Below are 57,671 nucleotides of genomic sequence, written 5' to 3'. Positions count from 1 at the left end.
CTCGAACTTCCGCGACAGCTTTTCGTACTGCTCCCGCTCCCGTTTGCGCTCCCGACGCAGTTTCATCTCTCGCTTCGTGCCATAGCGCACCAGCCCGAGACCCCACCAGATCGCCGCTCCGGCGACGAGTCCGACGAGGAAGATCGTCAGCGCATCCAGGTCGAAGCCGAGCAGTGAGGCCGAGCCACCGCTGGCGAACAGAGCCGCCAGAACGGCGAGCGCGCCCAAGGCAAGCAGCAACAGACCCAGGATGACCATGGAGGCACGCTACCGCTTGAGTTGCTCAACGGCCGAGGAGCGCGTCGAGCAGGAGCCGGGCGCCCTGCTTGTCCAACGGGTTGTTCTGGTTGCCGCACTTCGGCGACTGGACGCACGAGGGGCAGCCCTCTGCGCAGCTGCAGGAGGCCACCGTCGCCCGCGTCGCCGTCAGCCATTCGCGCGCTCGCAAGAAGCCGCGCTCGGCGAAGCCGGCACCACCGGGATGGCCGTCGTAGACGAACACGGTGAGCTGTCCGGTGTCCGGGTGGAGGGCCGTCGACACACCGCCGATGTCCCAGCGGTCGCAGGTCGCGAAGAGCGGCAGCAGTCCGATGCTGCAGTGCTCGGCCGCGTGGGCCGATCCCGGCAGATCCGCGCCCGACAGACCGGCGTCGTCGAGCACACCGCTCGGCACCGTCCACCACACCGCCGTCGTCGACAGCGAGCGGGGCGGGAGGTCGAGCGGGATCTCGGCCAGCACCTCTCCCGACGGTTGACGGCGCTTGAGGTAGGACACCGTCTGATGGGTCACCTCGACCGTGCCGAGGCTGAGCCCGCACTCGCCCCAGCGCTGGTGGTGTTGGATGGATCGGATGGCGATGTCGGTGATCTCGCGCGCGGTGGTGGAGTAGTCGACGTCGGCGGGGTGGATGAAAGCGACGTGCTCGGCCAGGTCGAGTTCGGCGACCTCCCAGCTCTCGCCCCGGTGGAGGTAGATCGCGCCGGTGTGCGCGGTGCTGTGGGCGCTGCCGGCGTCGACGCTGCCGACGACACGCCCGGTGCTCTCTTCGACGAGCTGCACCGGCGCGCCTCCGGTGGAGCGGATGTCGGCGAGATCGCTGGCTCGGCGGCGGTCGGTCCAGAACCATCCCCGCGGTCGGCGTCTGAGCAGTCCGGCATCGGTCAGCCCGGCCACCGCCTCGGCAGCCGTCGGGCCGAAGAGATCCAGATCGGCTTCGGTGAGGGGGATCTCTTGCGCCGCGGCGCACAGGTGCGGCCGCAGCACGTGCGGGTTGGTCGGGTCGAGCACGGTGGCCTCGACGGGCTGCCCGAAGAGGGCCTCGGGGTGAGTGACCAGGTAGGTGTCGAGCGGGTCGTCACGAGCCACCAGCACGCCGAGCGCGTCCTGACCCTCACGGCCGGCTCGGCCGAGCTGCTGCCACAAGGCGGCCCGCGTGCCGGGAAAGCCGGCGATCAGCACCGCGTCCAAACCGCTGATGTCGATGCCCAGCTCCAGCGCGTTGGTCGCGGCCAGCCCAGTGAGCGTGCCATCACGCAGCGCCGCCTCGAGCGCCCGCCTCTCCTCCGGCAGATAGCCACCGCGATAGGCCGCGACGCGTTCGGGCAGCGACGGATCGACCTCGTCCAGCAGACGGGCCGCGGTCAGTGCCATCTGCTCGGCGCCCCGGCGAGACCGCACGAAGGCCAGCGTTCGGACGCCCTCGGCCACCAGGTCGGCCAGCAGGTCGGCGGCCTCCGACGATGCTGCCCGCCTCACCGGCGCGCCGTTCTCCCCGAGATGCGGGGTGAACGGCGGCTCCCAGAGCGCGACCGTGGTGGCGCCACGCGGCGAGTGGTCCTCGGTGATCGCCAGCATGTCCAGACCGGTCAGCCGACCGGCCGCCTCCGCCGGATCGGCGACGGTGGCGGAGGTGAGCACGAACGTCGGCGAGGCGCCGTACGCCGCGCTGACCCGCCGCAGCCGCCGCAGGACCTGGGCGACGTGCGAGCCGAACACACCGCGGTAGTGATGGCACTCGTCCACGACGACGTAGCGCAGGCCGGCCAGGAAGCCGGCCCACCGTTCGTGGGTGGGGAGCAGGGACCGGTGCAGCATGTCCGGATTGGTGAGGAGGTACTCCGCGTGGTGTCGGCTCCAGTCCCGCTCCTCGCGTGAGGAGTCACCGTCGTGGGTCGATGCGCGCAACCCGGCGTCGAGAGCGCGCAACGCGAGGAACTGGTCGTGGGCGAGCGCCTTGGTCGGCGACAGATAGAGGGTGGTCGCGCCACGCTGCCCCTTGCTGCCCCGGCTTGTCTGGGCGGCGACCAGTGCGGGCAGCTGGTAGGCCAACGACTTGCCCGAGGCCGTGCCGGTGGAGAGCACGACGTGCTGTCCGGCGTACGCCGCCTCGGCCGCGAGGACCTGATGCAGCCAGGGCCGCTCGATGCCGTTCGCGCGATAGCGGGAGCGGACCGGCTCGGTCACCCATCCGGGCCACGCCGCGTGGGTCGCCGATCTGGCCGGCACGGTGTGCACGTGAGTCAGCCGCTCGCTGCGACCCGGACCGGCGGACAGCCGGTGGACCAGGTCCTCGACCGCCCGGACCGAGGCGCTCGATCGGTGCTGCACTGTCACATCCTCGAGTCTCGCAAAGACCCCCGACTTGGGAACCTCAGATGATCATGCACAGTCAGTGCGCGCGAACCGTCCGCGCTGCGTATGCTGTGAGCCGGATATCGACCCCGGAGAGCGACCGGGTGCGGAGGAGCGAACCGTGGACCTGACCCTTTCGACACGCGAGGTCGGCGACAAGACCATCGTGTCGGTCGGCGGTGAGATCGACGTCTACACCGCGCCCAAGCTGCGCGACACGATCACCGAGCTCGTGGGCGACGGGCGCTACCAGATCATCATCGACATGGAGGCGGTCGAGTTCCTCGACTCCACCGGCCTCGGTGTGCTGGTCGGGGGGCTGAAGAAGGTCAGGGCCCACGACGGCTCCCTTGAGCTCGTCTGCACCCAGGACCGACTGCTCAAGATCTTCCGCATCACCGGGCTGGCGAAGGTCTTCCCGATCCACGGCTCGGCCGACTCCGCACTCGCCTCCGCCTAAGAGGTCCCGCCAGTAGGGCGAATGCCGGCTGGCCGCCGCCCCAGCACGCACCTGAGCACCTTCTCCTCGGTCGCCGGGCCTCCGGCCCGTCTCCCTCGTCGGCGGCACTCATCCACGCACTGGGACGACGCCCAACTCGACAGCCCCTACTGGCGGAACCTCTAGTCCCCTCTACCTAGCCCGCCTGCCGCTGAGCGCACGTTCGTGCGTAGACTCCGGGATGCTTCGTGCCCCTCCCGCATCGGGGCACCACCCCAATCTCCAGGAGGAAACGCATGACCCGGGTCCTTCCCGCCGTCGTGGACCTCACCGGGACGAACCTGTGGCTGGTTGTCATCGTCGCTCTGATCGCCCTCGGCGCGATCGGGATGGCGGTGCTCTTCCGATCCCAGGTGCTCGCCGCCGGTGAAGGCACCGACAACATGAAGAACATCGCCCTCGCGGTTCAGGAGGGCGCCAGCGCCTACCTCACGAGGCAGTTCCGGACGCTGGGCGTCTTCGCCGCCGTCGCCTTCGTGATCTTGCTGGCGCTTCCGGCCGACGACTGGGGCGTGCGGATCGGACGCTCGGTCTTCTTCCTCCTCGGCGCCGGCTTCTCCGCCGCCATCGGCTACCTCGGCATGTCGCTGGCCGTTCGGGCCAACCTGCGGGTGGCCGCTGCCGCCAACTCCGAGGGCCGCGACCCGGCGATGAACGTCGGCTTCCGCACCGGCGCCTTCGTCGGCATGGCGACGGTGGGTCTCGGCCTGCTCGGTGCCAGCGTCGTGGTGCTGATCTTCAAGGACGAGGCGCCGCACGTGTTGGAGGGCTTCGGCTTCGGTGCCGCACTTCTCGCGATGTTCATGCGTGTCGGCGGCGGCATCTTCACCAAGGCCGCCGACGTCGGTGCGGACCTGGTCGGCAAGGTCGAGCAGAACATCCCCGAGGACGACCCGCGCAACGCGGCCACCATCGCCGACAACGTGGGCGACAACGTGGGCGACTGCGCCGGCATGGCCGCGGACCTCTTCGAGTCGTACGCCGTCACGCTGGTCGCCGCTCTGATCCTGGGCTCACAGGCCTTCGGTGACAAGGGCCTGGTCTTCCCGCTGCTGGTGCCCGCCATCGGCGCGTTGACCGCCGTGCTCGGCGTCTTCATCACCAAGCCCCGGCCCGGAGAGAACGGCCTGCGCACGATCAACCGTTCCTTCTACATCTCGGCCGCCGTCGGTGCGATCGCGTCGGTGATCCTCTCCTACGCCTACCTGCCCAGCTCCTTCGGCGAGCTCCTCAACAACACCGCTGGCAACGCCGACGGCGACCCGCGGCTGATCGCGTCGATCGCGGTCGTGATCGGCATCGTGATGGCAGCCGCCATCTTGGCGCTCACCGGCTACTACACCGGCACCGAGCACCGGCCGGTCAAGGATGTCGGTCGGACCTCGCTCACCGGTGCCGCCACCGTCATCCTGTCCGGCATCTCGGTCGGTCTGGAGTCGGCGGTCTACACCGCGATCGTGATCGCGGCCGCCGTGTTCGGGGCCTTCCTGCTCGGTGGCGCGACATTGACGGTGTCCCTCTTCGCGGTCGCGCTGGCCGGTTGCGGCCTGCTCACCACGGTCGGTGTGATCGTGGCGATGGACACCTTCGGCCCCGTCTCCGACAACGCCCAGGGCATCGCGGAGATGTCTGGTGACGTCAGCGAGGAGGGCGCGCAGATCCTCACCGAGCTCGACGCGGTCGGCAACACCACCAAGGCGATCACCAAGGGCATCGCCATCGCGACGGCAGTGTTGGCGGCGACCGCGCTGTTCGGCTCCTACTCGACCTCGCTGGCCGAGGCCGTCGTGGAGTCGGGCGCCGACTTCGACTCGACGCTGCTGTTCGTCTTCAACCCGGCGGTGCTGGTGGGCATCATCCTCGGTGCGTCGGTGGTGTTCCTCTTCTCCGGCCTGGCCATCAACGCCGTCGGCCGGGCCGCCGGTGCGGTGGTCTTCGAGGTGCGCCGCCAGTTCCGCGAGATCCCCGGGATCATGGAGGGCACCGGGCGTCCCGAGTACGGCCGCGTGGTCGACATCGTCACTCGCGACTCGCTCCGTGAGCTGGTCACCCCGGGCATCTTGGCCGTGCTGGCACCGGTCGCAGTTGGCTTCGGGCTCGGCGTGACGGCCCTGGCCGGCTTCCTGGCCGGCGCGATCGGCTCCGGTGTGCTGATGGCGATCTTCCTGGCCAACGCTGGTGGCGCCTGGGACAACGCCAAGAAGCTGGTCGAGGACGGCCACCACGGCGGCAAGGGCTCCGACGCGCACGCCGCGACGGTCATCGGCGACACCGTCGGCGACCCGTTCAAGGACACCGCCGGCCCGTCGATCAACCCGTTGATCAAGGTGATGAACCTGGTCTCGCTGCTGATCGTCAGCGCCGTGGTCTCGATGTCGATGGGCAAGGACGAGAACGACGTCGTCCGGATCCTGATCTCGCTGGTCGCCCTGGCGATCATCGTGGTGGCGGTCTACGTCTCCAAGCAGCGCTCGTCGGACATCGCCGGCGATGTCCCTGCGGAGGCACCCGCCGCCTGATCGGGGCGATGCCTGGTGGCGGATCTGGCGGCACGGCTGGCCGAAGCGTTGGCCGCAGCCGGCTTCACCTACGACGGTGTCGCGGAGCGGCTCGGTCCGGTGGCGCATGCGGCCCTTGGCCGCAACGAGACGACACCCGGGCTGCGCCGCACTGCGCACGCCGACCCGCTGAGCACGCTGACCCGGATCTTCCTGCTCCAGGCACCGGTCCGACGAAGCGATGCCGAGGCGGCGCTGCCCGGCCTGGTCGATCCGCTCACTGCCGAAGGGTTTCTGGCCGCGAGTGTCGGGGAGGTGGCTGCCCGGCTGGACGTCCGGCCGTACGCCGCAGAGGACGCCACCGGCTCCCGCGACCTCTGGGTGGTCTCCGACCTGACCCCGGGACTGGACGGCAGCGAGGCACGGGTCGGCGGGGATCACGTCCTCGGCATCAGCCCCGCCTCGCTGTCCCTGTCCCGACTCACCCTGCGGTCGCCGGTGGAGCACGCGCTGGACCTGGGCACCGGCTGCGGCGTACAAGCTCTGCATCTGGCCACCCACACCGACCGGGTCGTCGCGACCGACGTCAACCCACGAGCGCTGCGGATCGTGGCCTTCAACGCCGAGCTCAACGGCATCGACAACGTCGAGATCCGCGACGGGTCGTTCTTCGCGCCCGTCGCCGACGAGCGCTTCGACCTGATCGCAACCAATCCGCCGTTCGTGACCTCGCCGGCGACGGGCGAGCGCCTGGTCTACCGCGACTCCGGGCTGCCGGGCGATCGGGCGGTGGAGGACATCGTCCGGCGTGCGCCGGACCACCTCACCGAGGGCGGCGTGTGCCAGGTGCTGGCGAACTGGGTGATCGCCGAGGGCAGCTCATGGGACGAGCGTCTGGCCGGCTGGCTGGATCCCGGCTGCGACGCGCTGGTCGTGCAGCGCGAGGTGGTCGACCCGGCGGAGTACGTCGAGATGTGGCTCAAGGACTCTGGCCATCACGGGGCCGCGGACTACGTCGAGAGATACGACACCTGGCTCTCCTGGCTGGCCGACCAGGGCGTGGAGGGCGTCGGCTTCGGGTGGATCACGCTGCGCCGACGGCGCGACGGTGAAGGACAGCACCGACTCGACGACTGGCCCCATCTGGTCGAGCAGCCCATCGCCCCGGCGATCGGTGAGTGGCTGGCCGTCCGCGACAGTCTCCCCGATTGCGACCTGCTCGGCGAGCGGCTCACGCTGCGCCCCGACGTCGTCCAGGAGACCAGCGGGCCGCCCGGTGCCGAGGATCCGGCCACGATCGTGCTGCGCCAGCAGCGCGGATTCCGCCGGGCGAGGTCCGTCGACACCGTCGAGGCCGCAGCCGCCGGTGCCTGCGACGGCGACCTCACCCTGGGTGACATCCTCGACGCCGTCGCCGATCTGCTCGACCGCGACGCGGCCGACCTGCGTGCTACCTACCTCCCTCGACTGACCGAGCTGGTCGAGGACGGCTATCTCGAGCTCACCCGGTCCGTCCTTATCCTGGATCGGTGAGCATCCGGCTGCGCCTGCTCGGCGAGGTGTCCTATGACAGGCAGCCGATCAGTGGCACCCGGCCGGCCGACCTGCTCGCCAGCCTTGCCCTGCATCCCGCGGGCCTCTCCGATGCGGTGCTGATCGACGAGATCTGGGCCGACGACCCGCCGGCGGCCGCGGCGAAGGCGCTGCAGGTCCTGGTCTCCCGGCTGCGCTCCCACGCGGGGCCGGACCTGGTCCGCCGGGCCGACAGCCGCTACCAACTGGCCCTGGCCGCCGACGAGGTCGATGCCTGGCAGGTCGATCGGCTGGCGGCCGCCAGCCGCGCGGCGCTGAGTGCCGATGATCCCCAGCGGGCACTCACCCTGGCTGCCGAGGCGCGAACCTCGCTCGGTCCCGCCGCCGCACCCGCCGGAGCCGGACCGCTTGCCGACCTCCGCGCGCGGGCGCGCGGACACACGGCCGCGCTCTGCCGAATCGAGGCGCTGGCCCTGAGCCGCAGTGGTCGCGATGCGGAGGCCCTGCCCCTGCTCGCCGAGGCCCACGCATCGGCTCCCGACGACGTCGAGCTGTTGGTCGCCCTGCTGCACAGTGAGGCGCACGCGGTCGGCGCGGCGGCGGCGCTGGCGCGCTATGAACGCTATCGGCGTGGTCTCGCCGACCGGCTCGGAGTGGATCCCGACCCCGCGCTGCAGCAGGTGCATCGAGAGCTGTTGGTGGCCGACGAACCGATCCGGCACGGGGTGCACTACGACGCCGACGAGTTGCTCGGTCGCGGCGACGAGTTGGTCAGGCTTCGGGCGCTGGTCCGCACCGGGCGGCTCACCTCGATCATCGGCCCTGGTGGCCTCGGCAAGACCCGAGTGGCCCACGTGCTCGCCCGCGAGGCTGACCAGCCGCGGGTCCACCTCGTCGAGTTGGTCAGCATCTCCTCGCCCGCCGACGTGGTGTCCGAGGTCGGGACGGCGCTGGGAGTCCGCGACTCGGTGACCGGTCGGCGCACTCTCTCTGTCGTGCAGATAGCCGATATCCGGGCCCGGATCGCCCAGGAGGTCGACACGGTGCCGACCCTCCTGGTGCTCGACAACTGCGAGCACGTGCTGGACGCTGTCGCCTCGTTGGTCGCCTTCTTGCTGGCCACGACTCGCGACCTGCGGGTGGTCACGACGAGTCGGGCACCGCTGGGCATCGCTGCCGAGCGGGTGTTCAACCTCGCCCAACTCGACCTCGCCGACGGGGCGGCACTCTTCAACCGCCGCGCTCGGGCCGCCCGTCCCGATGCCGACCTGCCGGCCGACGTGGTAGCCGACATCGTGCTGCGCCTCGACGGGCTGCCACTGGCGATCGAGCTGGCCGCCGCCCGGATGCGGGCGATGTCGGCCGAGGAGGTGCGGCAGCGCCTCGACGACCGCTTCGGCTTGCTGCGCAGCCGTGATCGCACGCTCCATGCCCGGCACCAGACCCTGACCGCCGTCATCGGCTGGTCTTGGGACCTCCTCACGCCCGAGGAGCAGCGTGCTCTGGCGTGGCTCTCGGTCTTCCACGGCGGACTCGACGTCGAGGCGTCGGAGGCGATGCTCGGGCGCGACGCCGCCGACCTGGTCGAGGCCTTGGTGGACCAGTCCTTGTTGGTGCCGACCGAGTACGACGGCCACATGCGCTGCCGGATGCTCGAGACGGTCCGGGAGTACGCCGGTCAGCGGCTGGCCGAGACCGGCGAGCGCGAGCATGCGCTGACGGCGCAGAGCCAGTGGGCGGTCGCCTTCGCCGAACGCTGGACCGACGAGGTGTTCGGGGCCCGTCAGTTCGAGGCCATCGACGCCTTGTGGGAAGAGGAGAACAACCTCGCCGATGTGCTCCGTCGCGCCTTGGTGGACGGTGACGCGCCGCTCGCCGTTCGCTTGCTCGCAGCACTCGGTGGGCTCTGGGCGGTCACCGGGAACCACGGTCGGGTGCTGGCCTTCGCCGACCTCGCCGAGGCGATGCTGCTCGACTTCGACCCACCCCCTGACCTGGTCGAGGCGACCATCGCCAGCCTCGCGCTGATGCTGACCTACGTGCGGTTCGTGAGACCGCCCGGCGAGGACGACCCCCTGCCGGAGGTGCTGGCCAGGCTAGGGGAGCCCCGACACCCGTGGTCGCGGGTCATCTACGCGATGTTCACCGAGGCGACCGGGCCCGACGACTCGGTCCGCGCAGTGCTCTCGCTCTCGGATCACCCGGACTCGGCCACCCGACTGATGGCACTGCAGTGGGCGGCGGTCCTCGCGGAGAACTACGGGGCGATCGCCGACTCGGCGTCCTACATCGACCAGGCGTTGCGTGCGGTGGATGAGACGACCACACCCTGGCAGCTCGCCACGCTGCATTCGCAGGCCGCCCAGCTGTGTCTCCAGCGTGGGCAGCACCGGCGAGCGGCGGAGCATGCCCGCATCGCCGAGCCGCTGCTCACCAGACTCAAGGCGGTGGACGACGCGCTCCACGCTCGCTCCGCGGTCGCGATCGCCGCGATCTTGGACGGCGACCTCGTCGGCGCTGAGAAGGTGGTGGCCGAGTTCGACGACCTGCCGCCGGGGTCGGTCGTCGGCGGCGGTGCGATGACGATCGCCGCGCAAGCGGAGTTGATGCTGGCCCGCGGCGAAGTGGCGGACGGGCTGCGTGCCTACGCCGAGGCCGTCACCGCCATGCGGGCCGTCACCTTCGCAGGGATCGAGGCCACCGGACTCGAGCCGTGGGTGGTCGTGGCGGAGGGCGCGGCTCTGGCGGCACATGTGCGCTATGCCCGCACCGAGGAGCAGCAACGTCGCACCGACGAGCTGGCAGTCCAGGTCGACACGGGACTTCGCGACCTGACGATGGGGCTGACCCACATGGTCGACTTCCCGGTCACCGGGATGGGGGTCGCCGCACTCGGCGGCTATCTGCTCTCTCGCGGGAGCGTCGAGCCCGGCCTTCGGCTGCTCGTCCTGGCCGACCGCTACGGCTACAACCGCGCCTACCCTGCGCTGTCGTGGGCCGGTCTGGTCGAGCTGGCCGAACGCGCGGCACCCGGCCGGCTCGACGAGCTCTTGGGGAGCTACGACGACCGACCGGGTGCCCGCCTGCTCGACGAGTTGGCGACGGTGCTCGAGGAGGTCGACCTCACATCTTCCGGGTGAAGGTCTTGACCGACAGCGGCGCGAAGATCGCGATCACCACCGCGCAGCCCAGCAACGCCCAGCCGAGATCGGCGGTGACGCGGCCGTCGTTGGCCAGTCCCCGAATTGCGGAGATCACGTGGGACACCGGGTTGAGGTCGGCGAACGTGCGCAGCCAGGTCGGCATCGTCTCGGTCGGCACGAAGGCGTTGGAGAGGAAGGTCAGCGGGAACATCACCATCAACGAGATGCCTTGCACCCCCTGTGCGCTGCGGCCGATGGTGCCGAACCAAGTGAAGATCCAAGCCAGTGACCAGCCGGCGACGATGGCGAGCAGAATCGCGCCCAGCACGCCGAACACCCCACCGCCGGGCCGGTAGCCCATCACCATGCCGGTGGCGAAGGTGAGCGTCGCGGCGATCGCATAGCGCAGCATGTCGGCCACCATCGGGCCGGCCAGGGGTGCGATCCGGGAGATCGGCAGCACCTTGAACCGGTCGAAGACCCCCTTGTCCATGTCCTCGCGCAGCTGGACCCCGGTCGCCACGCAGGCGGTGAGCACGGTCTGACCGATCAGGCCGGGGATGATCAACGGCAGATAGGCGTTGACGTCGCCGGAGATGGCGCCACCGAAGATGTAGGCGAACATCGCGGTGAACAGCAGCGGCTGGAGGGTCACGTCGAAGAGCTGCTCGAAGTTGCGGCGCATCTTCAAGGTAGCCCTCCAGGCCATGGTGAAGGTCTGGCTCAGCGTCGCCCCCAGTGAGACATGGCGGGGCAGCGGTGCGGACGGGTCGCGCGTGGGTACGGCGGTCAAGGTAGTCATCGGACGTTCTCCATCGGGTTCGTGTCGGCGGGCTCGCCGTCGTCACCGGTGTCTGTATCGGTGTCGGGGCCGGTGTCGTGGCCGGTCAGCGCCAAGAAGACCTCGTCGAGCGAGGGCTTCTGGATCGAGACCGCGTCGATCTCGAGGTGCTGGGCGCGCAGCTTCACCAAGACGTCGACCGCCTGGTCGCTGCGGTGCAAGGGGACGGTGATGCGGCGCGCCTCCGGGGAGAGGATCGGCTGTTCTCCCGTTTCCTTTGCGGCGATCTCGGCGGCCGCGGGGATCTGGGCAGGATCCACCATCGTCAGGTGGAGACTGGACCGGCCCACCGACGACTTCAACTCGTCGGAGGTTCCCTCGGCGACCTTCACGCCTCGGTCGATCACCGCGATCCGGTCGGCGAGCTGGTCGGCCTCGTCGAGGTACTGCGTGGTGAGCAGCACGGTGCAGCCGCTTCTGACCAGCTCCCGAATGGTGACCCACATCTGGCCGCGGGTGCGCGGGTCCAGGCCGGTGGTCGGCTCGTCGAGGAAGATCAGGGGCGGCCGGGTGATCAGGCTGGCAGCGAGGTCGAGTCGCCGACGCATGCCGCCGGAGAAGGCGGAGATCGGCTTCGAGGCGGCCTCGGTCAGGTCGAACTGTTCGAGCAGTCGCTCGGCAGTGGCCCGTGCCGGTGTCTTCGGCACGCCCTGCAAGCGAGCGAAGAGGAGCAGGTTCTCGGTCGCGGTGAGATTCTCGTCGACCGAGGCATACTGCCCGGTCACGCCGAGCAGCTGGCGGACGACGTGGGCTTCCTTGCGGACGTCGTGTCCGAAGATCTCGGCGCGGCCCTCGTCGATCGGCAGCAGCGTGGCGAGCATCTTGAGCATCGTGGTCTTGCCGGCCCCGTTCGGGCCGAGGACACCGAAGACCTCTCCACGCCGGACCTCGAGGTCGATCTGGTTCACGGCGCGTTGGTCGCCAAAGTCCTTCACCAGGCCCTCAGCGCGAACAGCGAGTGTCGTGTCTGTCACGGGTCTATGGTGCCGTGAGCGCGGTTGCATGACGGTTACACCGATCTAGCCGGTGGTTACACGATGGAGGCCACAGCCCGCAGGTTGGGAAGGGCGCGCTACGGTAAGGCCGCGCCGCCTGGCGCATGGACGAGCAGAGAAGGACAGCACACCTCGTGGCACACAAGCTGGTGATCGTCGAGTCCCCGGCCAAGGCCCGCACTATTGGCGGCTACCTCGGCAACGGGTTCGTCGTCGAGTCCTCCATCGGCCATATCCGAGACCTGCCGCAGAGTGCCGCCGAGACCCCCGCCAAGATCAAGGACAAGCCGTGGGGCCGCCTCGCCGTCGACGTCGACCACGACTTCGAGCCCTACTACGTCGTGCCGCGTGACAAGAAGGCACACATGACCAAGCTCAAGTCGCTCCTCAAGGACGCCGACGAGCTCTACCTGGCCACCGACGAGGACCGCGAAGGCGAGGCGATCGCCTGGCACCTGCTCGACGAGCTCAAGCCGAAGGTGCCGGTCCATCGGATGGTCTTCCACGAGATCACCAAACCGGCCATCCTCGCTGCCGCCGAGCACCCACGAGACCTCGACATGGACCTGGTCGAGGCGCAGGAGGCCCGCCGCATCCTCGACCGTCTCTACGGCTACGAGGTCTCACCGGTGCTGTGGCGCAAGGTGATGTCGGGACTCTCCGCGGGCCGCGTGCAATCGGTGGCCACCAGGCTGGTCGTCGACCGTGAGCGGGAGCGGATTGCCTTCCGTGCGGCGTCGTACTGGGACCTGGAAGGCACCTTCGACGCCGGCGCAGAGGCCGACCCGCGGATGTTCCCGGCCAAGCTGCACTCGGTGGACGGCTCCCGGGTCGCCCGCGGCGGTGACTTCGGGCCGGACGGTGAGCTGGCCAAGAAGGGCGTCGTTCACCTCGACCGGGCCACCGCCGAGTCGCTGGTCGACGCGCTCTCCGACACCGCGTTCGCGGTTCACTCGGTGGAGTCCAAGCCCTACCGGCGCTCGCCGTACCCTCCCTTCCGGACGACCACGCTGCAGCAGGAAGCCTCCCGCAAGCTCGGCATGAGCGCCTCGACCACGATGTCGGTCGCGCAGCGGCTCTACGAGAACGGCTTCATCACCTATATGCGCACCGACTCCACCACCCTGTCGGGTGCGGCGGTGGCAGCGGCGCGCAGCCAGGTGGGCGAGTTGTACGGCGCGGAGTACCTCCCCGACGTCCCGCGCACCTACACCTCGAAGGTCAAGAACGCCCAGGAGGCGCACGAGGCGATCCGACCCGCCGGCGAGTCGTTTCGGACCCCTGCCCAGACCGGGCTGACCGGTGAGCAGTTCCGGCTCTACGAACTGATCTGGATGCGGACCGTTGCCTCCCAGATGAAGGACGCGGTCGGCAACTCGGTCACCGTCCGGCTTGGCGGCTCTGCCTCGACCGGACAGGACGTGGTGTTCTCGGCGAGCGGTCGGACGATCACCTTCTACGGCTTCTTGAAGGCCTACGTCGAGGACAAGGACGACAAGAGCAAGAAGCGCGACGACACCGAGGTGCGGCTGCCCTCCCTGACCGAGGGCCAGCCGGTGTCCGCGGCGTCGGTGACGGCCGGTGGTCACGAGACCAAGCCGCCTGCCCGCTACACCGAGGCGACGCTGATCAAGGAGCTGGAGGACCGAGAGATCGGGCGGCCGTCGACATACGCCTCGATTATCGGAACCATCCTCAATCGGGGCTACGTCTACAAGAAGGGCACCGCGCTGGTCCCCGCGTGGCTGGCCTTCTCGGTCGTACGTCTGCTGGAGGAGCACTTCACCCGATTCGTCTCCTACGAGTTCACCGCCGGCATGGAGGACGTCCTCGACGAGATCGCGGCCGGCAACAAGGACCGCATCTCCGAGCTGGCGGAGTTCTACTACGGCTCCGACCGAGTCGAGGGTCTGCAGCCCCTGGTCAACGGTCTGGGCGACATCGACGCCAAGGAGCTTGCGACTTTCCCGATCGGCGGGCCCGACTCCGGCATCGCGCTGCGGGTCGGCCGCTACGGGCCTTACCTCGAAGGCCCCGGCGATGACGGGATGCCAGCGGGCAAGCGCGCCAACGTGCCCGACGATCTGCCGCCCGACGAGCTGACCCTGGCCAAGGCCCGCGAGCTGCTGGTGAACCCCGCCGGTGAGGAGATCGCCCTCGGCGTGCACCCGGAGAGTGGCCTGAAGGTGGTCGCGAAGAACGGCCGGTTCGGGCCCTACGTTACCGAGGTCCTCCCCGAGGACGCGGCCAAGTCCGCCAAGCCGCGGACCGGGTCGCTGTTCAAGTCGATGAGCCTCGAGTCGGTGACCTTGGCCGATGCGCTCAAGCTGCTCTCCCTCCCACGGGTGCTCGGCACCGACGCGGAGGGCGTGGAGATCACCGCGCAGAACGGTCGCTACGGGCCCTACCTGAAGAAGGGCACCGACTCCCGTTCACTGACCTCGGAGGAGCAGCTCTTCACCATCACCTTGGACGAGGCGCTCGCGATCTACGCCCAACCCAAGCAACGCGGTCGGGCCGCTGCCGCGGCGCCGCTGAAGGAGCTGGGCGCCGACCCGGTCTCGGGCAAGCCGGTCGTGGTGAAGTCCGGTCGATTCGGTGACTACGTCACCGACGGTGAGTACAACGCCACCCTCCGCAAGGAGGACACCGTCGAGGCGATCACCCTCGAGCGGGCCGCCGAGCTGCTCGCCGAGCGGCGCGCGAAGGGCCCGGCGAAGAAGGCCAGCCGCCGCTCGCCGGCGAAGAAGACCGCCAAGAAGTCGGCTGCCAAGAAGTCGGCCGCCAAGCGCTGAGGTTTCCGGGGCGGCGGCTACGGGGCGGAGCCGGTGATACCCGCCCCTTCGCAGAGCTCGGATGAACTGCATCGGCTCTACCGCGCGGTCGAAGTGGCGGTCACCGTCCAGCTCGCCGTCGTTGATTCGGTGACAACTGTGTCGCGCCGCCCCTCTAGGATCGGCCTGACACCTGCCATGAGCCGCTTGCAGACGAGGGGATGCCTGTGACGCCCAGCCCGGGCCGCTACGCCGCGCGCGGCGTCTTCGTCTGCTTCGAGGGTGGTGAAGGCAGCGGCAAGTCGACCCAGTCGGGTCGGCTGCGGGCATGGCTGGAGGCTGAGGGCTTCTCGGTCGTCGCCACCTTCGAACCCGGCGACACCGAGGTGGGCCGGCAGCTTCGCCGGATCGTGCTCGATCCGGCCACAGGCACGCTGTCGGACCGCACCGAGGCGTTGTTGTATGCCGCGGACAAGGCCGAGCACGTCGACACCGTGGTGCTCCCCGCGCTGGCGCGGGGGGCGGTGGTCGTCACCGATCGCTACGTCGACTCGACGCTGGCCTACCAAGGCGCCGGCCGCGCGCTGGACGTGGCCGAGCTCGAAGCGGTGGCCCGCTGGGCGACCCAGGACCTGCGACCGCACCTGACCGTCGTCCTCGATCTGGCGCCCGAGCAGGGACTGGGCCGGTTCAGTGTGCGCGACCGGATCGAGGGGGAGTCCTTGGAGTTCCATCGCCGGGTCCGCGAGTCCTTCCTCCAGATGGCGGCCGCCGACCCCGATCACTACCTGGTCCTCGACGCCCATCTGCCGGAGGAGCAGATCGAGCAGGCCGTGCGTGATCGGGTGCGGCCACTGCTCGACGAGGTGGCGCAGTCGTGACGGTCTGGGACGCGCTGGTCGGTCAGCGGCACGTCGTGGAGACCCTCCGGGTCTGCCTCGGCGGCCGCGGTATGACTCATACCTGGCTGTTCACCGGCCCACCCGGTTCGGGACGGTCCAACGCGGCGATCGCCTTCGCAGCGGCCATCGAGTGCGAGCAGGACGGTTGCGGGGAGTGCCAGGCCTGCCACACCGTGCTGGTGGGTTCGCACCCGGACGTCACCGTGATCCGCACCGAGCGGCTCACCCTCGGGGTCGACGAGGTCCGCGAGCTCGTCCGCCGCTCCGCCCTGGCGCCGGTGGCGTCGCGACACCAGGTGCTCATCATCGAGGACGCCGACCGGCTCACCGAACAGGCCGGCAACGCCCTCCTCAAGGCCATCGAAGAGCCCACCGAGCACACCATCTGGATCCTCTGCGCCCCGACCGTCGAAGACCTCCTCCCGACCATCCGGTCCCGGTGCCGCCAGGTAGTGCTCACCACGCCCACCGACCGGGAGGTCGCAGAGCACCTCATCACCGCCGAAGGCGTGGCCGAGGAGCTGGCCTGGTCGGCCGCTCGGGCCTCCCAGGGACACATCGGCCGAGCGCGCGCTCTCGCGCTTCACCAGGACGTCCGCAACCGTCGCCGCTCGGTCGTCGGCTATCCGACCTCCCTGACCGGGCTGCAGGCATGCCTGAGCGCTGCCGCCGACCTCGCCGAGTCGACAGCGGAGGAGGCGACCACGGTCACCGGTGAGGTGGATGCCCGAGAGAAGGCCGACCTTGCGACGTCGTACGGCGTGGTCGAGCGCGGGCGGCGACCGCGGGAGTATGCCCCTGCTCTCGCGGCCCTGGAGAAGGCGCAGAAGACCAGGGCGAAGCGTCGCCACCTCGATGTGATCGACCGGGGGTTGATGGATCTGGTGTCGGTCTATCGTGACGCGATCAAGCTCGGCACCGGCGCGGACGGCGAGCTGATCAACGAGGACATCCGGCCGCAGATCGTCGCGTTGGCGGAGCTGTCCAGCCCCGAGGCGCAGCTGCGGCGGATCGATGCCATCTTCACCGCGCGGGAGCAGATGCTGGAGTTCAACGTCCCGCCGCTGTTGGCGTTGGAGTCGATGATGTTGGCGTTGCGGGTGCCGAGGAGGAGCGCCTGATGAGGCGTTGGATCGCGGGCCTGGTGCTGCTGGGTCTGCTGGGCGTCACGGCAGGAGTCGCTGTCACCCTGGTGGCCGAAGACCGTGGCCGGGGCTCGGAGAACAGCACCGCTCCCACCGTCCAGCCGACCCCCAGCGACCCCGCCGTCACGGCGGCCCCAGATCCGGCGCTGGCAGGCTTCTACGATCAGCGGCTGACCTGGTCGGCGTGCGGTGACAACCAATGCTCGACGCTCACCGTCCCGCTGGACTACGCCCATCCAGCGGAGCAGAGCATCGAGCTCAGGCTGCTCAAGGTGCCCGCGCGTGGACAGCGGCTCAGCTCGCTCGTGGTCAACCCGGGAGGCCCGGGAGCGCCCGGCACGGAGTACGCCGCCCAGGCCGCTAGCGTCTTCGGCAAGCCGCTGCTGGAGCACTTCGACATCGTCGGCTTCGATCCGCGCGGCACCGGGGAGAGCTCGCCGGTCGACTGCCTCGACGACGACCAGCTCGACGACTTCCTCGCGACCGACCCGGCGCCCTCCACCGTCTCGGAGACGCGGGTCCTCATGAGCGGTGTGCGCGCTTTCGGGCAAGGCTGTCGTGCGCTGTCGGGCGAGTTGGCTGCCCATGTCTCGACCGACGATGCGGCCCGCGACATCGATGTCTTGCGCGCCGCGCTGGGTCAGTCGACGCTCGACTACTTCGGCGCGTCCTACGGCACCAAGCTGGGCGCGGTCTATGCCGACCTCTTCCCCGACAAGGTAGGACGCCTCGTTCTCGACGGCGCGATGGACCTGGAGCTGAGCACCAGGGATCTCTCTCTGCAGCAGGCAGCCGGATTCCAGACCGCCTTGGACTCCTATCTCCAAGACTGCATCGACAACACCGACCAGTCCTGCTTCCTCGGCAACAGCGTCGTGGAGGGGCGTCGCACCATCGAGGACTTGCTGGACCGGATCGACCAGGATCCGCTCCCGACGACGAGCGACCGTGAGCTCACCCTCGGCCTGGCCTTCTACGGCATCGCCACTCCGCTCTACAACAAGGACTACTGGTTCCTGCTGACCACCGGACTGAAGTCTGCGATCGGTGGGGACGGATCCGCGTTGTTGCTGCTTGCCGACGCCTACACCTACCGCGACCCGTCGGGTGGCTTCCTCAACAACGCCATCGAGGCCAACCTGGCGATCAACTGCCGTGACGACGGCTGGTCGCTGCCAGCGACTCGCGTGCCGACCCAGGTCCCTGCGTTCGAGAAGGCATCACCGGTGTTCGGGCGGATCTTCGCCTGGTCGCTCACCGGGTGCCGCGGGTTCGGCTGGCCGGTCGCGGAGCCCTATCCGAAGGTGATGGCCCAGGGCGCGGCGCCGATCCTGGTCATCGGCACCAGCCGCGACCCCGCCACCCCGTTGGCCTGGGCTAAGGCACTCGCCGACCAGCTGGCCTCCGGAGTCCTGGTCACCCGTGACGGCGACGGACACACCGGCTATCACGCCGGCAACGCCTGCGTCGACGACGCCGTGGAGGACTTTCTCGTCGACGGCGACGTGCCCCAGGACGGCCTCGCCTGCTGATCCGCTCGGCGGGAGCGGTCGAGGGATAGGAGATCCCGCGGGCAGGGTGGCCCTACCCGCGGGATCTCTGGGCCTGACGGCCGGTCCTGGTGTGGGGGGGGGTGGACTGGCTGTCAGACGAGGAAGGAAGTCTGATCGCCAGATCAGCGACCAGCGTTGGCCAGCTCTTCGAGCTCGGCGATCTGGTCGTCGTTGTGCTGGGCGGCGGCGACTGCCGCGGTGAGCCGCGGCATCACCACGGACACGAGGATGCCCAGGTTGACCCGGGTCGCGTCGAGCAGCATGCCGGACATCAGGTCCTCGCCGTGGCGTTGCACGACGATGGTGTTGTCTCCGTCGACGTCGAGCAAGTAGTAGCGGTTCAGCGCGGGGAAGTTGGAGCCCGACAGGGTGTCGGAGATCTCGTAGGTCAGCTGGTTGAACAGCGCCACCGCCTCCGGGCGGCTGTTGTAGCCGGCCAGGCTGAGGCCGCTCTCGCGGTCCCAGATGTCGCTGGCGACGAGACCGTCCTTGAGCACCGCCTTCGCAGCCGCGATGGCCTGCTCGAGGGCATTGATGTCGATGTCGAGCATGGGGTCTCCGCTTCTTTCGGTGTTTCCTTCGGTGCGCGGTCGCGCGGGGTGGGTGGTTCGGTTCAGCGTGCGTCGGCCAGGATCGTGCGGACGTCACGGGCGGCAACGCGGCCTCGCATCAGCAGTGCTCCCAGGGGCACCTGTTCGGCGGTCACCCAGAGCAGCACCTGCCCGATGATCAGGCTGCGGATGGCCATCAGCACGGTGCTGCTGGACCCGTTGGTGAGGCTGACGATGTCGAGAAGGTCGTCGCCGTCGTGGACCGAGGTCGACATCACGTCGGCGATCGAGTGCAACGAGCTGGTCATCGCCGAGAGCCGGGTGACCTGATCCTCGTCGACCCCGAGGGTGCACAGGTTGAACCCGTCGGCGGTGCAGATCATCGCGGAGCTGAACGACGGCAGCGAGGCGGCGAGCTTGTCGAGCACGGGCACCAGCGCCCGACCGATCTGCTCTGACCACAGCTCCCAGTAGTCGGCGATATCGGTGTCCATCTCGGTGCCGTCCGGCTCCGCCGAGCGGGGGGTGAGGACGAGGATCTCTGCGTCGTGCTCGACCTCGTGCTCGGCCTCGTACGACGTGCTGCTGCTGTGCTCTGGCTGGTGTGCGTGGGCGCTCATCCGACGACCTCCTGGGAACGCTGGGCGGGAATGCGCAAGGCGGTGAGCAGGACGCTCTCGACGTCGACCCGCTCGCGCGGGTCGGCGGCGATCACGGGGACGGAGGGGTCGAAGCGACGGATGATCCGTCGGAACCTCTCCAGCTCCCGCTCGGTGCCGCCCTCGGGTAGCCGGGTGACAGCGACTGTCATCTTGCGCGTGGGGACTTCCCGGGAGATGAACTCCATCCAGAGTTCGGCGTCCAGCGTGGCGAGGTCATGCTGGCCGTAGAGCCACAGCACCACGCCGGTGCTGCGCGGCATCGCGGTCCGCCGGACGATGTCGAAGCGCTCCTGGCCGGGCGTTCCGACGACGGCCACCTGGTGGCCGTGCGGAGTGCGCCACTCACCGATCTCCAGACCCACGGTGGTGGTCGTCTTCAGGTGACGACCGGTGCGGGCGCGTAGAGCGGTGCTGAGCACCTCTGTGGTGGTCACCGGGGTGTCCGAGACGGCGCACACACCGGTGGTCTTGCCGACGCCGAAGGGTCCGACGAAGGCGACCTGGCGGGACGTGGGGGCCCCTAGTACTGGCTGCATGTTCAGCTCCCGAGAAAAAGTGTTTGAACCTGTCGTGCCAGCGCTGACGCTAGTCCGGATGGGCCATGCAGGGAAGCGAAGTGGTCGGAATTTGCCAAAGGGGTTGCCAAGCCCCGCGCAAACCCGCTATCCGCGCTCAGAGTGGTCTGGTCCGGTGACTCTCCGGGAGGCCCCGAGTGCGTCGCCCGAGCGCCACGCCGAGCAGGAGCACGAGCGCTGTGCAGCACCAGGAGCCCACCGCCGACCAGCACGGCGAGGTCGATCGCCACGCTCAGCCACGACTTGGGGACCATGTCGAAGGCGAGCATGCCGACGATGCCGATCCCGACCCACGCCAGCGGAGGCAGGGTGGTGCCCGGCCGGCGCCGCAGCGGTCGCCCCAGCGGGGTCCACCCGGGGGCCATCAGCAGTCGGCCCGGCCACCCTCGACCGGTGCGGACCGAGACCTCGCGGATCAGCAACGCCGCCCCGCCGTACAGCGGCGCGAAGAAGGGCACCACGAAGACGAGCCCGACCGGACCACCGAGGTCCCCGAGATAGGCCTGGAGCAGCTCTGCGGTCACGGGTGCCAGGAGCATCGTGGTGACGATGCCGACGGCTCGTCCACTCATCTGATTCAGAGCAGCGAGCCCCACCCCAATGCCCGCTTGATGAACACTGCTCGACCCGCTACGCCAGGCCAATCGTTCGCGCGACCGCGTCGGCACCATCACCGTCGTTGCGAGGGCCGTCTGACTGGGCCGCCGTTCTCGGGATACGGATTCGTGGGCTGGCCGACCGGGTCGGTATGCTTCCGCGCGTCGTGCCGGTCCTCCGGCACCCGCCGCCTTAGCTCAGTCGGTAGAGCGAGTCACTCGTAATGACTAGGTCGTCGGTTCGATTCCGACAGGCGGCTCCAACGGGGCCTCTGATCTCTGGCCAGCGCAAATGCTGATCGGAGGCCCTACCGGCCAGCCCGCAGCTGACGCTCTCTCGGCTACTGGTGCGTACGACGCACATGCTGTGCCGTACACACCAGTAGCCCTAGCGCACCCGGTGCTCGCCGCCAGACGTTGCCGTACGGGCCGAAGACGCCCGGGCCGCGGTCACGCGGTTCGATGCCGAACTTTCAGGCATGTTCTCAGGGGAGTTCGCCCCACTGTCCGCAGTCTTGCTTCGGACCGAGTCCGCCTCGTCTTCACAGATCGAGAACATCACCGTCGGTGCCAGGGCCCTGTCTTTGGCCGATGTCGGCCTGGCCAAGTTCGGATCGAACGCGAAGCTTGTCCAGGCGAACGTCGAGGCGATGAACCGCGCTCTTGAGTTCACCGGACCCCTGACCCCTGAGCACATCTTGGCCATCCACGAGGCGCTCATGCACGGCCAAGACCAAGCCGACCCGGGCCAGTTTCGTGACCAGCAGGTCTGGATAGGCGGAACCGACGACTCCCCCCATCGTGCGGAGTTCGTGCCTCCGCACGATGGGAGGATTGACGAGTCGATCGAGGATCTCTGTGCGTTCTCCGAGCGGACCGACCTCCCCCTCCTGACGCAGGTGGCCATCGCGCACGCCCAGTTCGAAACCATTCACCCGTTCAGGGATGGAAACGGCCGTACAGGACGAGCCCTCGTCCACCTCATGCTTCGCAACGGTGGAGCGACCACCCGCACCACGGTTCCTGTGTCTGCGGGGCTGTTGTCCGACACGGAGGCCTACTACAACTCACTCACGTCTTACCGCCACGGCGACCCGAACCCGATCGTCGAAGAGTTCAGTCGGGCAGCATTCGCCGCCGTTGACAATGGGCAGCTACTCGCGGCCGACCTGAAGACTCTTCACGACCGCTGGACAGGCAGCCTGCGTGCGCGCAAGGACGCGGTCGCTTGGAAGGTGCTGCCCTTCTTGCACATCCGGCCTGGCCAGCTCGGACCCGACCGCTCAGCGTGGCGACGGCTGCTGTTGGGTGATGCAGTGGACTCCGCCGCCGCGGGCGAAGAGCGGCCGCGCGTCAACCGTGACCACCGACCGCCCTGGATAGGCCTCGCGGAGGATCGCAACGGCCTCGGCGTCGTGGGGGTCGTCGAAGGAGCAGGTGATGACGCCGTCGTTGACGACGAGGTGGTTGACGTAGGACCAGTCCACCCATCCCTCGGTGTCCCGCAGAGTGGCCGGGGCCGGGATGTCCACGACCTCGAAGCGGTCAGCCAACAGACGCCGGAACGACTGCGAGAGCTCGAAGTCGGGGTGCTCCGGTGACTGCTGCGCATGCAGGAGCACCCGCCCCGGCGAGGTGAACGCGGTGACGATGTCGACGTGCCCTCGGGTGCCGTACCGCTCGTAGTCACGCGCCAGCCCCCGAGGCAGCCAGAACACCTCGGTGGCGCCGATCGTGCGGGCCAGCTCCGCCTCGACCTGCTCCTTGGCCCAGCTGTCGTTGCGACCCGGACCGAGTTGGACCGTCTCGGTGGCGAGCACCAGCCCGGTGCCGTCGACGTGGATGCCGCCGCCCTCGTTGACCAAGTCGGAGGCGATCCGTGGCACCCCGGCCACGTCGCACACGAGCGAACCGATCCGCTCGTCGTTGTCCCAGGTCGCCCAGTCGGACTGGCCCCAGCCGTTGAAGACCCAGTCGACGCCGGCGACGGACCCGTCGGCGGTGTGCACGAAGGTCGGCCCGATGTCTCGCATCCAGGCGTCGTCGAGCGGCGCCTCGACGATCTCGACCTCGGGGTCGAGCAGCTTCTGCGCGGCCGAGGCCTCCGCCGGATCGACGACCACGGTGACCGGTTCGAAGGCTGCGCAGGCGTTGGCCACGGCCGCCCACGTCGTACGCGCCTCGTCGGCCTCCTCCGCCGTCTCGCCCAGCGAGTAGCCAGGCACGGGGAAGGCCATCCAGACCCGGTCCTGCGGGGCCCACTCTGGCGGCATGGTCGGGTTCGGCATCGAAGTCATGCCAGGATTCTGGCGTGTTCGATGTCGTCGAAGCGACCATCCCCACCCTGCGCGCCGCGCTCGAGGCCGGCGAGGTGACCAGCGTCGGCTTGGTCGAGGCCTACCTGGCCCGCATCGAGGAGTACGACGACGAGCTCACCTCCGTCGTCGTCCGCAACCCCGATGCCCTGGCCGAGGCCCGCGAATCCGACGACCACCGCAGCCTAGGCGAGACCCGAGGACCGCTCGACGGCATCCCCTACACGGCGAAGGACTCCTACCTCGTCAAGGGTCTGACCGCTGCGGCCGGTAGCCCAGCCTTCGAGCACCTCGTCGCCCAGCGTGACGCGTTCACGATCGAGCGGCTCCGCGCGGCCGGTGCGATCTGCCTCGGCCTGACGAACATGCCGCCGATGGCCAACGGCGGCATGCAGCGCGGTGTCTACGGCCGCGCGGAGAGCCCCTACAACGCCGACTATCTGACGGCACCGTTCGGGTCCGGCTCCTCCAACGGCTCGGGCACGGCGACCGCCGCGTCGTTCGCGGCCTTCGGCCTGGGCGAGGAGACCTGGTCGAGCGGCCGCGGACCGGCCTCCCACAACGCCCTGTGCGCCTACACCCCCTCTCGCGGTGTGATCTCCGTGCGCGGCAATTGGCCGCTGGTGCCGACGATGGACGTTGTCGTGCCGCACGCCCGGACGATGGTGGACCTGCTCGAGGTGCTGGACATCGTGGTCGCCGACGACCCGGAGCCCCGCGGCGACTTCTGGCGGATCCAGCAGTGGGTGCCGATCCCGCGAGCGAGCGAGGTCCGCCCGTCGTCGTACGTCGCTCTCGCCGACGGCGTCGACCTGAGTGGCAAGCGTCTCGGCGTGCCGCGCATGTTCGTCAACCAGGACGACGCCCCCGACGGCGTCGGCATCGGTGGACCCACCGGCAGACGGATCGAGACCAGGCCCTCGGTCATCGCGCTGTGGGAGCGGCTTCGTGCCGACGTGGAGGCTGCGGGCGCCACCGTGGTCGAGGTGGACCTCCCTGTCGTGACCAACTACGAGGGCGACCGCCCGGGCGCCCCGACGGTCAAGACACGGGGCCTGGTGGGCGGGGAGTTCTTGAAGCGCGAGATCAACGACCTGAGCGCGTGGGCGTGGGACGACTTCCTCGCCGCCAACGGCGACCCCGCCCTCAACACCTTGACCGATGTCGACGGCGCCACCATCTTCCCTCGTCCGGAGGGTTCTCTGCCCGACCGATACACCGACTTCGACGACGACATCGCGACCTACCCTGCCCAGGTCCGCGAGCATCCCTACGCGGTCGTCACCGACATCCCCGAGTTGGAGGCTGGCCTGCGCGGCCTCGAGGAGACGCGTCGCGTCGACCTCGAGGACTGGATGGACGAGTTGGCACTCGACGCGGTCGTCTTCCCGGCCGTTGCCGATGTCGCGCCCGCGGACATGGATCGCAACCCCACGTCCGCCGACCTCGGCTGGCGCAACGGCGTCTGGGTCGCCAACGGAAACCTCGTCATCCGACACCTGGGCATCCCGACCGTGACGGTGCCGATGGGCACCATGGCCGATACCGGCATGCCCGTCGGGCTGACCGTCGCCGGTCGGGCGTACGACGACGCCGCGCTGCTCCGTCTCGGTGCCGCGATCGAGGCGACCGCGAGCCGACGCACGGAGCCACCCCGGACTCCACGCCTCTAGGGGAGGCGCTGTCATCCGGGCCACACGCAGCGCGGGCGGCGCATGAGTTCCCCGCGAACGACTACTCAGTCGTTGGTCACACGGCAATAGCGGCCCTGATGGCATCAGCCTCCCCGTCGAGCAAGGACCGCTCGCGCTCTTGCCAGTTGGCAGCGATCGTGAAGCCGTCGCCGGAGAAGCGCGGGAACACGTGAAGGTGGAAGTGGAAGACCTCCTGAAATGCGACTTCGCCATCAGCAAGGAAGACGTTGATCCCGTCGCACTGAAGACCTGAACGTCGGAGTGCTTTGGCCATCTGATGGTCAACCGACCACACGTGCGCGCTGGTTTCGAGATCGACGTCTTCCGGGCCCACCGCATGCTTGCGTGGCACGACGAGAAGGTGCCCAGGTGTGACGGGGCTCAGATCCATGAACCCGACAACAGTTTCGTCTTCATGAAGAAGACTGGCTTCCACTTCGTGCGCAGCGATGGCGCAGAAGATGCACTGATCGTCTGTCTCCGGGCGGTCCGTCATGCCGTGATGGTTTCAGGAGACAGCGCCGATCGCTGTCAAGTTGTGTGTGGCGTAGTCGGCCCTCGGCCGTTGGCCCAGTCCACTGAGACGGGTGGTCGAGCTGGGGATCGGCCCACTACCTGCGCATTAATACGAGATTAGCGCTACTATAGACAAGAAACTGCGAGCAGGTCGGAGTCCATCGTGGATAGACAGTCGGCTGTTGTCTTCGCCGGCGACATGCCCGCCTCAACCATCAGCAGCATGGCGGCTCGCCAGGCGTTGACCAGGATCGCGCCGGGTGTGTACGTGCGTGCTGGCGAAGATCCTGAGCGGGCGGTGCGGGCCAACCTGCATGCCATCGTCGGCCGGCTCGTCCCCGGCGCGGTGGTGACGGACCGATCCGCCCCGTCTGGTTCGCCCGTCGGCGGGGTTCTGTACCTCGCTCGTGAGGGCCGGGCCCGTGACATCTCGCTTCCGGGTCTCAAGGTCCGAGTGCGGTCAGGTGCTGGCCCCCAAGATGATGACATCCCGCTTCCATATGGCCTGTTCCTGGCGTCCCCAGCGCGGGGGCTGGCGGAGAACTGCCTGGAGTCTCGGGCGCGTGGTGGAAGCCCGCCTCGCACGCTGTCCGAGGCTGAGTTGGGTGACTGGATCGATCGACTATGCCGCAGCGAGGGGGAGGCCAGGCTGGCCACGCACCGCGAGCGCGCCGAGGAGTTGGCCGAGACGCTGGGCGTGTCACCGGAACGCCTCCAGCGGATGCGCAACCTGATCGGGTTGGCGTTGGGGACTCGCGACACCGAGACTGGCAGCAATGCCCTCTCGCGGCGTCGGCTGGGGCGACCGGTCGATCAGCATCGGCTGGAGCTGTTCGAGATCTTGGCCGAAGCGCTCAGGGCCGCTGCCCCGCAGTCGCGCCGGGCCCCAGTCGCGCCGGGCGACGCCTTCGAGCCCTTCGCGGAGGCGTACTTCTCCAACTTCATCGAGGGCACCGAGTTCGACTTCGACGAGGCTGCTCGGATCGTGTACGACGGGGAGATCCCTCGTGCTCGCCCGCAGGACGCCCACGACATCCTCGGCACGTACCGCCTGCTCGCCGACCGAGCGGAGATGGCGACGATCGCTCAGAGCGAGGAGGAGTTCATCGCGATCCTCCGGCGGCGGCACCGTCGGATCATGGAAGGGCGCCCGGACCAGCGTCCCGGTGAGCTCAAGACCGAGGTCAACCGAGCCGGCGGAACGGTCTTCGTCGATCCTGACCTGGTGTCGGGGACCCTTGCTGCCGGGTGGCGTCTGCGTGCCAGCGTTGACACCGCTTGGGAGCGTGCGGTCTATGTTGCGTTCCTGGTCTCGGAGGTCCATCCGTTCAACGACGGCAACGGGCGTGCTGCTCGCGCAATGATGGCTTCCGAGTTGGAAGCCGGTGGGCAGGCGCGCATCATCGTCCCGACCGTGTTCCGCGACGACTACCTCGACGGCCTTCGACTCTTGTCCCGGCAGAGCCGTCCCGACGTTCTCGTCAAGGCCATGCGCTATGCCCACGACTTCACCGCGAGTATCGACTTCTCCGACTACGTGCGCATGAAGGAGCAGCTGACCGAGGCGAATGCCTTCGAGGAGCCCACTAGCCCCAACCGGCTGCGGGTGTTCGGTCGGACCACAGAGCCGAACCCGGCCCCCTGGCGGCAGGGCTGACCGTCATCACCGTCTTGCGCGAGGGCGTGGCGCCTTCAACCTAGGGCCACTCTCGCGCGTTTGACAGGGTGGAGGTGTCGATGCGCGGACAGGAGTCGTTCGAGGAGTGGGCTAGGGCGCGCCAACAGCGATTGGTGCGTTCGGCGTATCTGTTGACGGGCGACTTCCAGCGTGCTGAGGACTTGGTGCAGGAGGCCCTCATCCGCGCCGCGCAGCGGTGGGACGCTCTGAGCAAGGGCCACCCGGACGCGTGGGTGCGCACTGTCATCTTCCGCGAGCATGTCTCGTGGTGGCGTCGAGTCCGGCGTGAGACGGTCACCGACCGTCCGCCGGATGTTGCCCACGACCCTCCCCGCGAAACGCCTGTGATGGTGCAGACTGCGCTCGCGCAACTGACCCACAAGCAACGGGCTGCCCTCGTGTTGCGCTACCTGGAAGACCTCAGCGTGGCCGAGACCGCAGCGGTACTGGGCGTCAGCGAGGGCACCGTGAAGAAGCAGTGCTCGGTCGCACTCGCTCGGCTCCGGGAGATTGCTCCGGAGCTTGACGAACTTGCGGAGGAGCCGGCATGAGACTTGCCGATCTGGTCGACCAGATGGAGCTGCCTGAGACCCGAGTGGCCGAGGGTGCGTGGGATGCCGCACGTCGCCGTACGCGACGACGTCGCACCGCCGTCGCGGGTGCCGCCACGGTGGTGATGCTGGTCGCAGCGATGTCCGCGCTGTCTCTGCGAGGTGGCGCGGGGAGTACGCCGCCAACCGGGCCGGCCCACACGCCGACGTCGTCCCCACCAGACGATGCGCCCCGAACAGACGCAGCTGGGATGACGGGCATCGACCATGCCCACACCCAACGGTTGCTCACCCGAGCCTGGTGGGCCGGGCTCGACACCGTGCCTCGGCTCGATCCGGGCGCGACGACCGAGCTGGCCGAGGACCCGATGACCGAAGGCGTGTTCGCTACCGTCGATCCCGACAATGAGGCTGTTCCGATCGTGCTCGGTGCCGACGGGCAATGGCGGCGGATCGACCTGCCCGGCCTGGTCCCCATCGACGATGGGGGCGGCTATACGTCGCCGGTGATCCGTCCGACCGCCTTCTCGCCGGACGGCACCCGGTTGGCGTTGCCGCAGCCGGACTCTCTGGTGGTGGTCGACCTCACCGACGGGAGCCGTCGGACCTACCCGATGCCCGCCGCCTTCCTCGCCTACGCGGTCTGGGTGGATGACACCCATGTCTGGGTCGCGGCCGAGACCGATACCGCCGGCACCGTGGTCGACCTCGACAGTGGTCACCAGAGTCCCTCTTCTCTCGGGCCGAGCACGGCGTACGTCGATGGCGACACGCTCAGCTGGGGCCGCAACGGCGGCTCCCTCGATTGGGGAGCTCGCCCCGATGTCCCCACGCTCGGCAACAACGATGGTGGCCTGTTCCCCTACCCACCGCTGGTCAGGGCCGGCGTCGTGGTGGGCGATATGGCGGTCAACCGCCGTATGGTCGGGACAGAAGACCCGTCCCTCGGCAACGGCGTGGTAGCGGTCGACGCCACCACTGGTGATGTTCTCGCCTTCCTGCCCACCGGTCAGGGTGTCGACCTGGAGGTGCTTCTCGGCTGGCAAGGGGATCTGCCCGTTCTCGGGCTCCGCGACGACACGGGCAAGTACCCCTCCACGGTGATCGCAGCTTGGGACTACCGAACCGGACATCTGGAGCCGCTGGCGCAGACCGACAGCCACGCCATCGCCTGGCGCCGGGAGGTCAACTGATCATCGACGTGTGGGACACTGGACGCGTGTACCGCTATCGTAGCGACCGTGCGCTACAGTTGCGGTATGACGACAAGCACGTCCTATCGCATCACCGCTGACGCCCGAGATGCTCTCAACCAACGAGCAAGAGCAGAGGGTGTCAGTGCCACCGCGCTCCTCGAGCGGCTCATCGTGGAGGGTGTGCGCGCGCTCGACCGCCCCGGGATTGTCTTCCGTGGTCCAGATCGTGCCCGCCGTGCTGCGCTGGCGGCGGGGCCCGATGTATGGGAAGTGGTGTCCCGGTTGCGCGAACTCGATGGTCCAGAGGAGGGCCGCATTCGAGCGCTCAGCGACGAGTCCGGGCTGCACCCGCGGCTGATTCGCGTTGCACTGGACTACGCCGCCGAACATTCGGACGAGATTCGCTCTGCGATCGAACGGAATGAAGAGGCGGTCGAGCGAGCTCGCCGCGCCGTGGACCAGCGCGAGGCGCTGTTGGGGTGAGAGGGCTCCTCATCGACGAGATGTTCCCGGTGGCGGCCGCTGACCTGCTGCAAGGCAGCGGGCACGATGTCGTGCATGTAGCGGAGGTCGGCCTACGGGCAACCAACGATGCTCTCGTGGCCGAGGCAGCGCGGGCGGAGCAGCGCGGAGTGGTCACGGAGAATGTCGCCGACTTTGCCGCGGAGCGGGATCTGGTCTTGCTGTTCGTGCTGAAGCGGCACCTTCCAGCCGGAGGCGCTCAAGCGGCTGCGCTTGCCCGGGCGCTGCATCGTTGGCTCCTCGAGAACCCAGACCCTTACGTCGGTGCGCATTGGCCTATCGTCCGCGGAATCTGAGGTACTCCTCCGCGATCTCACGCATCCGGTCACCGCTGAAGCTCGGCGCGTGACCCGCATGGACGATGGCGATATCCATGTCGAGCAACCGTCTCATCGTCTCGACGTAGTCCGGGATGCTCGAGCCGTGACAGGTGTCGAGGAGCTGGTCGTCGTAGATCACGTCTCCGGTGAAGATCGCCCTGGCCCCTTCGTCGTAGAGCGCGATGCTCCCGGGAGTGTGGCCCGGCAGGTGCACCACCTCGAGTCGCCGATCGCCGAGGTCGACGACGTCGCCGTCGATGAGATACCTCGTTGGGGTGACGGGTCGCAGCTCGTACGACGTCAGGTCGTAGTCCGGGAGCGGAAGTGCGTCGAGCAACAACTCGGGCATCGGGTCGGTCTCGACACTCTCGAGCCCGAGGATGCGCTTGAGCTCCGCGCCGACCAGCGACCCCCGACCGGGTTGGTCGGTCGGCTCGGCAGCGTGTGCCCAGACGTCCGCGAACTCGTGCGCCGACCCCATGTGGTCGAGGTGCGCGTGGGTCAGGAAGACGATCGGCTCACGCGTGGACAGCTGGTCGAGCACCAGATCGCGCATCGACGCGACGCCGAGCCCGCAGTCGATGAGGAGGTCGGCGTCGCGTCCGCGCAGGTGCCAGTTGTTGGCCTGGAGCCAGCCGTTGACCGAGGGCTCGGTGATCAGGGTCAGCTGATCGTCGATGCGCTCGACCCGAAACCAGGGTTCCGCGACGCCGAGTGCCGCCATCTTCGCCTCCGCTACTGGTCGAGTGACTCCGGCAGGCAGACCGAGACCAGGTCGGCGAGGCCGCCGCTGCGCTCCTCGAAGGCGTTCATCGAGAGGAGCACGTTGAGCAGCATCCCCTGCGCGATGAAGTCGCGCACCTGCTCGTCCTCCCAGCCGGTGGTGCGCAGGGTCTCGAAGATGTGCTCCATCCCGGCACGGGCGACTTGGCCGATTTCCGGCACCGCAGCGGCCGAGAAGCCGTGCATCAGCACGTGCAGCAGGTCGCTGTCGCGGAGCAGCTCGACGTAGGCCTCGCCGAGCTGGTCTCGACCCGCCTCCGAGGAGGCGTCGAACTCGCTGTCGGCGATCACCCGGACGAAGGCGTCCTCGATGCTGCGGCACGCGCGCTCGAACACGGCGATGAACAGGTCCAGCTTGGTGCCGAACATCCGCACGACATACGGCTGGGAGACCTCGGCCTCCCGAGCCACGGCGTCGGTGCTGGTGCCGGCGTAGCCACCCTGCGCGAACATCTTCGTGGCCGCGTCGAGCATCAGTTCGCGCCGCTCGGCTGCGGCCATCCGGGTCGCCATGGTTGACATGTTATCAGTCAATGCCTATCTTTGTCCGAGGAAGTAATCATTCAATGCCTTATTGGAGACCAGATGTCCACCACCCTCGTCTCGCCGGACGCGATCACCGACCGGCGTCCGCCCGCACGACCCGACCGCCGCTTCCCGCTCTGGCTGGTGCTGGTGGCGGTGTCGCTGCCGATGTTCATGGCCACGCTCGACAACCTCGTGATGACCACGGCGCTGCCGGTGATCCGCGCCGACCTCGGCGCGACGGTCGGGGAGCTGTCCTGGTTCGTCAACGCCTACACGCTCAGCTTCGCCACCTTCATGCTTGCGGCCGCCGCGCTCGGAGACCGGATCGGCCGGCGCCGGATGATGCTGGGCGGCATCGCGGTGTTCACCCTCGCCTCGATCGCCTCCGCGCTGAGCACGACACCGGAGGCGCTGATCGCGGCGCGTGGCGTGCAGGGTCTCGGCGCGGCCGCAATCATGCCGTTGTCGCTGAGTCTGCTGGCCGCCAACGTCCCCGACCGCCTACGCCCGGCCGCCATCGGCATCTGGGGCGGAGTGTCCGGCCTCGGTGTCGCTCTCGGCCCGGTCGTCGGCGGCGCCGTGGTCGACGGCATCAACTGGGAGGCGATCTTCTGGATCAACGTCCCCGTCGCCATGCTCGCCGTGCCCCTCGTCCAACTGACGGTCCGCGAGTCGCGAGGGGTGTGGCAGCGCATCGACCTGCTGGGCACCGCGCTCCTCGGCAGCACCGTCTTCGCCGGCGTGTGGGGCATCGTGCACGGCAACGACGACGGCTGGGGATCGAGCGCGGTCGTGCTGCCGCTGGTCCTATCGGCCGCGCTGCTGGCGGCGTACGTCGCCCACGCCCTGCGTCGGCAGCGACTCGGGAGCGACGCCGTCCTGCCGCTGCGACTGTTCTCTTCGCGGGGCTTCACCGTGGCCAACCTGATCGGCCTGGGCTTCTCGATGGGGATCTTCGGCACGGTGTTCCTGCTCGCGCAGTACCTCCAGGTCGTCCAGGGCTACACCCCGCTCGAGGCCGGCCTGCGAACGCTTCCGTGGACCGCTGCTCCGATGGTGGTCGCGCCGGTCGCCGGCATCCTCGCCGGACGGATCGGTGTGCGGATCCCGCTGTTCGTCGGGCTCCTCGCCCAGACCGTGGCGCTGGTGTGGTTCGCGGCGCTCACCGAGGCGATGGCGCCGTACGCCGACTTCGTGCCACCGCTCCTACTCGCCGGAGTCGGGATGGGACTCACCTTCGCGCCGAGTGCGACCGCCGTCCTGGACGGTCTGCCCGAGGACGACTTCGCGACCGCCAGCTCGGCCAACTCCACGGTGCGTGAGTTCGGCACCGCCCTCGGGGTCGCGGTGCTCGTCGCCGTCTTCGAGTCGAGCGGCGGCACGATCAGCCCCACCGGCTACGACGGCGCCATCGGTCCCGCCATCCTGACCGGCGCCGCCGCTGTCGCGCTCGGCACCATCGCCGCACTGTTCGCGCCGGGACGGCAGACCCGGAGCTGACGGCGCCCGGTCGGCAGCCTACTGGTGCGTACGACACGGCAGGCGTGTCGTACGCACCAGTAGCCGTGCCCGCATCAGCGCGGAAGTGGCTTGTAGAAGACCAGCCCGTTGCCCTGGTTGTCGTAGACGACGGCACGCCGCTCGTGCGCGTCGTCGTACGGCGCCTTCACCACGGCGCCACCGCCCTCCTCGATGGCCCGGGCCGCGCCGTCCACGTCGTCGGTCTTGACGCCGACAACCACCTTGCCGGGCAGCGGATGGTCGATCGAGGTGGCCAGGGCGAGGGTCACCGAGCCGCCGTCGAGCGCGGCATAGTGGGCGCCGTCGCGGAACTTCAGCGAGAAGCCGAGGGCCTCGGTGTAGAACGCGATCGACTCGTCCAGGTTGTCGGTCGACAAGAGCACCATGCGGACGTCCTTGTCACTCACGGGTTCCTCCTTCGATGCGGGATGGCTCAGCGGATGCGCGCAGCGCGCACCGGCCACCCTTCCACTCCCTGGGTCGGGGCGCGGGGCCGCCCCTGCTGCCTCCTCGGATGTCCTCGGTCCAAGCCTGGGAGGATGGCTGAGACATGGTTGCTGTGACACCGGCCCCGACAGGGCAGCCCGATCAGGCGTACGTCTGGGTGTGGCTCCCCGGCCAGACCGAGCCGGTCGTCGCGGGCCTGTTGCGCGCGGACGGCGATGTCTGGGTGTTCGGCTACGAGTCCAGTTACCTCGAGCGCCACGACGCGATCGCGTTGCCCGAGCTTCCGGTCCAGGCGGGATGGCAGCGACCAGCAGGAGGGAAGCGTGTCGCGGGCGTCCTCCGAGACGTCGGGCCGGACGGATGGGGACGACGCCTCATCCATGCTCGACGCCTCGGTCGCGATCTCGACGGGGACTACCTGGGCCTGCTGTCCTATCTGCTCGAGCCGGGTAGTGACCGCATCGGCGGACTCGACTTCCAGGCCAGCGTGGAGCAGTACGTGCCTCGGGTGGCCGAGCGGACCTCGCTGGCCGAGATGCAGCAGGCAGTCGACGAGCTCCTGGCAGGGCAGCCGCCGACAGCGACTCTCGGTGCCGTCGTGCTTCGAGGCGCAGCCGTCGGCGGTGCGCGGCCCAAGGTGCTGCTCCGCGACACCGCTCCGAACGGCAGCCGACGAGGCTGGGTGGCGAAGCTGGGCACCCACGCCGACACCTATCCGGTCGTGCGCGCAGAGGCGGTCGCGATGGACCTCGCTGCCCGGGTCGGGCTCGACGTCCCCGAGGTCCTTCTCGACGAAGCCGCCGGCCGAGAGGTGTTGCTGGTCGAGCGATTCGACCGGGTGCCGACCGCCGAGTCGGGGCCACAAACCCCGGTCGCTCGTCGCGTGATGGTCTCGGCCGAGACCATCGTCGGACTAGGGGAGTCGACTTCGCCCGAGGCCACCTATCCGGACTTTGCCGACCAGATCCGTGCCCGGTTCACCGACCCTGACCAGACACTGCGGGAGCTGTTCGCCCGGATCGTGTTCAACATCTGCATCTCGAACACCGACGACCATCCCCGCAACCACGCCGCGTTCTGGGACGGGCATGCGTTCACCCTGACGCCGGCGTACGACCTCTGCCCGCAGTCGCGCTTCGGCAGCACCGCCCAACAGGCCATGGCCATCGACCGCGACGGCCGTCGGGAGGGACGCCTCTCGGTCTGTCTGGACGCCGCGCCCACCTACCACCTCGACCGGGCCGACGCCGCCGAGATCATCGAGCAGCAGGTCACCGTCATCCGTGAGCAGTGGCCGGCCGCAGCAGACGCCGCCCACCTCACCGCCGCGGAGCGACGGGCCATGTGGGAGCACCAGATCCTGAACCCCACCATCCGTTAGCCGACACGGCCGCTAGCAGGCCTGCTTGTCGTGACCCAAGACCGTTCCCGAGTCGGAGTACGCGATAGCGGTGACGGTTGGTGTCGGCGTCGTTCTCGCGTTCAGGTCGACTCCCTCCCGGCTAGGGACGAGGGCGAAGTAGAGGCCGTCGGCCATGCCGGCTGACCGGCTGCGACCGTCGGCTGTGACGACGACGCCGCTGACCTGAGCGGCAGCGCGTCCCCACACGAGGTGGTAGCCCGGATATCTGGTGTGGCTGCCGACCGGTGTGCCGAGCACCTGCGCAACGGTCAGGGTGGTGGAGCAGAGGTCGGCAAGGGGGATCTCGTTGTTGACGGGAGTCGACGGCCAAGGGCCGGCGCCCGTGCCCCCGGCATGACCTGTGGTCTCGCAGGTCCACAGCAGCCCGTCCTCGTGGTAGAGCAGCAGCGACGCCCCGCTGCCGAGGGCCGTGGCCGCAATGGGAGTCGATCGCAGCGGCTCGCCTTCTCGGCTAGATCGGCAGATCTTGTTCGTGGTCCGCAACTCGCCAGGGGTGAGGCCGATGGCCTGCGCGCTCCACCCTGGCTTCGTCCCGGACGGAACACCCGAGGACAAGACTTGTGACGACCGCGAGGCGATGGCACTGAGACCCGCCGTGGCAACTGCGAGGACTATGCCCGCTGCGACGGCGCCGGAGATGATCTGGAGGCGGCGCTTGTGACGGATGACCTGGCCCCGCACGATGATGTCCGCGACGGGGTGGTCGAGCGTCAGGTCGCGGCCGAGCTCGCGAAGCTGCTCCTCGAGCTGCGTCATGGCAGGCTCCTCTCTTTGCAATCGAGCTGGTCCCGAAGTGTCTTGAGCGCCCGGTGCAATGTGGCGGTGACCGTCCCCGGCGCGATGTCGAGAGACTGAGCCGTTGCAACGGTGTCCAAGTCGAGCAGGTACCGGAGGACCACGACCTCGCGCTGGCGCGGAGGCAGCCCTCGGATGGCTGCTAGGAGATCCGTCTCCACTTCGATCTGCGTTTCTTGCCCTCGAGCAGGCACGTCGGCTTGCCCGTCGGCGTGGGGTGCCTCACGACGTCGACGACGCCACCATGAGATGTCCGCGTTGATCGCAGTTCGCACCACCCACGCCGAAGGGGATTGGAGCACTCGAACCTGGCGCCAGCGAGCCCAGGCACGGGAGAACGCCTCCGCGACCGCGTCCTCAGCGGCCTCGGCACCCATGCCGTAGGCCATAGCGGCGCGCAGACATCTGTCCTTGTTCGCGGCATAGAACGCCGTGAACTCGTCCTCGCCCATATCCATAAGACGCACCGGCCCGGGACTTCGCTTAGTCGCGATCTGAAGCTTTCCCGCATCGTGGCGCTCGGGCAAGGGCGGCGAACGATCGGATGACACGATGGGGCGGTGAGAGCCTGTCCCGAAGGCCCGATCCGGCATGTCCTGTTCGACGCCGATGGGGTCATCCAAGACGTCCCCGGAGGCTGGTATGCCGCGATCGAGCCCTACCTCGGGGAGCGTGCGCGCGACTTCCTGCACGAGACCTGGGCGGAGGGACAGACGACGCTTGCGGGTCGTGGTGACTACCTGCCGATGCTGGCGGCGTCGTTGCACCGGTGGGGAGTGGAGGCGCCAGTGGAGCAGGTGTACGCCGATGTCTGGTGTCGCATCGAGGTGGTCGAACCGACGCTGGCCTTCGTCCGGGAGCTCAAGGCGTCGGGGTACGGCGTGCATCTGGGCACCAACCAGGAGTCCTACCGGGCGTCGTACATGAAGGCGAACCTCGGCTACGACGACCTCTTCGACGTCTGTTGCTACAGCTGCGAGCTGGGTCGGATGAAGCCGGCCCCAGGCTTCTTCGAGCGGGCCGTGGCCAGGATCGGCGCGGCGCCTGGTGAGGTGCTGTTCATCGACGACACGGAGCCGAACGTCGTCGCCGCACGTGTCGCCGGGCTGGCCGCGATCCACTGGGACTTCACCCAAGGTCAGCAGACACTGGTCGACCAGGTGCGGGGGCTCGGCCTGCGCTGGTGACGTCCTGCGCTGCTAGGAGCGGGTCGAGCCGTAGCCGAGCAGCGCGGCCAGGCCGAGGGCGCTCCGGGGCGCGAAGGGCGAGCGCCACAGGCCACCATGGACGGCCTGGTTGGCCTCCTCCTGCCACGGCTCCTGACCGGTGCTGGGCGGCACGTTCAGGTCGTGCACCAGCAGCGCCGCCATCAACACCCGAGTGGTGTCCGGCTCGAACACCTCGAGACCGAAGCGATGGGCACCGGCGTACGCCGCCGCCAGCGCACGGTTCTTGACCACCGACACCGTCCGGGTCGGCGGAGCGATGTTCATCGACACCGGACGTCCGGCAGCCCGCTCGGCGGTCGCCCGCCAACGCTGCATCCTCTTGCCGAGTGCGTAGTTGGGACCCTGCTGGGTCACCAGCGCGTCGCAGATCCCCGGATCGGCGCCGGGACGGTAGGCGCGACGGAGCAGTCGGCCACCACTGATCGCACGCAGCCCGCGACCCGGGACCTTGCTCCAGCGGGAGCGGGCTTCGTAGGCGCGCACCGAGGCCTGCACGGCCTCGCGAGGCACGGCGAAGACATCGGTCGGGGTGGCCAAGAACGCCAACGTCGTATCGGGCCGGTGCCTCTGCAGCCGCGCACCGAGGACGTCACCGGCCGCCGAGAGCCGGACGTTGGTGCCGCCGTCGGCGTAGAGGTAGCTGCCCAGCACCAGGCTGCCGGGGAGGCCCTCCACCCAGTCGATCACCTCGGGCAGCTCGGTCAGCAGGTCCAGTCCCGCTCGCTCGGTCGACGTGCCGGAGTCACCACGGACCGGCATCAGCAGAGTCCCGGCGCCAGCGGCTGCCTGGTCCACCACGCGGGCCCACACCTCGGGACGCGGCAGGTCGATGCCGGCCACGGTGGCACCCCAGCCCAACAGCACCGGCGTCGGCCCGACCTCGGCGCCCGCGCCCATCGCCACGATGGTGCGGCCGCGGAGCGCGAGCCACTCGGGGTGCGCCACGACCGCCCGGATCGCCGCCGCCGCGGAGGGCTCCATCACCCCGTCGGCGACCCATTGGTCGGTGGCACGGCGCAGCGCGTCGCCGCGCAGTTGCTCCCCGTGGCGTGGGACGACGAGCTCGTTCACCGGGGCGCCCGACCCGGCGACCGTGTCGGTGCCGATCGAGACCTGTGGTTCACCGGGCTCCTCGATCAACGTGGATAGCGCTCGCTCGGTGCTGTCGGGGCTGACCCAGCGCATGCCGTCCACGACGGCGGTGACCCCGGTCAGCGCCGACTGTCGGGCGCCGTCGGGGTTGTCGATGCCCGCTTCGACGAGTCGCCGGAAGTGGCTGAGATAGCCGCTGCGCCAACTGGTCTCCTGCTCCGCCGCTCGCGCACCGACCGGGTCGACATCAGCCAGTGCTGCCTGCACCACCGAGCGGCCGAAGGCCGTGGTGCTGCGCGCCCCGTCCTCGTCGGTCCTCGGGAACGCCACGCCTCGGACCGACTGCTCTGCCATGGTCGAAGGTTACGACGCTGGTTCGGCGAGGGCGATGGTGAGCTCGAGAAGGGTGCGTGGGTCGTCGAGCGCGTCGCCGTACGCGTCGCGCAGCTGCCCCATCCGATAGCGCACGGTCTGTGGATGCACGAACAGTGCCGTGGCGACGTCGTCGCGGCGGCCGTGGTGCAGCAGCCATTCGCGCAGGGTCTCGGCGAGTTTCTCCGCCGTGGCGGGTCGCAGCCCGGCTAGCGGCGCTAGGGCACGGGTGCGCAGGTCCGCCCGCGCCTCGGGATCGGCGTCGAGCACCAGCGCGGCGAGGTGCTCCTCGGTGTCGACGGTGTCCCGTCCAGAGACCAGCGGGAGGGCCCGCAGGGCCCGGAGGTACGACGACCGCACGGCGATCCAGGCCCGGGGCGGACCGACGACTGCGCCCCGTCCAGCTACGGTGGTGAGCAGGCCCCGACGGGCCGGCCCTCCCGCGTCGGGGACCAGCAGCACGGCCAGTCCTTCGCCAGGAGGCTCGGCGGCCTCGCTCGGCTCAAGGGTGGCGGCGGGCAGGCCCAGCAGTGCGGGGCGGACCTGGGCATCGGGCAGGATCACTGCGGTCAGCGACGTGGGCGGCGTCCACTCGACCTGGGCCGCGGCGGCGTGCAGGGCATCGGCCGGGTCGCCGCGGAGCAGGGCCTGGCCGAGCCGATCCAGATCGCGTTCGCGCACACGCGCGAAACTGTCGGTCTGGTCGTTGTGGCCGGCGACCGAAGCCGCCGACAGCTCGTCGATGTAGGCGAAGACCAGCTCGGCGAAGCTGGCGACCGCGTCGGCGGGCAGGTCGTTGGCGACGGCGGTGGCGGCCAGCTCACGCCAGGCGACCCGGGCACCCACCCGGTAGGCCGACAGCAGAGCCTCGACGCTGCGGCCGTTGCGGGCCTCGCCCTGGCCGAGTCGGTAGGCGCCGTCGAGCGCTGAGGACATCGGCGTGCCGGGGTCGCCGGCCTCCCGGGAGGCGAGCCGCAAGAAGCCGGCCAGGGCCATCTGGACCGCCTGTTCGATGGTGCGTCCCATCGGCCCGCCGAACGCGTCGCCGTAGGCCGGCACCTCCGCAGTGACCGCCGCGATGGTGTGCTCCGCGACCTCGGCCAGCTCACCGCGGAGCATGGTGATCACCCGGTGGTCCAGTCGAGGAGTGGTGGAACCGTGCTCGCCGAAGTTAGAGCCGGGCATCTTTATCTCCTTCGAACAAAATTCACGCTGGGATTCACATCCTGATGTCAGGAATTATCCTAGGCCGCCAGGCAGAGTAGGGCCATGAGTCTGATGGCCGGACCCGACCAGCGGAGCGGGAAGCTCCGTGCCCGGATCTGGCAGGTGGCCGAGGCGGCGACGACCCCGTTGCTGCCCGCGGACTACCTCGATCTGGTCGCCCCGCTCCGTCCGGGCGCTGACCTGAGGGGTCGGATCGTCTCGATCCACCCCGAGACCGCGGACGCCGCCACGATCGTGATCCGGCCGGGGGCGGACTGGGCCGGGCACGTCCCAGGTCAGTACATCCGGATCGGCATCGATGTCGACGGCATCCGGCAGTGGCGGGCCTACTCGCTGACCCACGGCCCGCGGCCGGACGGCTTCATCTCGATCACCGTCAAGGCCGTGCCCGACGGGCTGGTGAGCAACCACCTGGTCCGCGAGGCGAAGCCGGGCACTCTGGTCCACCTCGAGCCGGCTGCCGGCGAGTTCGTGCTCCCGCCCGACGGTGGCCGCTTCCTGTTCGTCACCGCCGGCTCTGGCATCACCCCGGTGATCGGGATGTTGCGCAACCTCTTCCCCTCCACCGACGCCGGCGTGCTGCGGCTGGCCCGCAGTGAGCCGTTCGACATCGTCGTCCTCCACGTCGCCCCGTCGGAGCCGGACACCATCTTCGCCTCCGACCTTCGCAAACTCGACGCCGCCGGCGTGATCCGCCTGGTGTCGCGGTACGACGACGTGCACGGTGTGCTCGACCTCGCCGATCTGACGGACCTGGTCCCGGACCTGGCAGAGCGGACGACCTTCGCCTGCGGCCCGGCCGGTCTGTTGGAGGCGCTCGAGGAGCACCACGAGGAAGCCGGGCTGAGGTTGCTCACCGAGCAGTTCCGGGTGACTCGCATCGTCGCCGGCGAGGGTGGCACGGTCACTTTCGCCGGCGCCGGTGTCACCGTTTCGGCCGACGGCGCTACCCCGATCCTGGACGCCGCCGAGGAGGCCGGTGTCTTGATGCCGAGCGGGTGCCGGATGGGCATCTGCTTCGGCTGCGTCCTGCCGCTGCGCGAGGGCGCCGTCCGTGATCTCCGCAACGGGGAGATCACCACTGCGACAGACGGTGACGGCGTCATCGTGCAGACCTGCATCAACGCCGCTGCCGGCGACTGCCTCATCGACCACTGACACCCACGACCGACCCATACCACCGACGTACCCACGCCAAGGAGCCCCCGTGACCACGATCCAGAAGAAGGACGAGAACCCGGTCGCCCACCTGACGCCCGAGGACATCGAGCAGCTCGGCCGTGAGCTGGACGCCATCCGCCAGGAGGTGCTCGACACCCGGGGCGCCAGCGACGCGAAGTACATCCGCTCGGTGATCGCCACGCAGCGCTACCTGGAGCTCGGCTCCCGTGCGGTGCTGTTGTTCTCGTTGTTCCCGCCGGCATGGTTCGTGGGCACGGCAGGGCTGAGCGTCGCCAAGATCTTGGAGAACATGGAGATCGGGCACAACGTGCTGCACGGGCAGTGGGACTGGATGCGCGACCCGAAGATCCACTCCACCACCTGGGAGTGGGACAACGCGACGCCGGCGGAGCAGTGGAAGCACAGCCACAACGAGCTGCACCACACCTACACCAACGTCATCGGCAAGGACAACGACCTCGGCTACGGCATCATGCGCGTCGACGAGGACCAGCCCTGGGAGCCGTTCCACCTCGGCCAGCCGCTGTGGAACTTCCTCAACGCCTGCTTCTTCGAGTACGGCATCGCCGCCTACGACCTGGAGCTGCGCGGCAACCTCGCCAAGGGGACGACCAAGAGCCCGGAGTTCAAGGAGAACTCCCGCAAGGTGCTGCGCAAGATCGGTCGCCAGGTGACCAAGGACTACGTGGTCCACCCGCTGCTGTCGGGGCCGTCGTTCTTCCACACCTTGTCGGCGAACTTCGTGGCCAACGTGGTCCGCAACGTGTGGTCCCACTCGGTGATCATGTGCGGCCACTTCCCCGAGGGCGTGGAGACCTTCGAGAAGCGGTCCATCGACGGTGAGACCAAGGCGGAGTGGTACCTGCGCCAGATGCTCGGCTCGGCGAACATCTCCGGGTCCAAGCTGGTGCACATCATGAGCGGCAACCTCTCCCACCAGATCGAGCACCACCTCTTCCCGGACCTGCCGTCGAACCGCTACGCCGAGATCGCTCCGAAGGTGCGGGCCCTGTTCGAGAAGTACGACCTCAACTACTGCTCCCGGCCGCTGGTGCCGCAGGTCTACTCCGCCTGGCACAAGGTGGTCCGGCTCTCGCTGCCCAACGGTTGGCTGGACACCACCACCGTGCGCAACCTGCCCTCGCAGTTGAAGACGCTGGGCCAGATGATCAAGGGCGGCCCGCGAGTGCGCCGCGTCGCTCAGGCCCGGATGACCCAGCTGGCCCGGCGCAAGCGCGCACCGGCCAAGGTCGCCGCCGCGGCCGCCTAGCGGCTGCCTAGCACCCGAGCACGGGCTTGTTGCTCCGGACCACGCCGCGCGGGTCGCGGCGGGTCTTGAGTTCCCGCAGTCGAGCCAGGGCCGGCTCGTCGTAGCCGGCCTCGTTGGCCTGCTGTGAGCCCGTGAAGTTCGGCAGCCGGTGCTCGCTGGCCAGCCGTCCGAGCGCGGCTTCGATCGCCTGGAAGGATCCGGTGATCGGCTGGGCGAGCTCGGGCACGGCGAGGATCCCGAGTGCGAAGACCTGGAAGGACTCGCTCACCGGCCGGACGGCGCCACCGCCCACCGGCGCCTCGGCGAAGGCGCCGCCGAGGCCACGGATCTGGATGACCGTCAGGGCGGTCCGGCTCCGGTCTCCCACCGCGGCGACCAGGTCGTCGATGCCTCGGTCGTCCAGCTCGGTCACCAGCATGGAGTGCTCCATGGCCGGAGTGGGGTCGGTCGGCTCCGCGGCGACATCGGCGACCTGGCTCGGCTGGATCGGCCGCATCAGGTCGAGGGCGGCCGGTGCTGCGTCACGCAGCGACCAGAGCAGGATCTCGGCCATCTGCGGCGTGCCTAGGTAGGTCGCCATCACGGTGACGAACGAGCGGCCCCGGATCGGCTCGGGGACCATCTCGAGGTCGGGGAAGTGCATCAGGTTGGCCCACAACGTCAGCTCACGCGGTGCGACCCGGGCCAGGTCCCGGAAGGCTCGGAGCACCACAGGTGCGTGCTCGATCCCCCACATCAGCTGGCCGCCGTACATCTCCGGGGCGTCGAAGAGCGCGACGGTCACGCCCAGCACGATCGCGAAGTCGCCGCCACCACCGCGCAGCGCCCAGAACAGCTCCGGGTCGGATGCGTCGGAGACGGTACGGCGCACTCCGTCGGCGTCCACGACGTCGAAGGAGAGGATGCTGTTGGCGGTGAAGCCGTGCTTGCGTGTGAACCAGCTGACCCCGCCGCCGAGCGCGAGGCCGACGACGGTCGGGTCGTCGCTGCTGCCGGCCAGGGTCATCAGTCCGGTGCCGTCCAGCTCGGCGCAGAGCTCGCCGAACTTCACGCCGGCGCCGACGGTGGCCGTCTTGGCCTCGACGTCGACGGTGATGTCGGCCAGGGCCCGCGTCCGCAGCAGCAGCGCACCGTCGAGGACGCCGGCGCGGCCGGCGTGCCCGGTGGGCTGAGCCGAGACGGCGTGGCCGTGCTGGCCGGCCCACCGCACGGCGGTCACCACGTCGGCTGCGTCCGCGGCCTCCAACACGGCCAGAGGGCGCTGGTCGACGTTGACCAGCCAGGGGGTGCGAGCCCGGTCGTAGGTCGCGTCCTCCGGCGTGGTCAGCCGTCCGGAGACCGCGCCGCGGAAGCTCGGTCAGCGGGTCGCCGCTGGCGGGCTCGAGTGCGGCGGTGGGGGCGGGGATGGTGGTGCTCATGAGAGTGCTCCTGTTGGTGGTTCGATCTGCTTGTCGAGAAGACCCTCGGGGAAGGCGCTTAAGGGAGACTTGGGGCTGACTTGGGCTGACTTGGGGCACTCTTGGGTCGGACGGGGTCACTTGGGCGCGCGCCTCTATGCTCGGCCCGTGCGCATCGCGGTGCTGGGTGAGACCGAGGTCCGACGGGCTGAGGCTCTCCTGGACCTCGGCACCCGCAAGCAGCGGGCGATCGTCGCCGCGCTGGTGCTGGCCCGCGGTCGCGCGGTGTCCTACGACGCGCTGGTCGACCTGCTCTGGGGCGAGCATCCACCCGCCGGCCTGCCCGGAACCTTGCATGTCTACATCGCGGGGGTGCGCCGCACGCTGGAGCCGGACCGACCGGCCCGCTCGCCCGCGACCATCCTGGTCACCGTCGGCGGTGGGTATGCGCTGCGCGTGCCCGACGACCAGGTTGACGTCATCCGGTTCGAGCAGGTGGTCACTGGGGTCCATCGCAGTCTCGGGCCGATCGGTCTGGGTGACCCGCCGGCGCTCTCCGTCGAGGAGGCGACCGCGGCGCGGGACCGGCTCGACGGGGCGCTCGCGGCCTGGCGCGGCACGCCGTACGCCGATCTCGACGACCCCGACCCGGTCGTTGCGGAACGGGCTCGGCTCGAAGAGTTGTACACCCTGGCACTGGAGGACCGGGCGGTGCTCGGACTCGCGTTGGGCGACCATCAGCGTCTCGCGGGTGAGCTGGAGGCGTTGACGGCTCGTCATCCCTTGCGCGAGCGGCTCTGGGCGCTGCGTGCCGTGGCGCTGGTGCGCAGCGGGCGCCAGGCCGAGGCGCTGGAAGCGCTGCGCGAGGTGCGCTCGGTGCTGGACGAGGAGCTCGGCCTGGACGCCTCGCCGCAGCTGCGCGATCTGGAAACCGCAGTGCTCCGGCAGGACCCCACGCTGGCCTGGGTGCCACTCGACGCCGCCCGGCCAGCCAGCGAGAGTCGGGATGGCGCCGGGCCGGTCTCCTGGGCCCTGCCCGCGCCACCGCCGTGGCCGATGGTCGGCCGCGGCGACGAGCTGGACCAGCTCGAGCGACTACTGGATCGATCCGGGGGCGGCACACCGTCCTTCGCGGCATTGACCGGCGACCCTGGCATCGGCAAGAGCCGGCTGTCTCGTGAGCTCGCAGCGGCTGCGGTGGAGCGGGGCGCTCGCGTGCTCTGGGGACGGTGCTCCGAGGACGAGGGTGCCCCGGCGCTGTGGCCGTGGCAGCAGGTGTTCCGCGGCCTTGGTCGAGAGCTGCCCGCCGACCTCGGCCAGGACGAGGGCGCTGAGTTCCGCACCTGGGAGCTGGTCGTGGGCGGCGTCGCCGAGGCGGCCGCGAGCGACCCGCTCCTCTTGGTCCTCGATGATCTGCACTGGGCAGACCCCTCCACGCTGCGTGCGCTACGCCTGCTGATCAGCACGGTCGAGGCGGCGAGGCTGACGGTGGTGGTCACCTGGCGCTCCCGACCGGAGCCGACCGGCGCGTTGGCTGATGTGGCAGAGGCACTGGCCCGGCGACACGCGCTGCGGCTCGAGCTGACCGGGCTGGGACCGGACGAGGCCGCGACGGTGGTGGCCGCCGTGACCGACCTGACCCCCAACGCCGCCGAGGCATCGGTGCTTGCTGCGCGCACCGACGGGAACCCGTTCTTCCTCGTCGAATACGCCCGTCTGGCCGGGGACGGCGGCGACCTGGCCGAGCTGCTGCGCGAGGCCGAACCACCGGCGGCCGTCCAAGAGGTGCTGCGGCGACGGCTGAACCGACTGCCGCCGGCCACCGTCGCCCTGCTCCGCTGGGCCAGCGTCGTGGGTCGCACGTTCGACCTGGACGGGCTGGCCAGCCTGGCCGAGCTCGACGAAGGCACTGTGGTCGATGACCTCGAGGCAGCCTTGTCAGCGGGGCTGATCCGAGAGGAGGGCGCGGGGGAGTACGTCTTCGGCCATGCGCTGGTGCGGGATGTCACCTACGGCGGCCTCAGCGCCACCCGACGGGCCCGAGCGCACGCGAGGGCCGCCGAGGTCTTCGAAGGCACTCCCGAGCGGATCGGGGAGACCGCCCACCACTGGCTCGCGGCTGGTCCGGCTCATGCCGGACGCGCCTGGCGTGCTGCTGCCTCTGCGGCGGCAGCGGCGCAGCAGGTGCATGCCTACGAGCAGTCCGCCGAGCTTCTGTCGTCCGCTCTGGCCGCCCAGGCCGCCGACGCGGGCAGCGGACCGCGGGACCGCTTCGACCTGCTGATGGGTCTCGCTGCGGCCCACCGCTGGCGCGGCGAGTGGGCTCCGCTGCTGGCCACGATCGAGGAGGCGATCACGGTTGCCGACGACATCGGCGACGTGCGGCTGCTCGCCCGGGCGGCGTCGGCGATGACGATCGGCGCCTTGTGGCGATCGGCCGATGCGTCGACGACCCACGAAGGGGTGGTCGACGCGCTACGGCGCGCTCTTGCGGCCCTTCCTCGACGCGATGACTCCGTGCGCTGTCACGTCATGCTGGCGCTGGCCAACGAGACCGCCAGCGTCGCCCCCTTCGCCGAGCGGTCGGACCTGGTGGAGTCCGCCCTCGCCATGGCACGTCGACTCGGCGACGACGGTCTCGTGGTGGACGCCTGCGAAGTCGCCTTCATGTCGCTGTGGCAGCCCGACTCCGCCGAGCGCCGTCTCGCCCTGGCGGATGAGGCGATGGACGTCGCGGCGCGGATCGGCAACGAGCGGGCGTTCACGGTCGCGGCGATCTTGACGGCGGTCGCCCACGGCGAGCTCGGTCAGCCCGAGTCGATGTGGGAGATCGCGAGCCTCGCTCGAGACCACGCCACGCGGCTCCGGCTGCCCTATGGACTCCTGGTGCTCGACACCCTCGAGTTGCCCTGGCTGGCGATGGCGGGCCGCTTCGAGGAGGCCGAGCAGCGGGTCGAGCGGATCTTCGCGTTGGGTGAGCAGATGCAGCTCAAGAACGTCGAGGACGCCATGTCGGGTGCTCTGGTCAACCTGCGCCTCTGGCAGGGCCGCGCGGCGGAGATGGTCGAGGAGCTGACCGCGCTGGACAACCTGCCGTCGTCAGCGCTGGCGTGCCAGTTCATGCTTCGAGCGGGACGCGTCGAGCAAGCCCGGGAGTACCTCGCCGACCACCCGGCCGAGCTGGAGGCGGAGAACTGGTTCTCACTGATGAACTGGTCCGCGGCCGCCGAGACCGCGCTCGGACTCCAGGACCGCGACCTGGCCGGCCGTGCCTACGAGCTGCTCGCGCCGTACGCCGGCCGGATGGCGTGTGCCGGCTCCGGCAACGCGACCGGGCCGGTCGACGCCTTCCTGGCGCTCGCCGCCGCCTGCCTGGGTCGCGCCGACGACGCTGCCCACCACGCGGCCGATGCGCAGAGGTTGATCGAGGAGTGGGGGCTCGCGCTGGTCGGCGAGTGGCTGGCGGACCAGCGCGTGCGGTTCGGCTTCTAGGGACGCGCGGCCGCCCGCGGAGCGGCGTACAGGTGGCATCCTGACCGGGTGACCTCATCGAGCAATCCCGCGGACAAGCCGAAGACCTCCCGGCCGACTTCGGTGTGGGGAGACGAGTCCGAGGGCGTCGCGGCCGTCCTGGCGTGGGCGACCAGGCGGGTCTTCCGGCGCAGCGACCCGCTGACCACTGCCCGGCCCGCGGCCGAGCTCGAGGCGGCGCTGGGTCGCACCATCACGCCCGACGGGATCGGTGCCGACGCGGCGCTGCGCATGTTCAAGCATGTGGTCGTGCCGGCGACCCGGTCGCAGGACGACCCGATGAACCTCGCCTACGTCCCGTCGGCGCCGACCCGCTCGGCGGCGGCCTTCGAGCTGGCCACCAGCGCATCGAACATCTTCGCCGGGCTGTGGGAGGTGGGCGCCGGCGCCATCCATGCGGAGAACCAGGTGATCGCCTGGCTGGTCGAGCTGCTCGGCTGGCCGAGCAGCGCCGGCGGCTGTTTCGTCGCCGGCGGCACGATGGGCAACCTGTCGGCGTTGGTCGCCGCGCGTCAGGCAGCCGAGCAGCGCCGACTCGACGCCGGGCTGTCTCGGGCACCTGCCGAGGGTTGGTTGTTGGCCTGCTCGGAGGAGGCGCACTCCTCGATCCGGTCCAACGCCCGCGTGATGGGCGTGGACATCGTCACCGTCCCTGGTGACGACCGGGGCCGCCTCACCGGTCCGGCGCTGGGGGAGGTGTTGGACGGCGCCGGTGACCGTGTCTTCGCCGTGGTGGCCACCGCGGGGACGACCAACGCGGGCATCGTCGACGACATCGCCGGGGTGGCCGACCAGTGTCGAGAGGGGGAGCTGGCTGCACGTCGACGGGGCGTACGGCGGTGCCGGTCTGCTCGCCCCCAGCGTGGCCCACCTCTACCGCGGCATCGAGCATGCCGACTCCTTCATCGTCGATCCACACAAGTGGCTCTTCGCGCCGTACGACGCCTGCGCGCTGGTCTATCGCGACCCGGCGCTGGCCAGGGCCGCGCACCGACAGACGGCGAGCTACCTCGACGTCGCCAACCAGGCGGAGTGGAACCCGGCGGACCTGGCCATCCATCTCTCGCGGCGTCCCCGTGGACTGTCGCTGTGGTACAGCCTGGCCACTCACGGCACCGATCGCTACCGCGAGGCCGTCGAGACCTGCCTTGCCACGGCCCGGGCGGTGGCCGAGGACATCCGCAGTCGACCGGCGCTGCGGATGCTCAGCGAGCCGGAGCTGTCGGTGATCCTCTTCGACCGGCCGGGGTGGACCGCCGAGCAGTACGCCCAGTGGTCGCACGAGCAGGCCGTCGCTGGTCACGTGCTCTGCGTCCCGACCCGGCACCGAGGCGAGCCGGTGCTGCGGCTGATCTTCATCAACCCCAACACCGATCCTGCTTCGGTCAGCGAGGTCCTCGACACGCTGGCCTAGCGCGAGGCGCCACTCCGGGTTGCGCGAGGTGCCACTCCGGGTCACTGCGCAAGCGGCGGAACGTCTGCGCGATGATGAGCCGGTGACGAAGAGCGAACGGCCGGCCGCCGAAACTCGATCCGGCCCGTCGCTGATCGGTCGCGCTGCCTGGCCCGCGGGCGTGGTGGTGGCCGCTCTGTTGGGGGCTGTGGTCGGCGGGCTGATGGTGCGCGGCGACGGCGCCAAGGACGGCGTCGAGACGGCAGGGTCCATCGAGGACGTCGTCTGCCGGGCGTCCCGGGTGGCCGACCGGGTGCTGCCGTCGGTGGTGACCATCGCTGCGCGGGGCGGAGCTGGCTCCGGCACCGGGACCGGCCTGCTCATCCGCGATGGCGGCTACCTGCTCACCAACGAGCACGTGGTGAGCCCGGCCGGCGAGGACGGGCAGCTCACCATCCGCTACCACGACGGGACGTCGTCACCGGCGACCTTGGTCGGTGCTGACTTCTCGACCGATCTCGCGGTCCTCAAGGCCGACGATGGCGCCGAAGGCCGCCCGCTGATGACGTACGGCGACTCCGACGCCCTGCATGTCGGCCAGCCGGTCGTCGCTCTGGGTGCGCCGCTGGGGCTGTCGAGCACGGTCACCGCCGGCATCGTCAGCGCGCTCGGACGCTATGTGCCGATCCCGTCTCAGGAGCGCGGCACGGCGCACCTGCTCGATGCGATCCAGACCGACGCCGCCATCAACCCGGGCAACAGCGGTGGACCGCTGGTCAACTGTGCGGGTGAACTGATCGGGGTGAACACCGCGATCGCGACGGTGCCCAACTCCGCGGGGGTCTCGGGTGGCGGCAGCGTCGGGCTCGGCTTCTCCGTCCCGGTCGCGGTGGTGGCGCCGATCGCCGAGCAGCTCATCGAGACCGGCAACGCGAACCATCCCGTCATCGGCCTCGCCGCCCACGCCGTCGGCTCGGCCGGATCGACGCAGCCCGACGGACTGTTGGTGACGAAGGTGGTGTCCGGTGGCCCCGCCGCACAGGCGGGTCTGCGCGCTGGTGACCTGATCACCGAGGTCGACGGGCGGCCGGCCCGCGACACCGAGCAGCTGGTTCTCGCCACGCTGACCCGCGGTGCCGGCGACACCCTGTCGCTCACCTTCGTGCGAGCGGGCGCCGAGCAGTCGGCGGAGGTCACCCTCGTCGCCCCGTGAGGCCGCGTTCCTAGCCCACCAACGCCGCAGAGACGACCTCGCGCGCCTCGGCCTGGACCCGGGCGAGGTGGTCGGGGCCGAGGAAGGACTCGGCGTAGATCTTGTAGACGTCCTCGGTGCCGGAGGGACGGGCGGCGAACCACGCATTCTCGGTGACGACCTTGAGCCCACCGATCGCCGCGCCGTTGCCGGGCGCTCGCGTCAACCGGTCGACGATCACCTCGCCGGCGAGCTCGGTCGCGTGGACGTCCTCGGGGGAGAGCGCAGCCAGCTTCGCCTTCTGCTCTCGATCGGCGGGCGCGTCGACGCGTGCGTAGGCCGGGTCGCCGTATCTCCCGACCAGATAGGAGTAGTGCTGGGAGGGGGTCTTGCCGGTGGTCGCGAGGATCTCCGAGGCGAGCAGGGCGAGCAGGATGCCGTCCTTGTCGGTGGTCCACACGCTGCCGTCGCGACGGAGGAACGATGCCCCGGCCGACTCCTCGCCACCGAACCCGAACGAGCCGTCGATCAGACCGGGCACGAACCATTTGAAGCCCACCGGCACCTCGACCAACGGCTTGGCCAGTCCAGCGGCTACCCGGTCGATCATCGACGACGACACCAGCGTCTTGCCGATCTGGGCCGTCGCCGGCCAGTCCGGCCTGGCCCCACCGAAGAGGTGGTTGATCGCCACGGCGAGGTAGTGGTTGGGGTTCATCAACCCGGCGTCGGGCGTCACGATGCCGTGCCGATCCGCGTCGGCATCGTTGCCGGTTGCCAGGGAGTAGTCTCCCTTGCGGCTGATCAGCGAGGCCATCGCCGAGGGCGACGAGCAGTCCATCCGGATCTTCTCGTCCCAGTCCAGCGTCATGAACCGCCAGGTCGGATCCACCAACGGGTTGACTACGGTCAGGTCGAGTCCGTGCTGGTCGGCGATCTCGCCCCAGTAGGCCACCGATGCGCCACCGAGCGGGTCGGCGCCGATGCGCACCCCCGCCGCCCGCACGGCGTCCAGGTCGACCACCGAGGGCAGATCGTCGACGTAGGTGCCCAAGAAGTCGTACGGCGAGCAGTCGGCGCGGGCTCGGCCGAACGGGATCCGCTGGACGCCGTCGAGACCGGAGCGGATGAGCTCGTTGGCGCGAGCCGCGATGACGCTCGTCGCGTCGGTGTCGGCGGGACCGCCGTGCGGGGGGTTGTACTTGAAGCCGCCGTCGCTGGGCGGGTTGTGGGACGGCGTGACGACGATGCCGTCCGCCAGCCCGTCACCGGAGGTGCGGCCGCCGTTGGCGCGCAGGATCGCGTGGGAGACCGCCGGGGTCGGGGTGTAGCCGTCGCGAGAGTCCACCAGCACGGTCACGTCGTTCGCGACCAGCACCTCCAAGGCGGTCGCCCAGGCCGGCTCGGAGAGACCATGGGTGTCGCGGCCGATGAACAGCGGGCCGTCGTACCCCTGCTCGCGCCGGTAGTCGCAGATCGCCTGCGTCGTCGCCACGATGTGGGTCTCGTTGAACGACGTCCGCAGGCTGCTGCCACGGTGGCCGCTGGTCCCGAACGCGACCTGCTGGTCGACCGACTCCGGATCGGGAACGCCGGTGTAGTAGGCGGTCACCAGATGGGCGACATCGACTAAGTCAAACGGCTGCGCGGGCTGGCCGGCGCGTGACGGGGATTGCTGCGCGGGGGCATCCATGGGTTCATCATGCCGTCCGACGCGCCGGTACAGACATCCCTGACAACACGACTCACCGTGTGTCATCGTTTGAGACGACCCGGCCACCCGCGAGCGAATGGGGCGCTCACGTGCGTGATCGGGCGGTGGAGGGGCGATGAGCGACGCACGCGGGCGCTTGGTGGGCGCGCACGCCGCTCCCTGGCCCGAGCCTCTCGCCGAGGCCGCACTGCCACCGGCTCCTCGTCGCGAGACCCTCGCGGTCGTGCCGCGAGAGGCGAGGACGCTGCCACTGCCGGAGGGCAGCGGCGCGCGTGCCGGGCGCCCGACCTCTTCTCGTGCCGCGCTCGGCCGCACCGTCCGGGCGCTGAGCCAGCTCGAGTTGCCCGACTGGTCAGATGTCGCCGCGACATCGTGGTGGGAGGAGGACGCCGATCCGCTCATGATCGCCGACTCCGGCTTGCGGATCGTCAGCGGTGAACAGCCGGCGTTCGGTGTGCCGCGGGTGATCACCGCCGAGCCCGCCTACGCCCAGGCCGTCGACTGGATGGTCTGTGCGGCGCTCGCCTCGGTCGCGCGTCCCGGCTCGCCGTCGTACTATTTCCGGCTCACCACGCGCCCGCTCGACCAGGCACCGTTCGATGCGGCGTCCGAGCGACTGGGCCCTGCGGTGCTGCGCCGACATCTGCTCACCGGCGCCTATCGCCTGGTCGCTGGCACCGTGGGCCGCCCGCGGCGTGTGCAGATCGCCGCCGTCGGGCCGGCCATCCCGGAGGCTCTTGTCGCGGCGGCCGCCTTGGAGGAGGAGGGCATCTGCGCCGACGTCGTCGACGTGGTGAGCGCCGACTCGGTGTACGCCGCTTGGCAGCGCAGCCTGGCTCGTGCCGTCGGTGCGGCCGCGACCCCTGCGATTCCCGGCGCGCTCCGACAAGCCTTCGACCTGCGCGCTCCGGTCGTCGCCGTCCACGATCAGGCCACCACCACCTTGGCCTGGCTCGGCTCCGCCCTTGGCGTTCCGCTCGTCACCGTGGCACCCGCCCAGGGCTCAGACCGGTCATTGCGCGCTCCGGTGGACCCCGGCACCGTGGTCAGCGCCGCCCTCGCGGCCCTCTCGCTGTGACCTCGGGCTGCCTGATCCGGCCTGCGGATTGCGTGGCCCATAGGCGCTGAGACGTGAGCCGCGGCCCACGCGAGAACACGACTACTCACTGCCGGTGCGGGACGTAACCGGCTCATGAGCCGGCCTGCTGGACTACGGAAGCACCTCGGGCAGCAACGTGAAGTGACCACCATTCTTTGGTGTGATGGCCGAGAAGTGGCGACGATCGAACGTAGCGATCTCCTGGATGCCGAGGCGCTCGGCGATCGCGATCACTGAAGCGTCCGTGGCGCCGAGCGGGAACGAAGAGAACTGTCGGACCAACTCGATCATGCGCTCGACATCAGATGTGGTCAGCTCAACCAGCGTGAAGGCGCCGTCGGCGACAGCGGCGAGGAAGGCCGCCTCGACCTCCGGGCCGCCATGCTCGTTGAGCCAGTAGCAGACCTCCGCCAAGACCGTGGCCGGCAAGACGATCTCCTCTTCAGTCAGGAAGAAGTCCCGAAAGAGCTCGTTGGCGACGAAGTAGTACTGGTCCTTCTCGTTGGAGAGCGCGACGAAGGGACCGGTGTCGCAGACGATCACTGGTCGTCGCGGCCGAAACCGCCCGCCAGGACGGAATCGATGTGCTCCGGCGTCGAGCCGTCGACCGGGCCGTCCTTGATCATGCCGACGAACTTCGGAGGCCAGGTGCGCTTCGGTTTGGTCAAGCTCAGTCGTCGAGCATCCGCGAGCAGCACATCCACCTGATCCTCAGGGAGACCCTGAATCAGGTGAATCAACTCATCACGGCTTGTACTCACGTTGACAACTGTAAGCCAGAACACCGCGTAGCTGCTGAGACCAGCACGCCGCGCCGCCCACCTCCAAGAGCTGTGTACCGGAGCAGCGACGTCTGGCACTCTGGATCGGCACGCTACGGACATCGCTGGTACGGCGACTACCTCGGCAACGTGGTCGCTCTTGAGCTTGAGTGCGTCGACTCGGTCTCAAGCGCGTCAACCCTCTTCGCGAGGGCGTCGACCTTGACCTCGAGGACGGCGTACAACTTGGCGTCGAGGTTGGTGTTGACCTTCGTGTCGACCGGGCGGTCGAGAGTGCGCAGCATCCAGGCGCCTGTCCAGCACAGCATGGCCGCGACACCGGCGAGCACGCCGATGACACCGAGGGCCAGGCCAAGCCAGTCGTTCACGATGTCCATTGTGCACACTCCTGCTGCTGGAGTCACTGCAAAGTACGCGTAGCCCAGAGTTGCCGCAACTGATGCTCGACGACGCTGTGGAGAACGCGTTGCGCTGGCCCCTCAACCCCGTCACGGACCAGCGGGAGGCGACCGTAGGCTGCTCATATGACGCTCGTGTCGTGTGTGATCACCGACGACATCGCCCAGGTCCGGCTGAACCGGCCCGACAAGTTGAACGCGCTGACGTTGGACCTGCTCGACGAGCTGGCCGGCACCGCGCACCGGCTGCGTGGGGATCGGTCGCTGCGGGCAGTGGTGCTGGCCGGTGAGGGCGAGTCGTTCTGCGCCGGTCTCGACTTTCGCAGTGTGCTCGGGCAACCGAGGAAGATGATCGCTGGCTTCACCCCTCGCCCCTGGCGCGGGACCAACACCTTCCAGGAGGCGTGCTGGGCATGGCGGCGGCTGCCGGTGCCGGTGATCGCCGCCGTCGAAGGGCACTGCCTGGGCGGTGGCCTGCAGATCGCCTTGGCGGCGGACTTCCGCTACGCGACCCCGGACTCGACCTGGTCGGTGCTCGAGGGCAAGTGGGGCATCATCCCCGACATGACCGGCGTGCGCACGCTGGCCGAGCTCACCTCGATCGACACCGCCAAGCGGCTGACTATGACGGCGGAGATGCTGACGGGCAAGCAGGCACACGATCTGGGTCTGGTGACCGAGCTCGACTCCGATCCGGTCGCGGCCGCGACGGACTTCGCGGAGAGGCTCGTCCAGCGATCACCGGATCAGCTGGCGGCGGCGAAGAGCCTCTTCAACCGGACCTGGACGGCCAGCCCGCGGCGCACCTTCGCCCGCGAGCGGCTTGCCCAGGCGATGCTTCTGCTCAGGCGCAACACGAAGATCGCGCAGCGGGCGGCGTTCGAGAAGGCCACGCCCGTCTACGGTCCGCGCTCGAGGTAGCCGCCCGATCAGGGATAGGACAACCCGACGGCCTCCTCGCTGAGCTCCCACAGCCGCCGCTGGGCGTCGGCGTCATGGGCGAGAGAGGAGGCGCCGACGATGCGCGGAGCGCCGCGCGCCTCGCCCAGGCCGGACGGTCCGCAGTAGGTCGCTCCGGGCAAGTCGGCGGTGACCGCCATCAGCGTCGGGAGTGCTCCGTCGGCGGGGGACTGGGAGACCGCCTTCACGGTGGTCTCGAGGATGGACGCCACCGTGCCCGTCGTACGACCGAGTTGGCCGTTGGCGACCAGGTGCGTGCCGGCGAAGCCGGGATGGGCAGCCAATGCGCGGACGGGAATGTCGGCCTCCCGCAGCCGTCGGTCGAGCTCGAAGGTGAAGAGCAGGTTCGCCAGCTTGGATTGGGCATACTCCGGCCAGCGCAGGTAGTGGCCGTGCTCGACCCGCGGGTCACCGAGCGGCGCCGACCGGGTCGCCCGATGCATCTGGGAGGAGACGGTCACGACTCGCGCGTCGTGGCCGGCTTCCCCGGCGGTGCGCAGAAGTGGCAGCAGCAGCCCGGTGAGCAGGAACGGCCCGAAGTGGTTGGTGCCCAGCTGGCTCTCGAAGCCGTCGACAGTGCGGGAGTACGCCGGCGCCATGATGCCCGCGTTGTTGACCAGCACGTCGAGCGACTCGACGGACTCGACGGCGCGGCGCACGGAAGCGAGGTCGGCAAGGTCGATCACCAGTCGGCGCAGCTCGGCCGTCGGCACCTCGTCGACGATGGCGGCCTCGGTCTGACGCAGCCTGGGCTCGTTGCGTCCCGCGAGGATCACCTGGGCGCCGCGGCGGGCCAGCTCCAGCGACGTCTGGTGGCCGAGTCCGCCGATGGTGCAGCCGGTCACCAGGATCGTCCGCCCGGTCTGGTCGGGGATGTCGTCGAGCTGCCAGGTCATCAGGGCGTGACTGCCATCTTGGCCAGGATGCGTCTGCCCAGCTCCTGCTCGCCGTCGAGCCCGACCGCACCCGGCTCCGGGTCGCGTCGGCCGCCAGCGAGACAGATGAACGTCTCGCGGTCGGTGTTGATCCGCACCGTCGGATCGGTCGGGATCTCCGGAAGTCGGACCCCGCGCCCTTCGCCGTTGACCCGGACCGCCAGGGGGCGACTGCCGTTGAGGCGTACGACGACGGTCGTGCCCTCCGGCGCCGCTGCCCGCTTCGCCACCACCATCGGCAGCGACTCCATCAGATAGTCGGCCGTGTGCTTGGCAGCGGCTCCGTCGAGGTTGCCGCGTCGGCCGATGGCCCGGCGGACGTCCTGCTCGTGCATCCACACGTCGAGGGGCCGGTTGCGCAGCAGGGTGCGCCAGTCCCACGGGACACCGCCGAAGATCCGCTCCGGCTTGGCGCGGGCATCCGTCGGCGGGTGGGCGGCAAGCTCGTCATGCCGTTTGGCCGTGCTGTCGCGGATCTCGGCGACGAGTTCGCCGGGCGACCGGTCCCGCCGGGCGACCACGCCCTGCTCGATGTAGTAGCCCTGGAGTCCACGCACGTGCGGCCCGGGCCGGAACTCCACGGTCTCCTCTGGCGCCCCGGCCAGCACCGCTTCCAGGTGAGCGGTGTGGGCGACGACGTCGTGGACGTCCCAGCCGGGAAGGTCCGTGCTGGCCGACCACTCCGCGGCAGGGACCTGCTCGACCAGGTCGGTGAAGTCCGCGATGGCCTGCCACCAGATCCCCACGTAGCCCGCGAGCAGCTCGCGATCGTTCATGGAGGTCAGCGTAGAGCGTGTGCTGCCCGCTGGCCCGCTACCTGCTGCGCGGACACGGGTGTCGGCTGCAACCGACTCACGGCGAGCGCCGGGGTCGTTTAGCCGAGGGCCAGCGAGGCGGCGACGGCGAGCATGACCAGGCCGACGAGAACGTCGAGGAGCTGCCAGGCGCGGGGACCGGCGAGGAGCGGAGCGAGCAGGCGGGCGCCGTAGCCGAGGGCGGTGAACCAGAGGATGCTGCCCAGCGCCGCGCCGACGGCGAACCACCAGCGTCCCCCTCCGGGTTGATGGTTGGCGATGGAGCCCAAGAGGAGCACGGTGTCGAGGTAGACGTGTGGGTTCAGCCAGGTCAACGCGACGGCCTGGAGCAGCACCTTCCGCCCGTTCGGTTCGCTCGTGCCCGCGGTCTGCAGCGACTCGGGATGGCGGGAGCGGCGCAGGGCGCCGACGCCGTACCAGACCAGGAAGGCGACGCCGAACCAGCGCAGCAGCTCCAACGCCCACGACGCGTGCTCGACGATCGTGCCGACGCCGGCCACACCTGCGGTGATCAAGATCAGGTCCGAGACGGCGCAGATCGCTATGACGCCACCCACGTGCGAGCGCAGAAGTCCCTGCCGCAGGACGTAGGCGTTCTGGGCGCCGATCGCGACGATCAGGGAGAGGCCGGTCAACAGACCGGCGATCAAGGCGCTGAGCACGCCGTCGATCCTCGCAGTCGCAACCCCGCTGCTGTGTATCGGTCCTAGAAGGCACCCTCGTCCAGGTCCATCAGGGAGAGATCGGTGGACTCGGCGATGGCACGCTCGGTGGCGATCTTGGGCAGATTCGCCTGGGCGAAGAACTGCGCGGCGGCGATCTTGCCTTCGTAGAACGACTGATCGTTCGCGGAGACGTCACCGGCGAGCTTGGTCAGCGCCACCTCGGCCTGCCGAAGCAGCAGCCAGGCGCAGACCACGTCGCCGAGCACCATCAGCAGCCGGCTGGTGTTGAGGCCGACCTGGTAGATGTTGCGCAGGTCGCCGCCCTCGGCGCTCGGGTCCGCCGACATGAGCTGGTTGATCATCACGGTGACGAGTGCGTTGGCGTCCTCCAGCGCGCGGCCGAGAAGCTCCCGCTCGACCTTGAGCCGGCCGTTGCCGGCCTCGGAGGCGATGAAGGACTGGATCTCCGCCGCCAGATGACCGAGCGCACGGCCCTGGTCCTTGACGATCTTGCGGAAGAAGAAGTCCTGCCCCTGGATGGCGGTGGTGCCTTCGTAGAGGGTGTCGATCTTGGCGTCGCGGACGTACTGCTCGATCGGGTAGTCCTGCAGGAAGCCCGATCCGCCCAGCGTCTGCAGGGACTCGGTGCCGAGCAGCACCCACGAGCGCTCCGAGCCGTAGCCCTTGACGATCGGCAACAGCAGGTCGTTGACCGCCTCGGCCAGTTCGTCCGGCTCGCCGGCGTGCGCCGCGAGGCGCACCTTGTCCTGCCAGGACGCGGTGTAGAGCATCAGGGCGCGCATGCCCTCGGCGAAGGACTTCTGCGTCATCAGCGACCGGCGTACGTCGGGGTGGTGGGTGATGGTCACCCGGGGTGCGGTCTTGTCGGCGGCCTGGGTGAGGTCGGCGCCCTGGACGCGAGACTTGGCGTACTCCAGCGCATTCAGATAGCCGGTCGACAACGTGGCGATCGCCTTGGCGCCCACCATCATCCGAGCGTTCTCGATGACCTGGAACATCTGCGCGATGCCGTCGTGCACCTCGCCGAGCAGCCAACCCTGCGCGGGCTCCTTCTCGCCGAAGGTGAGCTCGCAGGTGTTGGAGACCTTGATGCCCATCTTCTTCTCGACGTTGGTGGCGTGGACGCCGTTGCGCTCGCCGGTCAGCTCGCCGGTCTCGAAGTCGAAGTGGAACTTCGGCACGACGAAGAGGCTCAGCCCCTTGGTGCCG

At 69.5% G+C, this 57,671-nt stretch carries 49 protein-coding genes, 1 tRNA gene and 2 pseudogenes (2 of these 52 cut by a window edge); 26 read left to right on the top strand and 26 right to left on the bottom strand.

What is annotated here, in order from left to right; all coding sequences use genetic code 11:
- A protein-coding gene (locus QM714_RS11740; protein ID WP_415101098.1) for a hypothetical protein crosses the window boundary here: on the bottom strand, positions 1-258 show its 5' portion. The gene continues 33 nt to the left of window position 1, outside the view; the window shows 258 of its 291 coding nt (coding positions 1-258); its start codon is at positions 256-258; its stop codon lies beyond the left edge, outside the window.
- A 25-nt stretch (positions 259-283) separates the two neighbouring features.
- Entirely contained in the window at positions 284-2,614 is a 2,331-nt protein-coding gene (locus QM714_RS11735) for a DEAD/DEAH box helicase (protein WP_415100627.1), read from the bottom strand.
- 139 nt (positions 2,615-2,753) lie between these two features.
- On the opposite strand from QM714_RS11735, the gene QM714_RS11730 reads away from it, so the two are divergent.
- The 4 genes from QM714_RS11730 to QM714_RS11715 all read left to right on the top strand — a co-directional run bounded on the left by QM714_RS11730 (position 2,754) and on the right by QM714_RS11715 (position 10,302).
- Positions 2,754-3,092, top strand: a complete 339-nt coding sequence (locus tag QM714_RS11730; RefSeq protein WP_415100625.1) for an anti-sigma factor antagonist — start codon at positions 2,754-2,756, stop codon at positions 3,090-3,092.
- Between the two features lie 275 nt (positions 3,093-3,367).
- Positions 3,368-5,650, top strand: coding sequence for a sodium-translocating pyrophosphatase (locus tag QM714_RS11725; RefSeq protein WP_415100623.1), 2,283 nt, complete (start codon positions 3,368-3,370; stop codon positions 5,648-5,650).
- A 15-nt stretch (positions 5,651-5,665) separates the two neighbouring features.
- On the top strand, positions 5,666-7,162 hold the full coding sequence (locus QM714_RS11720) for a methyltransferase (RefSeq protein WP_415100621.1): 1,497 nt from the start codon (positions 5,666-5,668) through the stop codon (positions 7,160-7,162).
- The gene (locus tag QM714_RS11715; RefSeq protein ID WP_415100619.1) at positions 7,159-10,302 is read left to right on the top strand and encodes an ATP-binding protein; all 3,144 of its coding nucleotides are present in this window, start codon (positions 7,159-7,161) and stop codon (positions 10,300-10,302) included. The genes QM714_RS11720 and QM714_RS11715 overlap by 4 nt, the downstream gene beginning before the upstream one ends.
- On the opposite strand, the gene QM714_RS11710 is transcribed toward QM714_RS11715, so the two are convergent.
- The gene (locus tag QM714_RS11710; protein WP_415100617.1) at positions 10,286-11,107 is read right to left on the bottom strand and encodes an ABC transporter permease; all 822 of its coding nucleotides are present in this window, start codon (positions 11,105-11,107) and stop codon (positions 10,286-10,288) included. The genes QM714_RS11715 and QM714_RS11710 overlap by 17 nt on opposite strands.
- Entirely contained in the window at positions 11,104-12,120 is a 1,017-nt protein-coding gene (locus QM714_RS11705) for an ATP-binding cassette domain-containing protein (RefSeq protein ID WP_415100615.1), read from the bottom strand. Before QM714_RS11705 ends, QM714_RS11710 begins: the two co-directional genes overlap by 4 nt.
- Positions 12,121-12,245: 125 nt before the next feature.
- Here QM714_RS11705 and topA point away from each other — a divergent pair, with 125 nt between their 5' ends.
- The 4 genes from topA (at position 12,246) to QM714_RS11685 (ending at position 18,494) form a co-directional block, all read left to right on the top strand.
- Positions 12,246-14,936, top strand: a complete 2,691-nt coding sequence (gene topA / locus QM714_RS11700; protein WP_415100613.1) for a type I DNA topoisomerase — start codon at positions 12,246-12,248, stop codon at positions 14,934-14,936.
- Positions 14,937-15,136: 200 nt separating this feature from the next.
- The gene (gene tmk / locus QM714_RS11695; protein ID WP_415100611.1) at positions 15,137-15,796 is read left to right on the top strand and encodes a dTMP kinase; all 660 of its coding nucleotides are present in this window, start codon (positions 15,137-15,139) and stop codon (positions 15,794-15,796) included.
- The gene (locus tag QM714_RS11690; protein ID WP_415100609.1) at positions 15,793-16,938 is read left to right on the top strand and encodes a DNA polymerase III subunit delta'; all 1,146 of its coding nucleotides are present in this window, start codon (positions 15,793-15,795) and stop codon (positions 16,936-16,938) included. Before tmk ends, QM714_RS11690 begins: the two co-directional genes overlap by 4 nt.
- Complete coding sequence (locus QM714_RS11685) at positions 16,938-18,494, top strand: alpha/beta hydrolase (protein ID WP_415100607.1); 1,557 nt, start codon at positions 16,938-16,940, stop codon at positions 18,492-18,494. Before QM714_RS11690 ends, QM714_RS11685 begins: the two co-directional genes overlap by 1 nt.
- Positions 18,495-18,637: 143 nt before the next feature.
- Here QM714_RS11685 and QM714_RS11680 read toward each other — a convergent pair whose 3' ends face one another.
- From QM714_RS11680 to QM714_RS11665, 4 genes are all read right to left on the bottom strand, one after another.
- Positions 18,638-19,066 carry a hypothetical protein gene (locus tag QM714_RS11680; protein ID WP_415100605.1) on the bottom strand — a complete coding sequence of 143 codons (429 nt, stop codon included), beginning with the start codon at positions 19,064-19,066 and terminating at the stop codon, positions 18,638-18,640.
- 62 nt (positions 19,067-19,128) lie between these two features.
- Positions 19,129-19,686 (bottom strand): roadblock/LC7 domain-containing protein, encoded by a 558-nt coding sequence (locus QM714_RS11675; RefSeq protein WP_415100603.1) that lies wholly within the window; start codon positions 19,684-19,686, stop codon positions 19,129-19,131.
- Positions 19,683-20,264 (bottom strand): hypothetical protein, encoded by a 582-nt coding sequence (locus QM714_RS11670; protein ID WP_415100601.1) that lies wholly within the window; start codon positions 20,262-20,264, stop codon positions 19,683-19,685. Before QM714_RS11670 ends, QM714_RS11675 begins: the two co-directional genes overlap by 4 nt.
- A 2-nt stretch (positions 20,265-20,266) precedes the next feature.
- Complete coding sequence (locus QM714_RS11665) at positions 20,267-20,875, bottom strand: hypothetical protein (RefSeq protein ID WP_415100599.1); 609 nt, start codon at positions 20,873-20,875, stop codon at positions 20,267-20,269.
- A 211-nt stretch (positions 20,876-21,086) separates the two neighbouring features.
- On the opposite strand from QM714_RS11665, the gene QM714_RS11660 reads away from it, so the two are divergent.
- A tRNA-Thr gene (locus QM714_RS11660) sits at positions 21,087-21,162 on the top strand.
- A 216-nt stretch (positions 21,163-21,378) separates the two neighbouring features.
- Positions 21,379-21,828, top strand: a pseudogene (locus QM714_RS11655) (Fic family protein); the annotation flags it as partial.
- A gap of 354 nt (positions 21,829-22,182) precedes the next feature.
- On the opposite strand, the gene QM714_RS11650 reads toward QM714_RS11655, so the two are convergent.
- Entirely contained in the window at positions 22,183-23,196 is a 1,014-nt protein-coding gene (locus QM714_RS11650) for an agmatine deiminase family protein (RefSeq protein WP_415100597.1), read from the bottom strand.
- A 14-nt stretch (positions 23,197-23,210) separates the two neighbouring features.
- Here QM714_RS11650 and QM714_RS11645 point away from each other — a divergent pair, with 14 nt between their 5' ends.
- Positions 23,211-24,887, top strand: coding sequence for an amidase (locus tag QM714_RS11645; protein WP_415100595.1), 1,677 nt, complete (start codon positions 23,211-23,213; stop codon positions 24,885-24,887).
- A gap of 76 nt (positions 24,888-24,963) precedes the next feature.
- On the opposite strand, the gene QM714_RS11640 is transcribed toward QM714_RS11645, so the two are convergent.
- Positions 24,964-25,404: an HIT family protein gene (locus tag QM714_RS11640; protein WP_415100593.1), complete on the bottom strand. Its 441-nt coding sequence runs from the start codon at positions 25,402-25,404 to the stop codon at positions 24,964-24,966.
- Between the two features lie 243 nt (positions 25,405-25,647).
- On the opposite strand from QM714_RS11640, the gene QM714_RS11635 reads away from it, so the two are divergent.
- The 5 genes from QM714_RS11635 to QM714_RS11615 all read left to right on the top strand — a co-directional run bounded on the left by QM714_RS11635 (position 25,648) and on the right by QM714_RS11615 (position 29,667).
- Positions 25,648-27,081: a Fic family protein gene (locus tag QM714_RS11635; protein ID WP_415100591.1), complete on the top strand. Its 1,434-nt coding sequence runs from the start codon at positions 25,648-25,650 to the stop codon at positions 27,079-27,081.
- An 80-nt stretch (positions 27,082-27,161) separates the two neighbouring features.
- Positions 27,162-27,653 (top strand): SigE family RNA polymerase sigma factor, encoded by a 492-nt coding sequence (locus QM714_RS11630; protein ID WP_415100589.1) that lies wholly within the window; start codon positions 27,162-27,164, stop codon positions 27,651-27,653.
- On the top strand, positions 27,650-28,846 hold the full coding sequence (locus QM714_RS11625; RefSeq protein WP_415100587.1) for a hypothetical protein: 1,197 nt from the start codon (positions 27,650-27,652) through the stop codon (positions 28,844-28,846). The genes QM714_RS11630 and QM714_RS11625 overlap by 4 nt, the downstream gene beginning before the upstream one ends.
- 66 nt (positions 28,847-28,912) lie before the next feature.
- Entirely contained in the window at positions 28,913-29,332 is a 420-nt protein-coding gene (locus QM714_RS11620; protein WP_415100585.1) for a hypothetical protein, read from the top strand.
- Entirely contained in the window at positions 29,329-29,667 is a 339-nt protein-coding gene (locus tag QM714_RS11615; protein WP_415100583.1) for a DUF5615 family PIN-like protein, read from the top strand. The genes QM714_RS11620 and QM714_RS11615 overlap by 4 nt, the downstream gene beginning before the upstream one ends.
- Here the strand turns inward: QM714_RS11615 and QM714_RS11610 are convergent.
- Together QM714_RS11610 and QM714_RS11605 are read right to left on the bottom strand one after the other, a co-directional pair.
- Entirely contained in the window at positions 29,648-30,415 is a 768-nt protein-coding gene (locus QM714_RS11610; RefSeq protein ID WP_415100581.1) for an MBL fold metallo-hydrolase, read from the bottom strand. The two genes, QM714_RS11615 and QM714_RS11610, sit on opposite strands and share 20 nt — an antisense overlap.
- A gap of 11 nt (positions 30,416-30,426) precedes the next feature.
- Complete coding sequence (locus QM714_RS11605) at positions 30,427-30,996, bottom strand: TetR/AcrR family transcriptional regulator (protein WP_415100579.1); 570 nt, start codon at positions 30,994-30,996, stop codon at positions 30,427-30,429.
- Positions 30,997-31,059: 63 nt separating this feature from the next.
- On the opposite strand from QM714_RS11605, the gene QM714_RS11600 reads away from it, so the two are divergent.
- Complete coding sequence (locus QM714_RS11600) at positions 31,060-32,502, top strand: MFS transporter (RefSeq protein ID WP_415100577.1); 1,443 nt, start codon at positions 31,060-31,062, stop codon at positions 32,500-32,502.
- Between the two features lie 74 nt (positions 32,503-32,576).
- On the opposite strand, the gene QM714_RS11595 is transcribed toward QM714_RS11600, so the two are convergent.
- Positions 32,577-32,930, bottom strand: coding sequence for a VOC family protein (locus tag QM714_RS11595; RefSeq protein WP_415100575.1), 354 nt, complete (start codon positions 32,928-32,930; stop codon positions 32,577-32,579).
- A 143-nt stretch (positions 32,931-33,073) separates the two neighbouring features.
- Here QM714_RS11595 and QM714_RS11590 point away from each other — a divergent pair, with 143 nt between their 5' ends.
- Positions 33,074-34,351, top strand: a complete 1,278-nt coding sequence (locus tag QM714_RS11590; RefSeq protein WP_415100573.1) for a type II toxin-antitoxin system HipA family toxin — start codon at positions 33,074-33,076, stop codon at positions 34,349-34,351.
- A gap of 12 nt (positions 34,352-34,363) precedes the next feature.
- Here the strand turns inward: QM714_RS11590 and QM714_RS11585 are convergent, their stop codons facing one another.
- Positions 34,364-35,149 (bottom strand): hypothetical protein, encoded by a 786-nt coding sequence (locus QM714_RS11585; RefSeq protein ID WP_415100571.1) that lies wholly within the window; start codon positions 35,147-35,149, stop codon positions 34,364-34,366.
- Positions 35,146-35,640 (bottom strand): sigma-70 family RNA polymerase sigma factor, encoded by a 495-nt coding sequence (locus tag QM714_RS11580; RefSeq protein WP_415100569.1) that lies wholly within the window; start codon positions 35,638-35,640, stop codon positions 35,146-35,148. The genes QM714_RS11585 and QM714_RS11580 overlap by 4 nt, the downstream gene beginning before the upstream one ends.
- Positions 35,641-35,748: 108 nt before the next feature.
- On the opposite strand from QM714_RS11580, the gene QM714_RS11575 reads away from it, so the two are divergent.
- Positions 35,749-36,375, top strand: a complete 627-nt coding sequence (locus tag QM714_RS11575; protein ID WP_415100566.1) for an HAD family hydrolase — start codon at positions 35,749-35,751, stop codon at positions 36,373-36,375.
- Between the two features lie 12 nt (positions 36,376-36,387).
- Here QM714_RS11575 and QM714_RS11570 read toward each other — a convergent pair whose 3' ends face one another.
- Positions 36,388-37,863 (bottom strand): hypothetical protein, encoded by a 1,476-nt coding sequence (locus QM714_RS11570; protein WP_415100564.1) that lies wholly within the window; start codon positions 37,861-37,863, stop codon positions 36,388-36,390.
- Between the two features lie 9 nt (positions 37,864-37,872).
- Positions 37,873-39,066 (bottom strand): helix-turn-helix domain-containing protein, encoded by a 1,194-nt coding sequence (locus QM714_RS11565; RefSeq protein WP_415100562.1) that lies wholly within the window; start codon positions 39,064-39,066, stop codon positions 37,873-37,875.
- Positions 39,067-39,150: 84 nt separating this feature from the next.
- Between QM714_RS11565 and QM714_RS11560 the strand changes: the two genes are divergently transcribed.
- Both QM714_RS11560 and QM714_RS11555 read left to right on the top strand, forming a co-directional pair.
- Positions 39,151-40,266 carry a ferredoxin reductase gene (locus QM714_RS11560; protein ID WP_415100560.1) on the top strand — a complete coding sequence of 372 codons (1,116 nt, stop codon included), beginning with the start codon at positions 39,151-39,153 and terminating at the stop codon, positions 40,264-40,266.
- A 49-nt stretch (positions 40,267-40,315) separates the two neighbouring features.
- Entirely contained in the window at positions 40,316-41,560 is a 1,245-nt protein-coding gene (locus QM714_RS11555; protein ID WP_415100558.1) for a fatty acid desaturase family protein, read from the top strand.
- 7 nt (positions 41,561-41,567) lie between these two features.
- Here the strand turns inward: QM714_RS11555 and QM714_RS11550 are convergent, their stop codons facing one another.
- Complete coding sequence (locus QM714_RS11550; protein ID WP_415100556.1) at positions 41,568-42,809, bottom strand: FAD-binding oxidoreductase; 1,242 nt, start codon at positions 42,807-42,809, stop codon at positions 41,568-41,570.
- A 316-nt stretch (positions 42,810-43,125) separates the two neighbouring features.
- Here QM714_RS11550 and QM714_RS11545 point away from each other — a divergent pair, with 316 nt between their 5' ends.
- The 3 genes and pseudogenes from QM714_RS11545 (at position 43,126) to QM714_RS11535 (ending at position 49,094) form a co-directional block, all read left to right on the top strand.
- Positions 43,126-46,449 carry a BTAD domain-containing putative transcriptional regulator gene (locus tag QM714_RS11545; RefSeq protein ID WP_415100554.1) on the top strand — a complete coding sequence of 1,108 codons (3,324 nt, stop codon included), beginning with the start codon at positions 43,126-43,128 and terminating at the stop codon, positions 46,447-46,449.
- A gap of 270 nt (positions 46,450-46,719) precedes the next feature.
- Positions 46,720-47,902, top strand: a pseudogene (locus QM714_RS11540) (pyridoxal phosphate-dependent decarboxylase family protein).
- Between the two features lie 82 nt (positions 47,903-47,984).
- Positions 47,985-49,094, top strand: a complete 1,110-nt coding sequence (locus tag QM714_RS11535; protein WP_415100552.1) for a S1C family serine protease — start codon at positions 47,985-47,987, stop codon at positions 49,092-49,094.
- A 10-nt stretch (positions 49,095-49,104) separates the two neighbouring features.
- On the opposite strand, the gene pgm is transcribed toward QM714_RS11535, so the two are convergent.
- Positions 49,105-50,766: a phosphoglucomutase (alpha-D-glucose-1,6-bisphosphate-dependent) gene (pgm, locus tag QM714_RS11530; RefSeq protein WP_415100550.1), complete on the bottom strand. Its 1,662-nt coding sequence runs from the start codon at positions 50,764-50,766 to the stop codon at positions 49,105-49,107.
- A 136-nt stretch (positions 50,767-50,902) separates the two neighbouring features.
- On the opposite strand from pgm, the gene QM714_RS11525 reads away from it, so the two are divergent.
- The gene (locus tag QM714_RS11525) at positions 50,903-51,865 is read left to right on the top strand and encodes a hypothetical protein (protein ID WP_415100548.1); all 963 of its coding nucleotides are present in this window, start codon (positions 50,903-50,905) and stop codon (positions 51,863-51,865) included.
- A gap of 132 nt (positions 51,866-51,997) precedes the next feature.
- Here the strand turns inward: QM714_RS11525 and QM714_RS11520 are convergent, their stop codons facing one another.
- The 3 genes from QM714_RS11520 to QM714_RS11510 form a co-directional block, all read right to left on the bottom strand.
- The gene (locus tag QM714_RS11520) at positions 51,998-52,429 is read right to left on the bottom strand and encodes a type II toxin-antitoxin system VapC family toxin (RefSeq protein ID WP_415100546.1); all 432 of its coding nucleotides are present in this window, start codon (positions 52,427-52,429) and stop codon (positions 51,998-52,000) included.
- Complete coding sequence (locus QM714_RS11515; RefSeq protein WP_415100544.1) at positions 52,426-52,590, bottom strand: hypothetical protein; 165 nt, start codon at positions 52,588-52,590, stop codon at positions 52,426-52,428. The genes QM714_RS11520 and QM714_RS11515 overlap by 4 nt, the downstream gene beginning before the upstream one ends.
- Before the next feature lie 194 nt (positions 52,591-52,784).
- Positions 52,785-53,036, bottom strand: a complete 252-nt coding sequence (locus QM714_RS11510; RefSeq protein WP_415100542.1) for a hypothetical protein — start codon at positions 53,034-53,036, stop codon at positions 52,785-52,787.
- A 156-nt stretch (positions 53,037-53,192) separates the two neighbouring features.
- Here QM714_RS11510 and QM714_RS11505 point away from each other — a divergent pair, with 156 nt between their 5' ends.
- Positions 53,193-53,987: a crotonase/enoyl-CoA hydratase family protein gene (locus tag QM714_RS11505; protein ID WP_415100540.1), complete on the top strand. Its 795-nt coding sequence runs from the start codon at positions 53,193-53,195 to the stop codon at positions 53,985-53,987.
- An 8-nt stretch (positions 53,988-53,995) separates the two neighbouring features.
- Here the strand turns inward: QM714_RS11505 and QM714_RS11500 are convergent, their stop codons facing one another.
- The 4 genes from QM714_RS11500 to QM714_RS11485 all read right to left on the bottom strand — a co-directional run.
- Entirely contained in the window at positions 53,996-54,922 is a 927-nt protein-coding gene (locus QM714_RS11500) for an oxidoreductase (RefSeq protein ID WP_415100538.1), read from the bottom strand.
- On the bottom strand, positions 54,922-55,737 hold the full coding sequence (locus tag QM714_RS11495) for a maleylpyruvate isomerase family mycothiol-dependent enzyme (protein WP_415100536.1): 816 nt from the start codon (positions 55,735-55,737) through the stop codon (positions 54,922-54,924). The genes QM714_RS11500 and QM714_RS11495 overlap by 1 nt, the downstream gene beginning before the upstream one ends.
- A 98-nt stretch (positions 55,738-55,835) precedes the next feature.
- Positions 55,836-56,438, bottom strand: coding sequence for a LysE/ArgO family amino acid transporter (locus QM714_RS11490; RefSeq protein ID WP_415100534.1), 603 nt, complete (start codon positions 56,436-56,438; stop codon positions 55,836-55,838).
- A gap of 44 nt (positions 56,439-56,482) precedes the next feature.
- On the bottom strand, positions 56,483-57,671 hold the 3' portion of the coding sequence (locus tag QM714_RS11485) for an acyl-CoA dehydrogenase (protein WP_415100532.1). Its footprint extends 674 nt past the window's final position; the window shows 1,189 of its 1,863 coding nt (coding positions 675-1,863); the start codon falls outside the window, past its right edge; its stop codon occupies positions 56,483-56,485.

The organism is Nocardioides sp. (genome assembly GCF_047602075.1).
Taxonomy (GTDB): Bacteria; Actinomycetota; Actinomycetes; order Propionibacteriales; family Nocardioidaceae; genus Nocardioides.
This window is presented reverse-complemented; position numbering and strand designations above follow the sequence as displayed.

What these genes read in the sequence shown, in the direction of transcription:
- QM714_RS11725 (WP_415100623.1), top strand. Translation starts at nt 3,368, where the DNA reads ATGACCCGGGTCCTTCCCGCCGTCGTGGACCTCACCGGGACGAACCTG.
- QM714_RS11710 (WP_415100617.1), bottom strand. Translation starts at nt 11,107, where the DNA reads ATGACTACCTTGACCGCCGTACCCACGCGCGACCCGTCCGCACCGCTG.
- topA (WP_415100613.1), top strand. Translation starts at nt 12,246, where the DNA reads ATGGACGAGCAGAGAAGGACAGCACACCTCGTGGCACACAAGCTGGTG.
- tmk (WP_415100611.1), top strand. Translation starts at nt 15,137, where the DNA reads ATGCCTGTGACGCCCAGCCCGGGCCGCTACGCCGCGCGCGGCGTCTTC.
- QM714_RS11685 (WP_415100607.1), top strand. Translation starts at nt 16,938, where the DNA reads ATGAGGCGTTGGATCGCGGGCCTGGTGCTGCTGGGTCTGCTGGGCGTC.
- QM714_RS11680 (WP_415100605.1), bottom strand. Translation starts at nt 19,066, where the DNA reads ATGCTCGACATCGACATCAATGCCCTCGAGCAGGCCATCGCGGCTGCG.
- QM714_RS11675 (WP_415100603.1), bottom strand. Translation starts at nt 19,686, where the DNA reads ATGAGCGCCCACGCACACCAGCCAGAGCACAGCAGCAGCACGTCGTAC.
- QM714_RS11670 (WP_415100601.1), bottom strand. Translation starts at nt 20,264, where the DNA reads ATGCAGCCAGTACTAGGGGCCCCCACGTCCCGCCAGGTCGCCTTCGTC.
- QM714_RS11665 (WP_415100599.1), bottom strand. Translation starts at nt 20,875, where the DNA reads ATGAGTGGACGAGCCGTCGGCATCGTCACCACGATGCTCCTGGCACCC.
- QM714_RS11650 (WP_415100597.1), bottom strand. Translation starts at nt 23,196, where the DNA reads ATGACTTCGATGCCGAACCCGACCATGCCGCCAGAGTGGGCCCCGCAG.
- QM714_RS11640 (WP_415100593.1), bottom strand. Translation starts at nt 25,404, where the DNA reads ATGACGGACCGCCCGGAGACAGACGATCAGTGCATCTTCTGCGCCATC.
- QM714_RS11635 (WP_415100591.1), top strand. Translation starts at nt 25,648, where the DNA reads ATGGCGGCTCGCCAGGCGTTGACCAGGATCGCGCCGGGTGTGTACGTG.
- QM714_RS11630 (WP_415100589.1), top strand. Translation starts at nt 27,162, where the DNA reads ATGCGCGGACAGGAGTCGTTCGAGGAGTGGGCTAGGGCGCGCCAACAG.
- QM714_RS11625 (WP_415100587.1), top strand. Translation starts at nt 27,650, where the DNA reads ATGAGACTTGCCGATCTGGTCGACCAGATGGAGCTGCCTGAGACCCGA.
- QM714_RS11620 (WP_415100585.1), top strand. Translation starts at nt 28,913, where the DNA reads ATGACGACAAGCACGTCCTATCGCATCACCGCTGACGCCCGAGATGCT.
- QM714_RS11610 (WP_415100581.1), bottom strand. Translation starts at nt 30,415, where the DNA reads ATGGCGGCACTCGGCGTCGCGGAACCCTGGTTTCGGGTCGAGCGCATC.
- QM714_RS11605 (WP_415100579.1), bottom strand. Translation starts at nt 30,996, where the DNA reads ATGTCAACCATGGCGACCCGGATGGCCGCAGCCGAGCGGCGCGAACTG.
- QM714_RS11600 (WP_415100577.1), top strand. Translation starts at nt 31,060, where the DNA reads ATGTCCACCACCCTCGTCTCGCCGGACGCGATCACCGACCGGCGTCCG.
- QM714_RS11590 (WP_415100573.1), top strand. Translation starts at nt 33,074, where the DNA reads ATGGTTGCTGTGACACCGGCCCCGACAGGGCAGCCCGATCAGGCGTAC.
- QM714_RS11585 (WP_415100571.1), bottom strand. Translation starts at nt 35,149, where the DNA reads ATGACGCAGCTCGAGGAGCAGCTTCGCGAGCTCGGCCGCGACCTGACG.
- QM714_RS11580 (WP_415100569.1), bottom strand. Translation starts at nt 35,640, where the DNA reads ATGGGCGAGGACGAGTTCACGGCGTTCTATGCCGCGAACAAGGACAGA.
- QM714_RS11570 (WP_415100564.1), bottom strand. Translation starts at nt 37,863, where the DNA reads ATGGCAGAGCAGTCGGTCCGAGGCGTGGCGTTCCCGAGGACCGACGAG.
- QM714_RS11565 (WP_415100562.1), bottom strand. Translation starts at nt 39,066, where the DNA reads ATGCCCGGCTCTAACTTCGGCGAGCACGGTTCCACCACTCCTCGACTG.
- QM714_RS11560 (WP_415100560.1), top strand. Translation starts at nt 39,151, where the DNA reads ATGAGTCTGATGGCCGGACCCGACCAGCGGAGCGGGAAGCTCCGTGCC.
- pgm (WP_415100550.1), bottom strand. Translation starts at nt 50,766, where the DNA reads ATGGATGCCCCCGCGCAGCAATCCCCGTCACGCGCCGGCCAGCCCGCG.
- QM714_RS11525 (WP_415100548.1), top strand. Translation starts at nt 50,903, where the DNA reads ATGAGCGACGCACGCGGGCGCTTGGTGGGCGCGCACGCCGCTCCCTGG.
- QM714_RS11505 (WP_415100540.1), top strand. Translation starts at nt 53,193, where the DNA reads ATGACGCTCGTGTCGTGTGTGATCACCGACGACATCGCCCAGGTCCGG.
- QM714_RS11500 (WP_415100538.1), bottom strand. Translation starts at nt 54,922, where the DNA reads ATGACCTGGCAGCTCGACGACATCCCCGACCAGACCGGGCGGACGATC.
- QM714_RS11495 (WP_415100536.1), bottom strand. Translation starts at nt 55,737, where the DNA reads ATGAACGATCGCGAGCTGCTCGCGGGCTACGTGGGGATCTGGTGGCAG.